This is a genomic window from Pleomorphomonas sp. PLEO (genome assembly GCF_041320595.1).
Lineage (GTDB): Bacteria > Pseudomonadota > Alphaproteobacteria > Rhizobiales > Pleomorphomonadaceae > Pleomorphomonas.
Genome location: NZ_CP166625.1, coordinates 4,940,595 through 4,996,431, shown reverse-complemented (window position 1 = coordinate 4,996,431; position 55,837 = coordinate 4,940,595). Strand labels below are relative to the sequence as shown.

The window sequence follows — 55,837 nt, the reverse complement described above, 5'->3', positions numbered from 1 at the left end:
GCGGATGAGAAAATGGCGACTCCAGCAGGGCTCGAACCTGCGACCTGCCGCTTAGAAGGCGGCTGCTCTATCCAGCTGAGCTATGGAGCCATCGAAATGGCCGGCGGGCGCGTCAATGCGTCCAGGTTTCCGCCTTGGAGAACTTGAAATTGTCCGAATAGGAAAGCTTCTTCGGCGTTCGTTCCTTGGGCTCCATCACCTGATAGGCGAGGCCCTCGCGCACGGCATAAGCGATCGCCTCTTCCCGGGTGTCGAAGGAAAGACGCACCTGCTGGCGCATGTCGCCGGACGAAGTGTAGCCCATCAGAGGCTCGATGCTCTTGGGTCTTTCGGGCTCGAATTCCAGCAGCCAGCATTCCGTGCGGCCGCGTCCCGACTGCATGGCGGTCTTGGCAGGCTTATAGATTCGCGCCGTCATGGTGGCCCTTCTCCTCTGTCGCCGTTCGGCCCGCGCCCGCGGGTCCGCGATCGAGGGCCGCCGTTTGGTCGGGGCAGCAAGATTCGAACTTGCGACCCCCTGCTCCCAAAGCAGGTGCGCTACCAGACTGCGCTATGCCCCGCGACCAAAACGTAGTGGTTTCCTAGCCACTTCCGGCGCGAGAGGCAAGAGCGAACGATTTGTGGATCGGGGACAAACGGTGTTTTCTGGGATGGTTCGGGACAAAAATCCCGGAAAAGTCCCGGAGGATGTTCCTCATCTGTCCGATATTGGGGGCAAGATGTCTTTCTCGAAAACCTCCATGGCATCGTCATTCGCATCTGGAATAAGCGCCGCCGTCAGCTCGTCCTCCAGCTTATGGAAAGCCAACTCACGCAGGAGCGCCGGCGCGCGCGGCCGACCGAAGGGCACCGCTACTGCTTCGGCGATGCGACCGGGCCGCGAACTCATGATCAGGACACGGTCGGCAAGAAACAGCGCCTCATCGACGGCATGCGTGACGAGGAGTGTCGTCGTCTTCGTGGCGCTCCAAATGCGTTGCAGCTCGAGGTTCATTTGCCGTCGCGTCACGGCATCCAGTGCCCCGAACGGCTCGTCGAGAAGCAACACCTCCGGTTTGAGAGCCAAGGCACGGGCGATGGCCACACGCTGACGCATGCCTCCCGACAGTTCATCTGGTCGCGCCTGCTCGAAGCCGGTCAAGCCGACGAGATCGATGAGTTCCGCTACGCGGTCCATGTTTTTCTCGACGCCGGCGAGGCGGAAGGACATGGCGATGTTGTTGCTGACGTCGAGCCATGGCAGCAAGGCCGCGTCTTGGAACGCAAAGCCTAACTTGTGGGCACGGCTGAGGGCCTCCGGATCGCCGCCGTGGACCATCACCGAGCCGTCGCTCGGCTGATCGAGGCCGGCGACGAGCCGCAGGATCGTGCTCTTGCCGCAGCCCGATGGGCCGATCAGCGCGACGAACTCGCCGACCGCCACTTCAAGGTCGACATCGGCGAGCGCCGTTACGGAGCCACCGGATTCGGTGGCGAACGTCTTTCCGATGCCGGCAAGCCGGATCGCGGGGGCAGCGGCCATGGAAACCTCCGATTTCCTAAACTTCGGCGTGCAGCGGTTCGGTGGAAGCCGGGCCGATCGAGAAGTCGGAGAATGTTGCTTGAAGACCGGCCCGCGATGGCGAACACGTCATCGGCCCGACGCGATAGCGCGGCGCTGCCGCGAAGGCGGCAACCCGCAACATTGACCAGATGGCGCCGTCGCGAGAGGCGTGGACCAGCACCGAACCGTCCTTGACGGTCATCCGCAGGCGAAAATCATCGAGTTCGCGGAACGGTTGGCAGACCGACCAGTCGGAGCGGCCGTTGGTCACCACAACGGACAGGAATCGATCGCCGTCCGTCAGCTCGACGCCGCATTTCAGCCAATGCCGGTCGTCGAGATAAAGCATGAGGCCAGCCTGATCGAAATTGGCCGTGTAGTTGGCTCGCACGCGCAGCGTGGCAGTGAAGCCATCGCCTGTCGGCAGCAGATAGGCGTGGCCGTTGTCATGAACGAAACCATAGTAAGTCTCACGCCAGAAATCGGTCTCGTTTTCTGTGATCGCCGTCAGTTGGTCGCCTTCGATGCTCCAGCGTGTTGGCTCGTTCAGCCAGGCGCCGCCGTCAAATCCCGTCTTCAGCATATCTCACCCTAGTCATTCGTCGTTTAACTCCGGCGTCTTGCCGCCATGGTCGACAAGCGGCGCGCCGAGATCCTGCTCGACATCCCTGAGGAGTTGCATCAGCAAATTGAGACGCTCCTGACCAATTCGGTCCGTCATCGCGGCATAGATTGTCTCGGCCTGCAGTCCCGCTACATCGACAGCCTTTTTCCCCTCGGGTGTCAGCGAGATCAACCATGCCCGGAGGTCGGCTGGATCGGGGCGCCTGCGGATCAGCAGCCGCCCTTCGAGGTCGCGCAGAATGCGCGAAAGCGACGGTGGCAGCAGAAACGTCGCCATGGCGAGGCCCGTGGCGTCGATCTCCGGCACCGAGTCGAGTGCCCTCAGTACGCGCCATTGCTGCTCGGTAAGGTCAACCGATCTCAGCGCCGGGCGAAACTGGCGCATCACCGCTTCCCGAGTCCTCAGAAGGGCGATCGGCAGAGAACGGGAAACGTCCCTAAGGCGGCCCCGGGCATGGGCGCCGCCTTGCCGTCCGGCCGAGCCGCCGGACAAGGCATCGTGGTCCCTTTCGGTCATTCGACAAATCCTCGCTGACTCGCGCGACCCTACCCGCTTTTGTGACGACTGGAAACGTCGAGTGTCAGGCGGCGTTTACGCCAAGTCTACAGGCCGGGCATCGCCTTTCTCGCTTTTATCACCCCGCCATTCCAGTTTAACCGAGTTAGGATTGATCTCGCGCAAATCGTTTTTGGCCGAGTTCGGGCAGTGTCGCTCTCGAAAAAGCTCCGGCGGACGGGCCGGTGAAAGGCTGCGACTATGACCAAGACTGAACGGATCACCTGGCTCGACGAGACCCGCATCGAAGCAGAGATCGCCGCGACGGCAGCTGGCGCCGACAAACTGCGTGTGCGCGAGATTTTCGACAAGGCGGCGATGCTGGGCGGTTTGTCGGAAGACGACGTCGCCGTGCTCTGCGCTGTCACCGATCCCGACCTGGTGGACGAGCTGTTTCATGCCGCCGAGAAGGTGAAGACGGAAATTTATGGCCCGCGCATCGTACTGTTCGCGCCGCTCTACTTCTCCAACATCTGTCTCAATGAGTGCGTCTACTGCGCCTTCCGCCGGTCCAACACGGAACTCGATCGCAAGATCCTCACGATGGAGGAAATTGAGGCGGAGACGGCGGCTCTGATCGACCAGGGCCACAAGCGCCTGCTGCTGATCGGCGGCGAGGCCTTCCCGAAGACCGGCTTCCAGTATCTCGTCGATGCCATCGAGCGCATCTACTCGGTGAAGCGCGGTCGTGGCGAGATCCGTCGCGTCAACGTCAACGTCGCTCCGCTCGAGACCGATGAGTTCCGCCGCCTGAAGGAAACCGGTATCGGCACCTATCAGCTGTTCCAGGAGACCTACAACCGCAAGGTCTACGAAGAGATGCATCCCTCGGGCGCCAAGGCCGATTTCGACTGGCGCGTGTCGGTGATGGATCGCGCTATGGCGGCCGGTATCGACGACGTCGGCATTGGGCCGCTGTTCGGCTTGCACGATTGGCGCTTCGAGGTGCTAGCCACCATGCAGCACATCGCCCATCTGGAGGATGCTTTCGGTGTCGGCCCGCACACCATCTCGGTGCCGCGCATGGAGCCGGCGGTCGGCTCCGACGTGTCGATGGCGCCGCCACATATGGTCTCCGACTTCGACTTCAAGAAGATCATCGCCATCCTGCGCCTTGCCGTGCCCTACACCGGCATCATCCTGTCGACACGCGAGAACCCGGAGATGCGCCGTGATGCCTTCCGGCTCGGCGTGTCGCAGATCTCCGGCGGCAGTCGCACCAATCCCGGTGGTTACGCGACGCCGGTCGAAGAGCAGGCCGCCCAGTTCACCCGTGGCGACCACCGTCCGCTCGACGAGGTGGTGCGCGACATCGCGGCGAGCGGCTGCGTGCCGTCTTTCTGCACCGCCTGCTACCGCATGGGACGCACTGGCGCCGACTTCATGGACCTTGCCAAGCCCGGGCTGATCCGCGAAATGTGTGGACCGAACGCCCTGTCGTCCTTCATGGAATACATGCTCGACTACGGCTCCGATGAAACCTGCGCCGCTGGCGAGCAGGCGGTGGCCGCCGAGGTCGCGACCATGGAGCCGAAGATCGCTCGCTATTCCCAGACGATGATGCGCAAGGTGCGCGAGGGCAAGCGCGACGTCTACCGCTGAGGGGGCGTCGCCTGGAGGCAGGCGATGGCGACGCGGCGCGAGGCCGACCTGATCGGCGAACGTGACATCCCCGAGGATGCCCTGTCCGGCATTCATACGGCGCGGGCGCGTGAGAATTTTCCGCTTTCCGGCCGGCCGGCACACCCTGAGTTGGTCAAAGCCTACGCCCTGGTGAAGATCGCCGCGGCCAAGACCAACCACCGGCTTGGTTTTCTCGCCGACGACGTGGCGGAGGCCATCATACGTGCCGCCCGAGAAATCGAGGACGGCACGCTCCTTTCGGAAATTATAGTCGATGCTTTGCAGGGCGGCGCCGGCACCTCGCTGAACATGAACGTCAACGAGGTGATCGCCAATCGGGCCGAGGAACTGCTTGGCGGCCGGCGCGGGCAACACGCGCGCGTCCATCCCAATGACCACGTCAACCTCAACCAGTCGACCAACGATACCTTTCCGACGGCGCTGAAGATCGCCGCCATCCGCCTGTTGCACCGCCTCGAGAAGGCGATTGCCGACTTGCAGGTGGCCTTCCAGGAGAAGGAACGGACGTGGTCGGGCGTCGTCAAGATCGCTCGTACCGAGCTGCAGGATGCCTGCCCAATTGCCTATGGTGCCGTGTTTTCGGCATGGGCCGAGGCGCTGTCGCGCGATCGCTGGCGCGTCTTCAAGTGCGAGGAGCGGCTGCGCGTCGTCAACCTTGGCGGTACCGCCGTCGGCACCGCCATTGCTGCGCCGCGCGACTATGTGTTCATGGTCACTGAAGTGCTGCGTGAAGTGACCGGCCTTGGCCTCGCCCGCGCCGAGAATCTCGTCGATGCGACGCAGAACGCCGACGCGTTTGTCGAAGTGTCCGGAATCCTCAAGGCCAACGCCGTCAATCTGTTCAAGATTTCTTCCGATCTGCGCCTGCTATCGTCGGGTCCGCAGGCCGGCTTTGGCGAAATCCTGTTGCCGGCCGTACAGGCCGGCTCATCGATCATGCCCGGCAAGGTCAACCCGGTCATTCCTGAGGCTGTGGGGCAGGCGGCGATGCGGGTGATGGGCAACGACCAGATGGTGACGCTTGCTGCCCAGAACGGCCAACTCGAACTCAACGCCTTCCTGCCACTTCTCGCCGATGCATTGCTCGATAGCCTAAGCCTGCTGGAAGCTGCCTCGACCATTTTCCGGACGCGCTGCGTCGAAGGCCTTTCCGTCGATGAGGCGGCCTGCCGCCGGCAGGTTGGTGATAGCCGCGCCGTCGTCACCGCGCTGCTGCCGCGCCTCGGCTATGAGACGGCCACCGAAGTGGCGATCGCGGCACGTGACAGTGCCCGCTCGGTGATCGAGATCGTTCTCGAACGCAAACTGATCGAGCCCGCCGACCTTGAACACCTGCTCTCCGCCAACGCCATGACCGCCCTCGGTACGAAATAAACAAGGACCAGATCATGCTCGCCACGCCCAAGGGTCTTCGCTTGCACATCGGCGTCTACGGTCGGCGCAACGTCGGCAAGTCGTCGCTGGTCAACCAGTTGATCGGCCAGAACGTGTCGATCGTCTCCGATGTCGCGGGCACCACCACTGATCCGGTGGAGAAGGCGATGGAGCTGCTGCCGATCGGGCCTGTTCTGTTCGTCGATACTGCCGGTATTGATGATATCGGCGAGCTCGGCGGGATGCGGGTGGAGAAAACCCTCAAGGCGCTCGACCACACGGATCTCGGCATCATCGTCACCGACGGTCCGATCGGCGACGACGAAACCAAGTTGATGGACGCGCTCGCTGAGCGCGAGACGCCTTATTGCGTGGTTTTCACCAAGGCTGACCTTGGCGCTCCGCCTGCCGAGGCGCTGGCGACAGTGAAAGCGCGCGATGTTCCGTTCGTTTCGATCTCGACGGCGGTGAAGGCCGACGCGGCACGTGTGCGTGAGATCATTCTGGACGCGGCGCCGGAGAGCTCCTTCGAGGTGCCGCACCTCCTTGCCGATCTGGTGCCGGCTGGTGGCCACGTGGTGCTCGTGGTGCCGATCGATCTGTCCGCGCCCAAGGGCAGGCTCATTCTGCCGCAGGTCATGGCGATCCGCGATATTCTCGATGCTGACGCGAGCTGTACTGTGGTCAAGGAGCGCGAACTGGCTTCGACGCTGAAATCGCTTGGCAGGAAGCCCGACCTTGTGGTCTGCGACAGCCAGATCGTACTGAAGGCGGCGGCCGACACGCCTGACGATGTGCCGCTCACCACCTTCTCGATCCTGATGGCCCGTTTCAAGGGCGACCTGGTCCGCCTCGCCGAGGGTGCAGCTCGCATCGATCAGCTAAAACCCGGCGACAAGGTGCTGATCGCCGAGGCGTGCACGCATCATTCGATGGCCGACGACATTGGCCGGGTGAAGATTCCCCGCTGGTTCCGACAGTATGCCGGCGGTGACATCGAGTTCGAGACGATGGCCGGCCGCGCTTTCCCAGAAGATCTCAGTCCTTACGCTCTGGTCGTTCAGTGCGGCGCCTGCACCGTCAACCGCAAGCAGGCTTTGCTCAGGATCCGTCAGGCGGAATGCCAGGGCGTGCCGATCACCAACTATGGCGTAGCCATCAGTCGCGTACAGGGCGTTCTACATCGGTCGCTCGGCCCGTTTCCGTCGGCCCGTATCGCTTTCGAGCGAGCTAACGCCGCCCAATGAAAAAGCGGGGCCGAAGCCCCGCTTTTCAAACATCGACGGACTGTCAGTTGACGACCTGCAGGACTGTTCGGCTCTGCGGATCGACAATGACGCGCTCGTTGTTGACGACCGTGTAATAGTAGTTGTCGTAACCCGGGACCGGATAGAGCACCACGGTGGTCGGCAACGGTTGTCCAACGACGACCGGTTGCTGGTAGACGACCGACGGTGTCGTTTGCTGGACGACGACAGTGCGGACTTCCGCCGGTGGCGGATCAAGAATAGTGCCGACCGCAGCGCCGGCAACACCACCAACCACCGCACCCACCGGGCCGCCAACGACCGCGCCGGTCACGGCACCGCCAGCTGCGCCGGAGAGGGTGCCTTCCTGCGCAAAGGCGGCTGGAGCAATGGTGAGACCGCCGATGAGAAGCGAAGCTGCAAGGATCTGGTTCATCTCAGTCTCCTCAGTTGATGCCTCCGACAACGATGTACCAACAGAAAAAGTTCCAAATGCAAATTTTCGGTGATGTCGGTTGGACGTTGGTCCGAGTAGCAGAGTGCCGACTTGCAGCAACGTGCCGCTCTGCGGCCGACGAGGACGGCTCGTTGTCAACGCCGATGTATTAGTCGTTGTTGTAACCGGGCGCCGGGTAGAGCACTACCGCGATGGGCAACGCTTGTCCGACGACGATTGGTTGCCCGGAGGGCATCGATGGTGTCGTTTGCTGGGCGACGCGGACTTCTTGTGGGGCGTTTCGTCGATCATGGTGCCGACGGCGGCACCGGCGACTCCACCCACGACGGCCCCCACCGGGCCACCTACGACAGCACCTGTTACGGCGCCGCCAGCGGCACCGACGGCTGTACCGTTCTGGGCAAAAGCCGCCGAAGTGATGGCAAGGCTGCCGGCGAGCAGCGACGCTGCGAGGATCTTTTTCATCTCGGACTCTCTTTCGGTTGATACCCTGACAACGGGCCACCGCCGGAAAAGTTCCAAATGCTGAATGTTGGCGACGCGCGCCACCGCCTGTCGGGCTGCCTGCAAGCCGAAAGAGTCCGCAGAGTTTGGCCTAAAATCCGACCGGTATAGGCTATTACCTCCGCACCGCTATGCATGCGATAGCAGCAGCATGGGTCCATGCAGCCGTCGTCCGGGGAGGTCACCCGGCCTTGATCGAGTGCCCCGGTCCCTGCCCAATCACTCGGCCGATCGACCAGATACGGGCCGCGGCGCAACCCGAGCACTGATGGTCATCCTCATCGACGCAGGGCTTGTCCGGATAGAGCATATAGTTCTTGCGGAAGCGGCCGGGCGTGGCGTTAGGCATGAACACGTTGGCACCACGCTGCAGGACGAGATCGCGGCCGGCATGCGGGAAGATGGCGTCGAAAGCCGTCGTCGCCGGGATATGCGCCTTCGGGTTGGCGATGCGGAGCGCTGACACGGCGGCAAAGAACATGTCGCTATCGCCGGCGTAGGCGTTTGGCTGACCGGCCAGCGGCGTGTCGGGATGGGCGATGAATGGCCCGATGCCGATCATGTCGAGGTCGAGATCGCGGCAGAGCAGGATATTGTCGGCGAGGATGTCCAGCGTCTCGCCGGGCACGCCGATCATGAAGCCGGACCCCACCTGAACGCCGAGGCTGCGCAGATCTTTGAGGCAGCGGATGCGATCATTGAGGTCGCAGTCCGGATGCAGGAAGGCGAAGAGCTTGGGATTCGACGTCTCGAAGCGCAGGAGATAGCGATCCATGCCGGCCGCCCGCCAGCGGGCATAGGTGTCGCGAGGGCGGTTGCCGGCGCTCATCGTCACCGCGAGCCGCGTCTCCGTCTTGATCCGTCGGATGATGCGCTCGATGCGCTCGTCTTCCTTCTCGGCGGCCACTTCACCCGACTGCAGCACGATGGTGGTCTGCTGCCAGCCTTCCATCCGACGGGCCACCTCGAGGATTTCTTCCTCCTCGATGCGATAGCGACGGACGTCGTGGTTGGACTTGCGGATTCCGCAATAGAGGCAATCGTTGGCGCAGATATTGGAAAACTCAACGATGCCGCGCAGGAACACCTCATCGCCCATGTTGTCCTTGCGCACCGCGTCGGCGCGAGCGAACAGCGTCTCGCGCGGCAGGTCGAACAATGCCTTGACCGTGGCACGGTCAAACACACCCGCGGTGGGGACCTTTTCCTGAAGGGCTGCGATAGGGCTCATGGGCTATCCGAAAACTTACATCTGTTGGGAAAGATATAGCCTGAACAAGCTTCTGGCGACAGGCGGCACCCATCCCTCCGAATACTTAGGCGAAACGTTTGGGATGACTCTTAGCCACATTTGATTCTAATTTTTAGACACGTGGGGTCCGGTGTGGGAGGAACTAGCCGGATCTCATGGCTCATGAGTGACCTGCGAACGCAACAGGGAGGCGGCCGTGATTGTCACCGTGGTCAAGGAAGTGGGGCGGGCGCTTACATGTCCGTCCGCTGGTTTCTGCCTGCGAATAGCTGTTGCCGCGGCATTCCTGACGGTTTTGTTTGGCCTTCAGGCCATCGCCGTCGGCATTTGATACGCACGCAGCTCTTCATGGAAACCGCCGGCCGGGCAGCGATGCCCGGCCGGTTCGTTTTTCCCTCCTCGTGGGAGAATCTCGATCAGGCAGCGTTGGCCATCGCCTGGAGATCGGCGTCTACATCGCCCACCGGCTTGAGGCCGAAGGTATCGACGAGCACCTTGAGGACGGCTGGTGTCAGGAAGGCGGGCAGACGCGGCCCGATGCGGATGTTCTTGACGTTGAGGTGCAGGAGGGCGAGCAGCACGCAGACGGCTTTCTGCTCGAACCAAGACAGCACGATGGACAGCGGCAGGTCGTTGACCGTGCAGCCGAACGCGTCGGCGAGCGCCAGTGCCACCTTGACGGCCGAGAAGCTGTCGTTGCACTGGCCCATGTCGAGAAGGCGCGGCAGGCCGGCAACGGTGCCGTAGTCATGGCCGAGCAGGCGGTACTTACCGCAACCGAGCGTCAGGATCACCCAGTCCTTGGGAATGGTCGTGCCGAGATCGGTATAGTAGGAGCGCTCGCCTTCCGAGCCGTCGCAGCCGCCGATAACGGCGAAATGCTTGATCTCGCCAGCCTTGACGGCGTCGATGATCTTGTCGGCGGCGCCCAGTACGGCGTCATGGCCGAAGCCGACCAGATGCTCGCCGTTCCTAACCGAGTCGGTGAAGCCGGGGGCTGCCAGCGCGGCCTCGATGACCGGCGTGAAGTCGCGGCCGTCGATGTGGGCGATGCCGGGCCAGGCGACGAGGTTGCGGGTGAACAGGCGTCCCTCGTAGTCCTCGAACGGCTGCATCAGGCAGTTGGTGGTCATCAGGATGGCACCCGGGAAATTCGGGAACTCTCGCTGCTGCAGCATCCAGGCACCGCCGAAGTGGCCGGCCAAGTGCTTGAACTTTTTCAGTTCGGGATAGCCGTGGGCCGGCAACATCTCGCCGTGGGTATAGATATTGATGCCTTTGCCCTCGGTCTGCTCGAGCAGCGCCTTGAGGTCGACCATGTCATGGCCGGAAACCAGGATCGCCTTGCCGGGAATGTGGCCCATCAGCACCGGTGTCGGCGTCGGCTTGCCATAGGTATCGCAATGGGCGGCATCGAGCAGCGCCAGCACGTTGACGGTGACTTCGCCGCACTTGAGGTTGAGGGCGAGCAGTTCGTCGACGGTGTCGACGCCGGCATCCAGCTTGGCCAGTGCTTCGACCGTGAAGGCATCGACGACCGGGTCGGTGCGATTCATCTGGCGGGCGTGATGAGCATAGGCGGCCATGCCCTTGAGGCCATAAAGCAGCAGTTCTTGCAGGCCGGTGATGTCGTCACCGAGGCTCGCTTTGCGGGCGTCGATCATCGAGGCGCGCGACCAGGATACCAGGGCTGTTTCCGGAGCTTCTACCGCGACGCCGGCCGTTGCGCCGGCAGTCGCCACCACTTCGCGAATTTTGCCGAGGATCGAGGCGGTGTCGAAGTTGACGTTGGTGACGGTGACGAACAGCGCATCCTCAAGCAATGGCGCAAGGCTGTCCGGCCGCTCGGCGGCGGGGATAGCGGCGTAGCGGGTCGCCAGACGCTTGGCGGCATGGACGAGTACGTCCTGCAGGTCGGAAGCCTCCGGCGACTTGCCGCAGACGCCGCGCGTCACGCAACCGGTGCCGCGGGAGGTCTGTTCACACTGGTAGCAAAACATTTGTCCGTCTCCATCCTCGGGGGCTTGCAGCCCTTCTTGCCGGCCAAGCCAGCGGAATGGAGGGGAACCTAGGCGTGAGCCGCCCCGACGACGTTGCGCGGCAACAAATTTGTCAGCGATTTCACGGCGCCTTGATATATCCGGCTCGCGTCATCTCCCTGAGGGTCAAATCGTTTGCCGAATCGAGCGCCTGCGCCACGCTCATCTGGCCGACGACGGCGGCGGCGAAGATCTGGCCAACGGCGTCACCGATGCGCCGGAACTCCGGGATCGCCACGAACTGACTGCCGGTGTAGGGGGCAGGCTTGACGGTCGGCTGGTCGGGATTGGCGGTGTCGATCGCAGTGAGCGTATAGCCTGAAAACGGCGCCGCGGACCGGTAGGCAGGATTGTTGTAAAGCGATGCGCGCGTGCCCGGCGGCGCGTAGGCCCAGCCTTCGTGGGCGGCGACCAGGTTTGCATATTCCCGGTCGGTGGCCCAGGCGATGAAACGTTGCGCGGGACCTGCCTTGGTCGTGCTGGCGGGAACGGCGAGGTTCCAGGTCCAAAGCCAATTGCCATGGTTGCCAAGGCCACCGTAGCTTGGAAACGGCGCATAACCGACGCGGCCGACCACATCCGAAGTCATGGGATTGCTCAACGTCGAGGCGGCGACAGTGGAATCGACCCACATGGCGCATTTGCCGGCGCGAAATAGGTCGAGGTTCTCCGAGTAGCCATAAAAGGCGGCGCCCGGTGGCCCCGCCGTCTGCAGCAGGTCGACGTAGAAACTGAGTGTTCGTTGCCACTCTGGTGTATCGAATTCCGGATGCCATGCGAAATCGAACCAGCGGGCACCGAAGGAATTGGCGATAGCGGTGAGTAGAGCCATGTTATCAGCCCAGCCAGCTTTGCCGCGCAGGCACATCCCATAGCGTCCGGCAGCCTTGTTGGTAAGTTTTAGTGCTGCGTCGCGCACGAAGGTCCAGTTCGGCGACGGCGGCATTTCAAGCCCTGCCGCCTTGAACAGATCGGTACGATACATCAGCATGGCGCTTTCCCCATAGAAGGGCGAAGCGTAGAGCTTGCCGCTGTAGGAGATGGCCTTTCTGATAGCTGGCAAAAGATCGTTCGCGTCGTATTGGTCGCCAAGCCCGTCGAGCGGTTTGAGCAGGCCCTGCCGCGCCCAGATCGGCACTTCGTAATTGCCGATGGTTATGATGTCGAACTGACCGCCATGTGTCTCGATGTCGGTGGCGATCTTCTGACGCAGAACGCTTTCCTCAAGGATCACCCAGTTGAGATGGATGCCGGGATTGTTCGCTACAAAATCGTCAGTGAGCTCCTGCATTCGCCGCATGTCGGCGTTATCGACGGCAGCTATCGTCAGCACCTCGGCGGACATGGCTACACCAGTCGCGCCGATCAGTGCCGCCGCTGCTAGAAATGCGCTGAAGCGCATCGTCGTCCCCTCCACCAATTCGATTCCGCGCATCCTCCAGGGTGATGTTAGTGCGGCAAAGGATGCGAAGGAATTAGCGAAGGGTCGTGCACGCGACGGATTGTTCAAAAAAGTTCAGGTTAAAGAGGGGCTGGGAGCGCCGTTGCGCCGCTCATGTCTTCCTTGAGGTCGACGCCGGTGAGGCCGAGACGCAGCGCTTCACGGATCAGCCAAGCGATCTTGTCGGCCGCCGTCTCATGCGACAGCCCGTCGGCGTGGATGTTGGAAATACAGTTGCGCTCGCTGTCGCGTCGGCCGACCCTCGGATCGAAGGTCAAATACGCACCGAGGCTGTCGGGAACCGAAAGGCCCGGTCGCTCGCCGATCAGCACCACCACGATACGCGCGCCGAGCGCTTCGCCGGCCTCGTCACCAAAGGCGACGCGCGCCTGTTCGCCCAATACCACCGGGGCGACCTTGAGGTCGCCAAGTCGGCGCACGCAGGCGGAAAGAACGACTTCGCCATGCGCCTCGACGGCGGCGGCCGATAGGCCGTCGGCGATGACGAAGGCAACATCCCAGTCGCCCTTTTCGACGCCGGCGAGCGCTGCCGGATCGACACGGCGACCGAGATCCGGACGAGCAAGGTAGATCGAGCGGTCGGCCGCGCGCGACTTGAGGCGGATGACCGGCATCGTCTTGCCAATTCGGTCCGCCATGGCGGCGAAGTCGACATGCCCGTGCACGGCGTCGCGGGCACGGGCATGGGCCAGCTGAAAATCGAGCACCGCTCGGATCGGCAATGAGTCGCCAGCCCGCCCGAGACCGATGCGGGCACGGGTAACGCTACGAAAGCGGGCGAACGGATCGAGGTCGACGGGAGTGGTCATGCCGAGGCCCGGACGTCAGGATGATAATCGATGAGGCGGCGCGCGACGGAACTGGCCTGTGGCGCCAGACGTCCCTCGCTGTCGAAAAGGCCCATGCGATAGAGCCAGGCTTCGAACTCCGGCGCCGGTGGCCGGCCGAAGGAATGCCGGAGACTGACGATGTCGTGGTAGCTGAGCGATTGGTAGTTCAGCATGACATCGTCGGCGCCGGGTACGGCGATCAGGAAGTTGACGCCGGCCGAGGCGAGCAGGAACATCAGGTTGTCCATGTCGTCCTGATCGGCTTCGGCGTGGTTGGTGTAACAGACGTCGACGCCCATCGGCACGCCGAGCAGCTTGCCGCAGAAGTGGTCCTCAAGACCGGCGCGAATGATCTGCTTGGCGTCGTAGAGGTATTCCGGCCCGATGAAGCCAACGACGGTGTTGACGATCAGCGGCTTAAGGTGACGGGCCACGGCATAGGCGCGCGCCTCGATTGTCTGCTCGTCGACGCCGTGGTGAGCATCGGCGGAAAGCGCCGAGCCCTGGCCTGTTTCGAGATACATGACATTGTCGCCGACCGTGCCGCGCTTCAGGCTGAGCGCCGCTTCGCGGCCTTCCCTCAGGACTTTGAGATCGACGCCGAAGCCGCGGTTGGCAGCCTCTGTGCCAGCGATTGACTGGAAGACCAGATCGAGCGGAGCGCCGGCTTCCACCGCTTTGATCGATGTCGTCACATGCGTCAGCACGCAGGACTGCATGGGGATGTCGAAGCGCTGGCGGAGCCGGTCGAACAGCTCCATCAATCGCACGCAGGCTTCGAGGTTATCGCCGGCTGGGTTGATGCCGATCACCGCGTCGCCAACGCCGTAGGTGAGACCATCAAGCGTCGAACCTGCGACACCCTCTGGGTCGTCCGTCGGGTGGTTGGGTTGCAGGCGGCTGGAAAGCCGGCCCTTGAGGCCGATGGTGGTTCGGAAGCCCGTGACGACGCTCGTCTTGGCCGCGGCGACGATCAGGTCGTGGTTGCGCATAATCTTGGAGACGGCGGCGACCATCTCGGGCGTCAGGCCGGGCGCAAGCGCTGAAAGCCCTGCGGTGGTGCATTCGTAAGAGAGCAGCCAATCGCGCAATTGCCCGACCGTCATGTGGGCGACCGGCGAAAAGGCGGAGGCATCGTGGCTGTCGACGATCAGGCGGGTAACCTCATCGATCTCGTAGGGGATCAATGGTTCTTCGAGAAAGGTCTTGAGCGGGATGTCGGCCAGAAGGTACCGGGCCGCGACGCGGCGCTCGTTGGTATCGGCCGCGATGCCGGCCAGTCGATCGCCGGATTTCTCCGGTGAAGCAGCTGCCATGACGGCCTTGAGGTCGTCGAAAACGTGGCGCTGGCGGCCGAGTAGGATGCTATAGCTGGGCATGACCGATAGTCTACCATCGCCTAGGGATTGGCCAAGGCGTTTTGTTAGGCAGGCCTCGCCCGGCGCGCAGTCATCTCCGGGACTCTACCGATGCGCCGAAGCTCCGTGCATGAACAATCGGTAAGGTCTGTTTTTGAACACGATTTTGCCAAGAATCCGATATCCCTGCTTGCCTGCCCGTGGTAGCTCCGGCCGAACCGGCTCGGCGCTATCAGACGCCCCCGATGGACGATTCCGAATGCTGGAGGAAAAGGCATGCAACTCGTTCAGGCCAGCGGCCTGGTAAAGACGTTTTCGAGACTGCGCGCCGTTGACGGCGTCAGCCTTGAGGTGAGCCGTGGCGAGGTCGTGGGCTTCCTTGGCCCCAACGGCGCCGGCAAGTCGACGACCATGAAGATGCTGACCGGCTTTCTGGAGCCGGACGCCGGCACGGCCTCGATAGCCGGCCACGACGTGTTCGCTGACCCCATCGCCGCCCGCCGCCGCCTTGGTTATCTACCCGAGGGCGCGCCGGCTTATGGCGATATGACGGTGGCCGACTTCCTTACCTTCGTCGGTCGCATGCGCGGTCTGTCGCGCGCTGTGCTCGGCGAGCGGCTGGCGGAGATGGTGGAGCGGGTCAACCTCACCGCGGTCTGGAACCGCCCGATCGATGCGCTTTCCAAGGGCTTCAAACGCCGCGTTGGCATCGCCCAGGCGCTGATCCACGATCCGGAAGTGCTGATCCTCGACGAGCCGACCGATGGCCTCGATCCCAACCAGAAGCACGACATGCGCGAGCTGATCGCCGCCATCGCGCCGGGCAAGGCGATCGTCATCTCCACGCACATTCTCGAGGAAGTCGAGGCGATCTGTAGCCGCGCCGTCATCATCGCCGAGGGCAGGGTGGTCGCCGACGCGACTCCGTCCGCCCTACTCGACGCAGCCATCGTCGATGGCCAGCGACCGACGCTTGAAGCCGTCTTCCGCTCCATTACCGGCAGCAAGGCCGCCTGACGCCGCTTCCCCTCCGGAGACGATCCGAGATGAAAACCTCTTTCCGCACCATCGCATTGGTGTTCGGCCGCGAGTTCCGCGCCTATTTCGCGACCCCGCTCGCCGCCGTGTTTCTTCTGGTGTTCCTGGCCCTTTCGGCCGGCCTCGCCTTTTTCGCTGGTGGTTTTTTCGAGCGCGGGCAGGCCGACCTCGGCCCATTCTTCGCATGGCATCCCTGGCTGTTTCTCATCCTGATGCCAGCCATCGGCATGCGGCTTTGGGCCGATGAACGTCGCTCCGGCGTCATCGAACTTCTGATGACGCTGCCGGTACGCGCTCATGAAGTGGTGATCGGAAAGTTCCTGGCTGGCTGGGCCTTCACGGCGGTGGCTTTGGTACTCACCATGAGCTTCTGGCTGGTGACGCTCTACCTCGGTTCTCCCGACAACGGCATCGTCATCGCGAGCTACATCGGCTCCTTCCTGATGGCCGGCGCCTTCCTGGCGATTTCCGCCTGCATCTCGGCCATGACCAAGAACCAGGTGATCGCCTTCATCCTCGCGGCCATCGTGTCCTTCCTGTTGGTGATGTCCGGGACCAATCTGGTGCTGGCGGCTTTGCGCGGCTGGGCGCCGGCCTTTTTGGTCGACCTGGTGCAGTCGCTCTCTTTCATCACCAACTTCGACCGACTGACGCGCGGTGTCCTTGAGGCGCCGGCCGTCATCCTGTTCCTGTCGACCATCGTGCTCGCGCTCTGGATCAACGTCCAGGTCGTCGACGCCAAGAAAGCCGCCTGAGGTTCCGATGTCAAAGCTCAACCGGATCCCAAAATCCCGTCTTGTCGCCGTTGGCGCTGTTTTGGCGGTCATCCTCTACCTCGCCGTCAATTCGTTGTCGGCGACGCTATTCCGCTCGACCCGCGTCGATCTGACCGACGGCGGCCTCTATTCGCTCTCCCACGGCACGGTGGCGATGCTCGACAAGCTCGACGAGCCGATCCACATGCGCCTGTTCATGTCGGCGAGCTTGCACGAAGCCGCGCCGGCGCTTTCCGCCTATGCGTCGCGCGTTCGCGCCATGCTCGACACCTACGAGAGTCTGTCGCACGGCAGGATCACCCTCGAGGTGATCGATCCTCAGCCCTATTCGGAAGAAGAGGATCGCGCCGTCGGCCTTGGCATCAACCGGATCAGCCTCGATGGCACGTCCGATCCGATCTACTTCGGTCTTGCCGCCACCAACTCGACCAATGGTTCGGCCAACATTCCGGTGTTCACGCCCGACCGCGAGGCTTTTCTTGAATATGATCTGACGCGCCTCGTTGCCGAGCTCGGTCAGCCGAAGAAGCCAGTGGTGGCACTGCTCGACGGCCTCGGCATAGCCGGCAACCCAATGGCCGGGCAGGAACCGGCCCAGATCCTCTCGATGCTGAAAGAGACCTATAGCGTCGAGACGGTGGGGGGCGACATCGACAAGCTGCCCGATAACACCCGCGTCGTGTTGGTGGTGCAGCCCCAGAACCTTTCCGACCGCACCCTTTACACACTTGACCAGTGGGTGCTTTCGGGCGGTGCCACGCTGGTGTTTGCAGATCCTTTCGCGGAGACGCAGCCGGGACCGCAACCCGGCGTGCCGGCCGAGAACAACGCCACCGAGTTCCAGAAAATGTTCACTGCCTGGGGCGTCGGCTTCGACGTCAAGAAGGCGGTTGGTGACCCCGACTGGGCAATTCGCACCGTTCGCAACATCGACGGCCGTCAGGCAGAGGTCGCCAACTATCCTTGGTTCGCCATCCATGACGATGGCTTCGACCGGGGCGACGCGGTGACCTCCAAGCTGAACGCAGTCGTCATGACCACCGCCGGCGCATTCACCGCCACCGGCAAGGACGCGACGCTGAAGCCGTTGATGTATGCCTCCGCCGATGCCGGCCTTCTTTCCGCTGGCGAGGCAGCCGATCCCTATGGCGATCCGCGAACTCTGCTCGGCAAGATCGAGAAGACAGGCGGTCGTCCGGTGGTTGCTGCGCGTCTCGAGGGCAAGCTTCACACCGCCTTCCCTGACGGCAAGCCGAAGGACTCGGCGGCTGGCGGCGCACCGATCAAGGAAAGTGCTTCGGCGCCCAACGTCATTCTGGTCGGTGATGCCGACATACTGTCCGATCGCAACTGGCTGCAGAAGCAGACCGTGCTTGGGCGGCAAGTGGCGCAGGCCTTTGCCAACAACGGAGACTTCCTGCTCAACGCCGTCGAGCAGATGGCCGGTGGTGTGGCGCTGGCCGATCTTCGGAGCCGCACCGTTTCCTGGCGACCGTTCACCCGCATCGATGCCTTGGAGCGGGCGGCCGAGGAGCGCTTCCTCGCCAAACAGCAGGAGCTGACGCAGCGCATCGCCGACACCGAGAAGAAGCTGAAGGACGCTTCCTCTACCGGCGAGGCGAAGGACGGTGAACTCGTGTCCAGCGAGCAGGCCAAGGCGACCGAGAACTTCAAGTCCGATCTCCTGGCGGCCCGTGCCGAACTGCGAGAGGTTCAGTACAACCTCCGCGCCGACGTCGCGAGCCTCAAGAGCTGGATCATGATCCTGATCATCGGCGTCGTTCCGGCGGCGGTGGCGCTTATCGCTCTTGTCTTCGCCCTGCGTCGTCCCCGGCGGCCGGTGCCGGTCCGCAAAGCCTGATCACAGCGAGGAGTTACATCATATGACGCCGAAATCGCTCATCGGCCTTGCCGCCATCACAGCCGTCGCTGTTGCTGCTGCCGTAGTCGTCGCTGGAGGAAACTCCGCTGGCAGCGCGGTGGCCGACCGTGGTCGGGTACTGCTGCCGGATCTCGTCAAGACGTCTGCTTCGGTTGAACGCCTCGCAGTTACGGTTGGCAAGGATACCACCACGCTGACGCGCAATGGCGATCGCTTCGTTGATGCCTCCGGCTACCCGGCACGTATCGATGAAGTTCGCAAGCTGGTGTCGTCGCTGGCAATTTTGACTATCGACGAGGACAAGACCGACAAGCCTGATCGGTATTTGGATCTGGGGCTCGCCGACCCCGCGGCGGACAAGGGCGCGGCCACCAAAGTGGCTCTTCTCGACAAGGAGGGTAAGCCACTCGCCGCCGTCTACGCCGGCACGAAGGATTATACGGTAGGCGGCAGTCGTGGTGGGCAGTATGTGCGTCTCGACGGCAACCCGCAGGCCTACCTGGTGCGCGGCTCGCTCGACATGCCCGCTGCCCGTGCCGACTGGTTCGACGCTCGCCTCACCGACATCAAGCCGGCGGCCTTGTCGAAAGTGACGCTGACCGACGCCTCTGGTGCCACTGTCGATTTTACGCGAACCGGCGACAAGCTACTGCCGGCCGCGTTACCAGACGGCAAGACGCCCGACGAAGGCAAGGCCAACCGCGTCACCGCCTTCCTGCAAGCTTTCGACTTCAGCGACGTTCGCAAGGAAACGCCGGCCTCCATCGGGAACACGACGCGTCTGCGTTATGAGACCGCCGATGGTCTCGCGGTGACGGCTACGGCGGTGCCGGCAGCCGACGAGGCCGGGAAAGGCTGGATCCGCATCACCGCTGAGGCGATCGATTCCAAGGCAGCCGACGCCGCCAAGGCGATCAACGACAAGGCGGCGGGCTACGAGTTCAAGGTCAACACCATCCACACCGAGATGTTTGGCTGGACCGTGGCGAGCCTTGCCAAGGAAGGCTGACGAAAGGCCGGCTTGTATAGACGAATGAACGCGGCCGGCGAGGAAACTTGCCGGCCGTCCTTATTGGGGGAATTTGTCAGCTCTCAATTTCCAGCGTGGCCAGGAGACCGCGAGGCGGATTATCGGAGAGCACGATGCCACCGCCATGCGCCTCGGCGACGTCACGAGCAATGGTGAGACCGAGCCCAAAACCGGAATTCGGCAGCGAACTGCGAGCGCTGTCGCCGCGCACGAAAGGCTCGATCAGGTGCTCGCGTTCGGCGGCCGGTATGCCAGGGCCGTTGTCGGCGACGGCGATGGCGAGCCGACGTCCGGGCAGCTTCTTTAGCGACACAACGACCTTGTCACCATAACGCACGGCATTCTCGACGAGATTGGTCACAGCCCTCAAGATGTCACGGTGACGGACGCGGGCGGCGAGCCGGTTCGGGCCCTCGTAGGAAACTGTATAGCCCAGATCTGCGAACTGGTCGGCAATGGTCTGCAGCAGGCTCGGTAGATCCGTTTGGTCGAATGGTTCGGTGCTGTCGGTGCCCGAGAGATGAACCAGGGCCACTTGAGCCAGGGCCGCCATGTGGTCGAGATCGGCCAGCATTGGCTCGCGGATCGTCTCGTCTTCAATGAACTCCGCGCGCAACCGCAGGCGGGTGATCGGCGTCCGGAGGTCATGGCTGACAGCGGCCAGCATGGCGGTCTTCTCGGCCATCAGTTTGCCGATACGGGCGCGCATTCGGTTGAAGGCGGAGATTGCCGATCGCAGCTCGCGCGGCCCGATTTCGGGAACAGAGACCTCTGAGCGCATGTCACGCAGGCGTTCGACGGCGACCTCGAAACGTCGGAGGGGCTTGATGATCAACACCATGGACCAGCTCACCAGCACCACCGTGGTAACCAGCAAGAAGCCAAGCACAATAGTCCCCGGTCCGAAGAAACGTGGCGCCTCACCATCCGATAGGTCGAGCTGATAACAAGCCCCATCGGCTAGCATCAGGAACAGTGGCCCAATAAATTCGTCCCCCGGCGCCGGCCGTCCGTCGAACACCTTGCGAGCGGTGGCGGCGTTGCCAAGGCGGGAAGCAAGTGGCCCGAACCGGATCTCGTCGGCGTTTTCCGGCACAGGGGCGGCACAAGCTGTGATCGACGGCAGCGTCTCTTTCAGGAGTTCTAAGAGCCTTGGCCGCTCGGCCGGGGTAGCAGCCGCCAGCATATGAGCAGCGGCGCCGATCTCGCCGGTTATCTCGCCCGGCGAAGCTGCGAAGGTAGACCGCGGGTTGGACAGGAAGAAATAGGCCGTCAGCACCCCATGCATGGCGGCGATCGACAGCACCAAAAGCACGATGACCTGGCCGGCAACAGAATCGAAGACCAGGCGCAGGACTCTACCGATCATGAGGCCGCCACTTCCGGGGTGAAGAGGTAGCCCTCCGAACGGATGGTCCGGATAAACTCCGATTTCTCGTCGTCAGGAGAGAGTTTGCGTCTCAGGCGGCTTACCAGGATATCGATCGATCGTTCAAACGGCGCGGCGAGCCGACCCTGTGTCAGCTCCAAGAGCTGATCGCGGCTGAGCGTAATGCCCGCACGCTCGGCAAAGGCAACCAGCAGATCGAACTCCGCGCCCGTCAGCGTCGCTTTGGCGCCGGACGGTGTCGTCAGACTGCGTTCGCGAGTGTCGATCACCCAGCCGGCAAAGCTGAGGCGGCGCGATTCCGATCGGGTTGCCTTGGCAGCGGGCAGGCTGCTGCGGCGCAGGATGGCCCGGATACGCGCCAGAAGTTCGCGGGCGCTGAACGGTTTGGCGATATAGTCGTCGGCACCGATTTCGAGGCCGACAACTCGGTCGATCTCCTCGCCGCGAGCTGAGAGCATAATGATTGGTATAGTCGACGTGTTGCGTAAGCGCCGACAAATACTGAGCCCATCTTCGCCGGGCAGCATGATGTCGAGCAGCACAATGTCGACGCGCGATGTCGTCAATAACCGATCCATCTCGCGACCGTCACGAGCTACAGACACACGGCAGTCGTTAGCTTTCAGGTAGCGCGAGACCAACGTATTAATGTCGTTATCATCTTCGACCAGCAGGATATGGTTCTGCATGAAGAAAGGCCATCCCCATTCAACGGCTGAGCTTTAACATTCGGTCGGCCAGTGCTGGTAGTTATTTTGTATCTAAATGTTTCTTTTTGTGACTAGCGAAACGTCTGGTTACCGTGCCTGCCCCTCAGTTACCAATCGTTAACAAACGGAGCGCTCCGCTACTCGAAGGTAATGCGTAAGACTCTAGCCCGAGGGTAAAAATGACCTCGATTTCATCAACCACTGCCTACCAGTCGCCGCTCGCACGGCTGCAGTCGACGCTCCAGTCAGATGTCAGCGCCGGCAGCGTCAAGTCGAGCGACCAGTCCGCGCTCGCCACCGCACTCGAAAGTATCGACGGGACTTTGTCGAGCAACCGCTCGAGTGGGGCATCCAGCAGCAAGCCACCGTCACCCGACGAGATGAAGGGAAAGATCGCTGATCTTATCCAGCAACAGGTCTCTTCCGGTACGTTGACCTCCGATCAGGCCACCGAACTCGCCTCCGTCTTCGATGACACCTTCTCTAAGGACAAGGGTGCCAAGGGAGCCGGTGGACCGCAGGGCGCTGGCGGACCACCTCCCGGCCCGCCTCCCGAGGACGGTCAGTCGACCGATGCTGCCGACGACAGCTCGTCGTCCAGCACCTCGATTACCGACATCCTGAAGGAACTCCAGGATGCGCTCACCGAAAGCAGCAAGACGTCCTATAGCGCCAGCGGCTCTTCGACCTCGTCAAACAGCAACAGCTATCTATTCGACATGGTTGCCTGAAAGAAACTGCGGATCGCAGGTGAGGCGGCGGGGGCAAACCCCGCCGCTTTGCGTTATAGGAAGGGGAGCCATGCCGTTGCAGGGCGATCGCACGAAAAAAGGACCCTTCACTACGAAAGCACTAGTGCTATCCAAGTACTTGTGCGCAATCTTGAACATGGCTTGCTAGCGGGCCGGCGAGGGCCGTCGGCACGCCAAGTGCCATGAATTTTGACCCTCGGAGAATCGCCTGATGAACCGCCCCGCCGCCGGATGGATCGACCGCCTCCCGACCGACCACCTGATCACCGAATTCTCGATGTGGTCCTCAGATCTGCTGCGCATCGCCGACGAATTGGCTCGCATTGATCCCTATGCCAGCGTCATCCATATCGATGCGTCGGATGGCGTATTCGCTGACACGTTGCTGATGTTCCCGGAAATCGTTGCCCGCATCCGCTCGATCACCGATAAGCCAATCCACGTTCACCTGATGGTGGGCGAGCCGGCGTTGATCAATCAGATCAACCAGTTCGCTGCCGCGGGCGCCGACGCGATCTCCATCCACGCCGAGAACACTTTGCTCGCCGACAATGGTATTGCCCGCATCAACGAGCTCGGCCTCGTTGCCGGCATCGTGCTGAAGGTCGACACGCCGGTCGCCAAACTGATCCGTCATCTACCGCGCGTTGGTCTGGTCACCCTGTTCGGGGCCGGGATCGGCGAGCGCGAAGGCATCAATCAGGCTGCAACCCGCCGCCTGGACGAGGCGCAGAAGTACATTGCTGGCGTTCCCGCCGGCCATCGGATCATTTTGGTGGCCGACGGTGCCATTCGAGAGGATACCGTGCCGGTGCTGCGCAAGGCCGGCGCCCAGGCGATCGTCGCCGGTAAGCTGGTGTTCGACGCGCCCGATCTCGGCAAGCGCATGGAGTGGCTGAACAGCCTTTGAGGCAGAAACAAAGGCAATGGCCTTAGGATTTCAGAAACGCTTTTTGATGGTCTGGAAACAAGAAATGGCGCCGGGAGTTTTGCTCCCAGCGCCATTTTGTTGTCCGCTCGATGGCCAGTTAGCGTTTCGCCACAAGCCATTCCGGTTTGAACCAGCGGTCGGCCGGCCCGTCGTAGGATAGGCGGTTGATGTCCCAGTGGCGGATGAAGCTGGCGTAGGCCTCCCATACCGCTGGCCCACCGGCGACATAGACGACGCGGTCGGGAAATCGAGCGAGTACCTCTTCCGGGCGGTCGCTGGAGCGAACCGGGCAGAGCGTACGGTCGAACTGCATGAAGCCGGGCAGGGTGGAAGTGGTGTGCGGCCCGGCCAGCATGACGTGGCCGCGTGTCACTTCATAAAAGCGCTCGACGTCGGCGACGAATTCGCGTCCGGGATTGCCCTCCCAGGGCAGCTGGCCATTGAGTCCGATCTGGCCATGCTGACCGATCGCGCAGATAGCCCTCACATCCGCCATGATACCATCCGTTTGCCGTTGCGATGGACCGGAGCATAGCAGCCCCTACGCAGAATGCCCAAGTGGGTTGTGAGGTGGCGTCATAATTCTCAGGCGAGGCCCACGCCGGTAAACGACCAGTGCGTCTGGATGATCCGCCAGCCCTCGGGATCGCGCCGATAGACTTCGGTGCAATTCCAAGCGACACGGTCGCCTTCGCTGCCGTTCCACGACACGAAGCGGAAAGTGAGCACGGCAGCATCGCCAGCCGCCTGCACCTTGGGCTCGATCATTTCGTGACGCGGCGCGAAAATCTTGCCCCGCAATTCATCATAGAGCGCGCTCAGCGCCGCCTTGCCGTCGAGGCGCGTCTCGCGGAAGGGGTCGAAATAGGTGACATCTTCTGCTGACAGGTCGATGAAAGCATCGGGATCGCCGGCGCACCAGCGGTCAAGGGCTCCCTTTTCGAGCGCGATAATGTCGTCGGCGATGGTCACGGCAATCTCCTCCAAGCTTTTGCTGGAGATTAGGCCGATGGTGCGTCGGCGATTGTCAGCATCGACTGGCTGGCAATCCCATCAGCGCCTCCGCGGTTTCGACGTCGGTTGCCACCGCGTTGACAAGGCCGCCGGCGACGGCGGCGCGGATCGCCTCGGCTTTCTGAGGGGATAGCGCTGCGGCGATGGAAAGTGGTACGCGGGTAAGGCGCTCAAGCGAGATCGAAAGGGTTCTGTCGTCGAATTCGGTGCCTACCGGCCGGCCATCTTGACCGAAAAAGCGTCCGCAGATAGTGCCGACGGCGCCATGAGCACGGATTTCCTCGAGTTTGCCGGGAGCGATGAATCCTTCTCGGAACACCATCGCGGTGGCCGAAATGGCACCGACGCCGACCACGGCGATCGCAAGGTGATCCATCATAGAAAAGACGCCGCGCACCGTGCCGGTGTCGCGCAAGAGGAGCGCGGCGCCCGCATCGTCGACGATGGCCGGGACCGGCAGTTGCCAGGCTTGGGCTCCGAGCCCGGCCGCAAGGCGGCGGCACACTTCTGAAGAGTGAGTGTAATGCTCAGGCGCGCCGACCCCGCCGACCAGCGCCACCACGTTAAGGTCGCGCGCCGGTGACCGGCGGGCGGCGGCAGCGATGGCCGCCGCTGTGGCGCCATCGGAAACGCCGAGCACGTCGCCGCTCTTCAGCGTATCCTCGATGACACGGGCGACCGCCTTGCCCAGCGTGTCGGCCGGGGCGTGAGCGCCAGTCCGGTTCTCGACGATGACGGCGAGGCGAAGGCCGAGATGCGCCTTCAAGCGCTGCTCAGCGGCGCTGTCGCGGAACGCTTTGGGGGTGACCTGAAATTCGATGTAGCCGAGATCAAGCGCTGACTTGAGCGCCCGGCTGACGGTCGCTTCGGAGATCTCCAGCAGACGGGCAATTTCGTTTTGCGGCAGGCGCTGTTCGTAGCGGAGGCGGGCGATCTCTACGATCATGTCTTCGCTGCGGCGGGGCCGGGGCATATGCGCGCCTTGGATGGGGAAGAGGAGGGGCATGTCGTCTATCGTCGACATGCCGTTCCGGGGGAAAAGCCGATGGGGCGCCGGATTGAAAGGCGCCCCGCCGACGGTCTGGGCGTCAGGCGACGAAGCGCTTGGCGACGATCTTGCGCAGTTCGCCAAGGTCCTTGGCGAACAGGCGAATGCCCTCGGCGAGTTTCTCGGTGGCCATCGGGTTCTGGTTCATGGCCCAGCGGAAGGCTTTTTCGTCGAGGTTGACCACTTCCGGCTTCGGGCCGGGCTTGTGCGGCGACAAAGCGCGCTGCAGCGTGCCGTTGTCGGCGGCAAGGGCATCGAGCAGCGCCGGCGAGATCGTCAGGCGATCGCAGCCGGCCAGGGCCTCGACTTCGCCCTGCGAGCGGAACGAGGCGCCCATCACCACGGTCGGAATGCCATGGGCTTTATAATAGTCGTAAATGCCATGCACCGAGACGACGCCCGGATCCTCAGCCGGCGTGAAGGTGCGACCCTCGGCCTTGACGTACCAGTCGAGAATGCGGCCGACGAACGGCGAGATCAGGAAAGCCTTCGCATCAGCGCAGGCGATGGCCTGAGCGATGTCGAAGATCAGCGTCATATTGGTCTCGACGCCTTCCTTCTGCAGGATTTCCGAGGCTCGAATGCCTTCCCAGGTGCCGGCAACCTTGATCAGGATCCGCTCGCGTTCGACGCCGTTGGCCTTGTAGGCGGCGATGATGGCGCGCGCCTTTTCGACGGTGGCGGCGGTGTCGAAGGACAGGTCGGCGTCGACCTCGGTGGAAACGCGGCCTTCTACCAGCTTGGTGAGTTCAGTGCCGACGGCAACAGCAAGGCGGTCGCCAATGGCCTTGATCGCGGCTTCCTGAGAGCCTGCCTGCTTCTTGCCCCAGGCGACGGCGTCGGCAAGAATTGGCTCGTAAGCGGGAAGGCCGATGGCCTTCAGTACCAGCGTCGGGTTGGTCGTGCAGTCGACCGGCTTGAACTTCTTGATTGCGTCAATGTCGCCGGTGTCGGCGACCACAACGGTCATTTCGCGCAATTGGTCCAGCTTGGAAGCCATGTTCTCAACTCCATATCCGGCCGACGCCTCTTCAGTCTGCGGCCGCTCTCCATCCCCTAAAACTATGGTCCCGCGCCCATCAAAATGCAAGAAAGCTATAAAAAGAAATTAATTGCAGTTTGATGGGTAAATAAAACGGGCAGACCCTTTCGGAACCTGCCCGTTTTCTCCCCCGAAAAACTGTCAGGCAGCCATCACCCGGTTGATAAAGCGCTCGACGACCTCGCGCAGGCGCGTGGCCTGATCGTTCATATCGTTGGAGACGGCAAGCACCTGACTTGCCGACTGCGACGTTTCGCCAACGACGCGCGTCAGTGCCTGTGTCTCGTCGGCGACCGACTTAGTGCCGCCGGCCGCCTTCTGGGCATTGAGCGAAATCTCGGCCGTGGCGTGGCCCTGCTCGCCGACGGCGGTCGCGATGACGTTCGTCGTGCGGTCGACCTCGCCCATGATGTCGGAAATGGCGCGAATGGCGGCGACCGCCTCGCCTGTCGACGACTGGATCTGGGAAATCTGCGAGGCGATCTCTTCGGTCGCTTTGGCAGTCTGGCCGGCGAGGTTTTTCACCTCGGAGGCGACGACGGCAAATCCCTTGCCGGCCTCCCCCGCGCGCGCTGCCTCGATTGTGGCGTTGAGCGCGAGGAGGTTGGTTTGTTCGGCAATCGCCTTGATGAGGGTGATGACATTGCCAATACGCGTCGCCGCTTCGGCAAGGCCCGAAATCGTGGCGTCGGTCTTTTTCGCTTCGCCAGTGGCGCGCTGAGCAACCGCGGTCGCCGTGCCGGTCTGGCGGGAAATCTCGCCGATCGACGCCGACAGCTCCTCGGCGGCGGCGGCGACCGTCTGAACGCCGTCGGACGCAAGTTCGGAGGCTGAGGCAGCGGTGCCGGCGCGGTCCCGCGCTTCCTCGGCAATGGCAGCCAATGCCCGCGCGGTCGCCTCCATCTGGTCGGCGTTACCGGCGACGATACTGACGAGTTGCTCGATCTCAAGGCGAAAATCGTTGATGACGCCTTCGATGGTTTCCTGGCGATGCGCCCGCGATTGCTGTTCGGCCTCTGTCTGCTCGGCAAGCCGGCGACGCTCGATGGCGTTGTCTCGGAAGACGCGAACCGCGCCGAACATGCCGCCGATCTCGTCCTTGCGACCGGCTAGATCCAACGCCATGTCGGTATCGCCGGTGGCCAGCCGCCGCATGGCAGCGGTGAGGGTCGTGATCGGTCGGGTAATCAGGCGCGACAGCGCGATGCCGACGATGAGTGCGAACAGCAGCGCCGCGCCCAGCGTGCTGGACATGGTGAATGTGCTCGAGGCACGATTGCGGCTCGCAGCCGCGGCGCGATCGTCCACCACCGCCTTGACAGCGGAAATGGCGGCCACCGACTGGCTGCGCGAATCTTCACGCGCGCCCGCGAAAGCTTTCGAGGCGTCGATCAGTTTGGTGAAGGCGTCCTTGAAGCGGTCGATATCCTTGGACGGGTCGGCGCCGCCGGCAGTCACGATTTTCTGCCCGGTCTCCTTGGCCGCATCGGCGGCCTTCAGAAGCGCCTTGGTACTGACGGCCTCCTGATCGTAGCGATAGGTCGTCGTTTGCAGCGCCAATCCGTCGATCTCGCCACCGAACAGCGTTGCAAGGTCGGAAAGTTCACGTGACTTGGCAGCATTCTCCAGCAGCGACTGCATGTTGTAGCTGGCAAGGTCCCGTTGCTGGCCGGCAAGGCGAATGATTTCGTCGGTGCCCTTGCTGAGCTTGCCAAGACCCTCGAGCGCGAAGAGCCGCTTCTGCTCGGCTGCGAAGGGGTTGGAGCCATTGCGCATTTCATCGAGTAGCGGCACCAGTCCTTTGGCGGCCTCTTCGATGGCACTCGCCTGGGTCTTGATTTCGTCGTCGGCGCCAAGAGCCTTGATCTGATTGACGATCACCCGTACCGACATCACCGCCTTCAGCGCGGCGTCGACATTAGTGGTGTCGTTGCTCGCCGCGAACTTCGCCAGGGACTCGTTGGCCTGTAGCGTTGAAATTTCGATCTTGTAGGCGGTCAACGCGAGATCGGCGGCGGAGTTGGTGGCTAGGGCAGCTTCACCGGCTTTGGTCTGAAACTCCTTTGCCTTGGCCGCCGCGTCGGACTCGATCTGGGTGGCCCGGCTCTGCATGTTGGAAAGCAGTTCCATTGTCGCCGCGGCGCTCGCGGCAACGGCATCCGAGGAAGAGGATAGAACGCCAATCGACGTCCGAAATTGATCAACGGCCGCGTAGGCTGGGGCAAGGCCGGGATCGGACTTGCCACCGAGTTCGTCGAGGCTGGCATTGACTTGATCAAGCAGACGGTTCGCCTCGGAAGCAGCGCCGTTATCGCGAGTTTGGATGAAGGTCGTGACGGCGTTGCCGGCATCGTTGACCGTCGCCAGCACCGAAGCCGACTTCGACGTCATGTCAATGGCAAGACCCAGACGGCTGAGACCGAGAAATCCGGCTCCTCCGACAATGGCGGCCAGTACCGCGAGGGAAATGAGGCCGCCGCCGATTTTTACGGAAATCGATCGGTTCGACAGGAAGGCCGTGAGCGACATCTTCTCCCCCCGGATTGGCGCCCGCCATCAGACGGCGCGCAAGCTCTACGTGCATATCCGGAAACTCTGCTGCGGGTCCGGTAAAGGAAAAGTGGACGAAATGCGCAAAAAAATACGAAAATGCGCTGATGTTGCAACTGCTTGCGAAAGTTAAATTTCTCGGGCGTTCACGAAGTGGGGTCTGACTTCTCTCGACGACTGGAAATGGTGTGCAAACCAAATGCCTTACAGTTCGCAGTTTGGTTGCGATGGCGCACGCGCATGCAAAGCACATGACGAATAGACTTTAGGTCAATCAGTAATTGACCGGAGATCAAGATCCACCTTGATGATCTCCGGGCTTTCGGGGTCCGGCGTCAACACAAAGCCAAGCCGTTCGCACATCCGGAGCATTTGCCGATTTTCCGTGAGGACTTCGCCATGGATATGCGCATAGTGTTCGCGACGGGCGTAGCGGATGATCTGGATCATCAACGCTCGGCCAAGGCCCAGCCCCTTGAGGTCGGAACGCACCGACACGGCGTACTCCCCGTCGTCGCCGCCGGGATCGCCGTGCAATCGGACGCCTCCGAGCATATCGCCATTGTCCGGATCGAGAGCGACGAAGGCCATAGCGCGCGCATAGTCGATCTGGGTCAGGCGGGCGACAAAGGCATGGCCGAGGTCATGGACGCGTTGGAAGAAACGCAGCCGCATGTCCTCGGCCGTCATTTTTGAGAAGAAGGCGAGGTAACGTCCTTCATCCTCCGGTCTTGCCGGTCGCACGAACACCGATCGGCCACCGGACAGCGTGATGTATTCCTCCCACTCGGTCGGATAAGGGCGGATGGAGAGGCGTGGATGATGCACAGCACCGCCCGATGCCGGCGAGTCGGAGACAAGCGTCACCCGGGCGTCGACCACCGTCAAACGATCCGCCTCGGCGATCAGTGGATTGAGATCGATGTCGCCGATCACAGGATGTTCTGCGACCAACTGGGCGAGTCGCTGTAGAATTCCGGCCAGACGGTCGACATCGACGGGCCGCCGATCGCGATAGCCTTGGAGCTGGCGAGCGACGCGCGTCCGGGCGATAAGGTCGCGCGCAAGGTTGGCGTCGAGCGGCGGCAGAGCCAGTGCCCGGTCGTTGATCACTTCCACGGCGGTCCCGCCACGCCCGAACACCATCACCGGTCCGAATACCGGGTCGTCGGTGACGCCGGCGATCAGCTCCACCGCCTTGGGCGCCACGATCATCGGATGCAACGTGACGCCATCAATGCGGGCACCGGGGCGGGCAGCCCTGGCTCGGGCGATCACGGCCTCGGTCGCCGCGGCGACCGCTTCGGGGCTGGACAGTTCCAGTTCCACCCCCCGACGTCGGACTTGTGAACGATATCCGGCGAGGCGATCTTCACCACCAGCGAGCGGTGCTCGACGAGAAGGCGAGCTGCGAGACGCTGCGCCTCGGCGGCGTCGGCGGCGGCGAGGGCCGGCACGATGGGAATGTCGTAGGCGGCCAGAAGATCCACCACCTCGCTCGCCTTGAGCCACAGGCGGCCGTCGGCCAACGCCGCGGCGATCACCCTTGCCGCGCGGGCTCGGTCGGGTGAGAAGCCGGCGAGAACGTCGGCTGGCGTTGCCGTCAGCGCCGCTTGCGCCTCGGCGTGGCGGACGAGTTGCATCAACCCTTCGACGGCGCCGTGCGGTGTTTCGAGAGCTGGAATGCGCGCCCGCGCGAACGTGGCGTTCCAGCCGTCATCCTCGCCGAGCCAGGCAGCAATCAGCGGCTTGCCGTCGTACCGCCCTCGGCGGTAATCGGCGACGGCTTCCACCACCGCTTCGGCGGCCAGCCTGGAAGGGGCAAGCGGTGTCGGGCAGTTGATGACCACTACCGCATCGACGCCACTGTCGGCGAGGACCGCCCGCGTTGCCGCGCCGTAGCGGTCGGCGGCGGCGTTGCCGATAAGGTCCACCGGGTTGCCACGCGACCAGCCCGGCGGCAGCACTAGGTCGAGCGCGGCGATGGTATCCTCGCCAAGCGTCGCAAGCTCGCCGTCGAGATCGACGACGCGGTCGGCGGCGAGCACGCCGGCGCCGCCACCGTTGGTGACCACGGCAATGCGTTTGCCGTGAATGCGCGGCACCAGGCTGAGCGTTTCGGCGGCGGCGAACATCTCGTCGAGGTCGGCCACCCTGAGCAGGCCGGCTCGGCGGAAGGCGCAGTCGTAGACGGCATCGATACCAGCCAGCGCGCCCGTGTGAGAGCGGGCAGCGCGAGCGCCCGCGGCGTGGCGCCCGGCCTTGATCACCACCACCGGTTTCGATCGGGCAGCGGCGCGTGCCGCCGAGAGGAAGGCGCGGGCGTCGCGGATGCTCTCAAGATAAAGGAGGATCGCCCGCGTGCGGTGGTCGAGGGCGAAATGATCGAGCATCTCGTCGAAATGAACATCGACGGCATCTCCGAGCACGGCAATACCGGAAAAGCCGATGCCATGCCGGGCCGCCCAATCAAGCGCGGCGTGGGTGAGCGTGCCGGACTGCGAGATGAAGGCGAGGTCGCCGGGCACTGCGGCCCTTTGCGCAAAACTGGCGTTGAGGCCGATCGACGGGATCTGAAGGCCGGCGCTATTGGGGCCCAGCACGCGGATGCCGTGTCGCCGTGCGACGGTTTTCATCGCTTCGAGAAGACTGTCCGGCCCGTGGCCGAGGCCTGTGGTGATCACCACCGCGTGGCGGATGCCGACCGCGCCGATTTCCTCCATCACCTCGACGATCACCTCTGGTGGCACGGCGACCACGGCAAGATCGGCGGGAGCCGCGAGACTTGAAAGCGAGGGATGAACGGCGACGCCGTCGATTTCGGTGAAGAACGGATTGACGAAAGCCACCCGGTCGCGGCCAAAGGCTACCAGATTGCGGGCAAGCACAGAGCCGACCGAATTCGGCCGAGGCGTCGCGCCGATCAGCACGACGCGCTTCGGCCGGAAAAATGGGTCGAGGCTTTGAAGGCTCATGTCGGGCGAGGGCTCGGCGATGCGGGGACGGAGCGCGGCCGGGTGGCCGCGCTCTGATATGGGAGATCAGTGAGTCATCAACGTCGGGATGGTCATCTTTTCAAGCATGTCGCGCGTGACGCCGCCAAGCACGAACTGGCGGAAACGGTTGTGGCCGTAACCGCCCATGACCAGCAGGGTCGCACCACTTTCGGCTGCGTGATTATTAATCACGGCCGATACCTCGGATGCCGAGCGCGGCAGCGTCGTGACCGTGACTTTATGGTCGTGGCGGGCAAGATAGGCGGCAACGTCGGCGCCGGGCTCGCCGGACCATTTCTTGGAGCCGGCGACCATCACCACTTCGATCGAGGTGGCGACCCGCAATGCCGGCAGGGCAGCGTGCACCGCACGCGCCGCCGTCGACGAGCCGTCCCAGGCGATCATCACTTTCTCCGAGGTGATCGGCTTGTTCCATCCTGAAGGAATGATCATCACCGGCACGCCGGATTCAAACAGCAGCGTTTCGATGATGGCTGCGCGCATCGGCTCGCCATGCTCGGGATCGTCCTGGCCGACAATGATCAGGTCGGACAGTTGCGCCTGCCGCACGATGGCCGGCGTCCCACCGGAATAAACGGTGGCGGTGCGTGCCTCGGCGTCGACCCCAAGTTTCTTCGCTTCGGCGGCGAAGGCGGCGGCGGCTTCCTTGGCAGAGTTCTCTGCGTTGGTGATCGCTTCGACGAGATATTCCGCTGGTACCGGCGAGGCAAGGAAGCCGGGTGCGATCGGTTCGAGCGCCAGTGCGAGACCCGTAACGTGGGCTTTTCGTCGCGATGCGAATTCCAGCGCCGCCGCGGAGGCGTTCATCTTGTCGTTGTAGATGTCGATAATTGTGAAGATGTCCCTGACGGTCATGGCAGCGCCTCCTCAGCGACTTCAAATTGGCCTGGCGACCCGGTGTCGGCGGCAAGGTCTTGTAGGAGACCAGAAAACCACCGACGCCTTATCCATAGATAGGTCTTGGCGCCGATCAATTCATCTCATGGCGATCTCGACCTTTCGCCTACGTCGGAATGCGGTGAGCACCGGTTCCGTGTAGCCATTCGGCTGGCGTTCGCCGGTCAGGATCAGCTCGACGGCCGCCTGAAAGGCCAGCGATCCTGCAAAGTCATTACCGATCGGCCGGTAGGCCGGGTCGCCCTCGTTCTGCCTGTCGACGAAGGCTGCCATTCGCTCAAGCGTTTCCATCACTTGTTCGCGACTGACCACGCCGTGCTTCAGCCAGTTGGCAATGTGCTGGCTGGAGATTCGAAGTGTCGCGCGGTCCTCCATCAGGCCAACGTCATGGATGTCGGGTACCTTGGAGCAGCCAACACCCTGATCGATCCAGCGGACCACATAACCGAGAAGTCCCTGCGCGTTGTTGTCGAGTTCCTCGGTGATTTCGGCGGCGTTCCAGGGGCGGTCCGGGGCGATCGGCAGCGTCAGCAGCGCATCGAGGGAAGCACGCTCGCGACTTGCAAGCTCTGCCTGCCTGGCAGCGACATCGACCTCGAGATAGTGGAGAGCATGCAGTGTCGCCGCGGTTGGCGATGGTACCCAAGCTGTTGAGGCGCCGGCGCGCGGATGGCCGATTTTCTCCGCGAGCATCGCGGCCATGCGGTCGGGAGCCGCCCACATGCCTTTGCCGATCTGGGCATGGCCGGAAAAGCCCAGGGCGAGGCCGGCGTCGACATTGCCCGCCTCGTAGGCCCCGATCCAGGCGGACGACTTCATGTCGCCCTTTCTCACCATGGGACCAGCCAGCATCGAGGTATGGATTTCGTCGCCGGTACGATCGAGAAAGCCGGTATTGATGAAAAACACGCGCGATTTCGCCGCGGCGATCGCCGCGCGAAGATTGACCGAGGTGCGCCGCTCCTCGTCCATGATCCCCATCTTGAGTGTGAGCGGCTCGAGGCCAAGGGCCGCCTCGACCGCGACGAACAGCCGATCGGCGAAGGCGACCTCCTCCGGGCCGTGCATCTTCGGCTTGACGATGTAGACGGCACCGGTGCGGCTATTGGCGTGGCGGCCGTTCGGGCCGACGTCGTGAAGGGCGATCGCGGAAGTGACCAGCGCATCGAGAAGGCATTCGGCCGTCTCGTTGCCATCGGCGTCGAGCACCGCGTCGGTCAACAGGAGCGAGCCGACGTTGCGCACCAGCATCAGGCTGAGGCCCTTGAGCGAGCCATCCGAGCCGTCGAGCCGGATGAAGTTACGGTCGGCCGCGAGATGTCGCGTCGTTGCAATGCCGCCCTTGTCGAAGCTGGCCGCTAGATCGCCACGCATCAGGCCGAGCCAGTTGCGATAGACGGCCACCTTGTCTTCGGCATCGACCGCCGCGACCGAATCCTCGCAGTCCATGATGGTGGTCAGCGCGCTTTCGACCAAGATGTCGGCGATGCCTGCGGGATCGCTCGCTCCGATAGGAAGTCCCCGGTCGACTTGGATGTCGATATGCAGGCCATTGCGCTTCAGGAGAAAGCCGGCTGGTTCTTCCAGATCGCCTCGATAGCCGACGAAAACCTCGGGATTGGCGAGTTCTTCCTCGTTGCCGTCGGCAAAGCGTACCTTGAGCTGGCGCGCGTCGATGAAATAGCCGACGACATCGGCATGACCACGCGAGGCAAGCGGAGCAACCCCGTCGAGTATCGTCTTGGCACGCGCCACCACCGTTTTCGCCCGTTCGGCATCGAATCCTCCCTTGGGCGGTGGTGTGCCAAGGGCATCGGTTCCATAGAAGGCATCATACAGACTGCCCCAGCGGGCATTGGCCGCGTTGAGGGCGTAACGGGCGTTCATCACCGGCACCACGAGCTGCGGTCCGGCGACCTCGGCGATCTCCGGGTCGACACCGGCCGTGTCGATGGCAAAGGAGGGCGGTTCGGCAACGATGTAGCCGATCTCGGTCAGGAAGGCCCGATAGGCGGCAGAGTCCACAGCGCCGGGGTTGGCGGTGTGCCAAGCATCGATTTGCCGCTGCAACGCGTCGCGTCGGTCGAGAAGGCGCTTATTCTCGGGGCCAAAGCGGCCGATGATGCCGGCAAGCGCGGCCCAGAAACGCTCCGGTTCCAGCCCGCTGCCGGGCAGCGCTTCCCGCTCGACGAAGTCCGCGAGTTCTGTGGCGACCTTGAGGCCATTCATCGTACGATAGGCGGTCATTTCAGCATCCTGGTTTCGTCGAATTTCGGGAAAAACCCGTACGGAGCAGCCTCAGAAAAGCTTTTGTGCCCGGCGCTGTCCAGTCCCGACGGCGCGCGGAGGTTCGTATTTTTTCGATAAGGCATGCATAAAGTCGAAACGAAATTGAAAGATCCCGCAGAATAACATCCGTAAATCGCCCTAACCGAACGATTTCCCCCGGAGCTCGACCCCTCGTGCAGCCAGCCGCCGCCATTCTGGCTTTTGTCGTGGTCGGGACGGTCTTGACCACTTGGCATACGCTGCGAGTCGGTAGCTTTCCCGGGCGCACTGACTATCTGATGCTGATGGCGTCGGGATGCTGGTGGGCGGTCAGTGCGTTTTTCGATGTCAGTGCCAGCGATCCAGCGGCGAAGATATTTTACTCTGAACTGGCTTGGTACGGCATCATTACGACACCGATCTCGTGGATGTTGTTCATGACCGCCTACATCCGCGGGTCCGACCTCCCCAACGCTTCGCTGCATACAGGCTTCGCCATTGCCGCTGGGTTGCTGGTGCTGGCGATCGCCATGACCAACGACCTGCATCACCTCATCTATGTCGCCGTCACGCCCGATCCGACGCCCGCCTATCCCCACCAATTGCTCTATCAGCACGGTCCGGTCTTCTTCGCGGCGATGATCGCCATCTACTTTTTCATGTCGCTGACGGCCATCCGCACGATCTGGGCGGCAATTCATGCCCCGCAAGTGCACCGCGCTCAATTCATCGGTCTTCTCGTATCCGCAATGGTGCCATGGGTGGCCAATGCCGCCTACAATCTTGCAGGAATTCGCATTCTCGGATTTGATCCGACGCCGCTCGCCTATGTTGTGGTGCCGATGATCTACGGCATTCTGGTCAGCCGGAACCAATTCTTGTCGCTTGCGCCGGTAGCTATCAGCGCGGTGGTCTCCGCTCATCCCGATGGTATTCTCGTCGTATCCGCGAATGGCCTGATCGCCGAGGCCAATGCTGCCATGCGGACGATTTTCGACGGGAAACAACTGGTCGGCAAGGCCTTTGCCGAGCTGGGCACCACGTTCGGACCCATTGATCGCTCAAGTCTGTTCGGTGGCGGCGAATTTGTGCGCCGCTGGCAACGGGGCGAGCGGACCTACGAGGTGCGAACCGTGGTCGTCGACGCGGTCCGTCATTCCCAAAGCGTCGCTTACGTGCTGCGCGATATCACCGATTATCTGCGGGCTCAGGAGAGCCTGCATGTGTCGACTCGGCTGATGGAGGAGCGTCTCGAAGCCAACCTGCGTCTGCAGGAGCAACTTCACGAAATGGCGCACCGCGACAGTCTGACCGGCCTCAACAACCGGCGCATCCTCGAGAACATTTCTGACCGGCTGATCGATACCGCCGACGCTGTCGGACGGTCTCTGGTGGCTGTTTCCCTCGACCTTGATCACTTTAAACGGCTCAACGACACCTATGGTCATAAGGCCGGCGATGACGCCCTGGTGGCGATCGCGGGTGTCCTCAGCCGTTCGCTTCGTCCCGGCGAAGTGGCCGTGCGCATGGGTGGCGAGGAGTTTCTGGTGTTGATGCCTCACGCCGATATCGAAGAGGCTCGCGCCCGTGCCGAGGCTTGGCGGGCGGTTATCCGTGCCCAACCGGTGGTGACCAGCCAGGGGCCGGCCGAAATCACCTTTTCGGCGGGCATCTCGGCCTATCCGGATACCGCTGCGTCCTTTGAGCAGATGTTGCAACAGGCCGATAAGGCCGTCTATGCCGCCAAGCGCGCAGGACGCAACCGAGTTGTCGTCGCCCGCCCGCCGGGCGAATTGACTGATGGGCGGATACGCTCAGTCTTGTCTTGATCGGTCAGAAGAGATTGCCCTGATCGGCTGGGCCGGATTTCGTTTTCGGGCGGCGCGGCGTCGGCTTTGCGTCAGATGCGAGATGTGGTTCCTCGCCGACCCGGCCGTGGACCCGACCGTCGGAGAATTCAATCTCGATCGCCGCGCCTGCTGCGAGTCCGCCAGCGCGGAACACCGGCTTTCCCTCTTCGTCGCGTACCAGCGCATAGCCACGCCTCAGCGTCGCCATGTGGTTGACCGCGTCGAACACCGAATTCACCTGGTCGAGGCGTGCCCGCCGTCGAGCGATCAGTTCGGAGACCGCGCGGCCGCTACGCGCCGACAGTCCCGACAACCGCTCGGCCAGTTGTGCCTGGGTCCGGAGAAGGCTCGCCGGCGTGAGGCGGGCGGTGACACGCTCGAATTGCCGGGCGTGCAGCGTTGTGTTGGCAAGCAACGCCTTTGGCAGGGCATTGGCTACGGCGTCGAAGCGTTGGCGCGGCAGCGCCAGGATGTCGGAAGCGCGCGGCAGAGCACGCGCGGCCGACACAAGCCGCGTTCGCCGAAGATCGATCGCCCGAAGGCTGGCGCCGGTAAGCCGACGGCCGAGATCGTCGACGCGATCCATCAGCTCACGCCGTACCGGCACCACCATTTCGGCGGCCCCGGTCGGCGTCGGCGCGCGAACGTCGGCTGCGAGGTCGATCAGCGTCCAGTCGGTTTCATGGCCGACGGCGGAGACCAGCGGGATGTCGCTCGCCGCGGCGGCGCGTACCACAACCTCGTCATTGAAGCCCCACAGGTCTTCGAGACTGCCACCGCCGCGCGCCACGATGATGACATCCGGCCGCGGAATGGCGCCGCCCTCTGGCAATGCATTGAAGCCGGCAATACCGGCCGCCACCTCGGGGCCGCAGTTATCACCTTGCACCTTCACTGGCCAGATCAACACGTGCACCGGGAAGCGATCGGCAAGGCGATGCAGAATGTCTCGGATGACGGCACCGGTCGGCGAGGTAACGACGCCGACCACGCGCGGCAAATAGGGAAGAAGCTGCTTGCGCCCGGCATCGAACAGCCCCTCGGCGCCCAGCTTGCGTTTGCGCTCCTCAAGCAGCGCCATCAGCGCACCGGCACCGGCCGGTTCCAGCGCGTCGATGACGATCTGATATTTGGAGGAGTTTGGATAGGTGGTGAGCCGGCCAGTAGCAATCACCTCCATGCCTTCCTCAGGCTTGAAGCGCAATTTGCCCATCACGCCGCGCCAGACCACGGCCTCGATGCGAGCACCCTCGTCCTTCAAGGCAAAATAGGCATGTCCCGAGGAGTGTGGCCCCCGATAGCCGGAAATTTCACCGCGCACACGCACGAAGCCGAACTGATCCTCGACGCTGCGCTTGAGAGCGAAGGAAATCTCGGAAACCGTAAATTCGGCAGCGTTGGTAGGGGTCTCGGTCACCGATCATCGTCCGGCAAAATTGAGGCGAGCCGCGCGGCGACTCGGAAAACGTCGAGCGATCATGGCGACCGGAGGCGGGGGCGTCAAACGCCGGCCGCCGCCGGACATTGCTCAGAGGCAGCCGAGGTCGCCCATCGGCTGCATGTCGAGCGCGCAGAAGATGCCATCGAGGTTATTGCCGAATTTCTCCAGCAGCACCTCGGCCTCAGTCTTGCCTCGGTCGAGAATGATGTCGAGCGGCCGGAGATATTGTGTCTCGTCCTGACCGCAGCGGTTGATCTGGGCACGCCGCGTAAGACCCGCCCGCGATAGCGCCACCACCTCGCGACCGATATCGCGCACCGTCCGCCCGCCGATCTTCGCATTGAGCGCCAGCGTGGGTACGTCGTCACGCAAGCGCTGCCGCTCCTCGGTACTCCAGCCCTTGATGAGGTCCCAGGCAGCGTTGAGCGCGGCCTGGTCATAAAGCAGACCGACCCAGAAGGCCGGCAGCGCCAGGATGTGATCGGTAGAGCCGGAGTCGGCACCGCGCATTTCGAGATAGCGCTTGAGTCGCACCTCGGGGAACAAGGTGCCGAGGTGATTGTCCCAGTCGCCAATGGTTGGCTCGACACCGGGTAACCGGTTGCGGAAGGCGCCGGCCATGAACTGTCGGAAGGTGACCTCGGTGGCGCGATGATAGGTGTCGCCGCGCTTGACGAAATACATGGGTACATCAAGTGCCCACTCGACATAGCTCTCGAAGCCGAAGTTCTCCTCGAACACGAAGGGAACCATGCCCGCCCGTGCGTTGTCAGTGTCGCGCCAGATCTCGGAGCGTTCCGACAGGCGGCCGGTGGCCTTGCCGTCGAGATAGGGCGAGTTGGCAAACAGAGCCGTGGCGATCGGCTGCAGCGCAATCGACACCTGCATCTTGCGGCGCATGTCGGCTTCGGAGGAAAAGTCGAGGTTCACCTGCACGGTGGCGGTGCGGAACATCATGTCGAGGCCGCGCGTGCCGACGGTTGGCATGTAGTCGGCCATGATGGCGTAGCGCGATTTCGGCATCACCGGCGTTTCGGGCAGCGTCCACACCGGGCTGGCGCCCAGGGCAAGGAAGCCGATCCTGAGTGGCGTCGCGATCTCCAGCACCTGCATCATGTGCGCCTGCAATTCGGTTGCCGTCTGATGCAGGTTGACGAGAGGCGCGCCGCTCAGCTCGAACTGGCCACCCGGCTCGAGACTGATCGCTCCGCCGTGAGTCGGGTCAAGCAGGCCGATCGGCCGTCCCTGATCGGCGATTGGCTCCCAGCCGAGCAGCCCTTCCATGCCCTCAAGCAGCTGGCGGATGCCGCCGGGACCCTCGTAAGGCACAGGGGTATGGTTGAATTTGCGGAAGCCGACCTTCTCGTGCTCGGTACCGATCCGCCACCGCTCCCTGGGCTTGCAGCCTCCCGCTATCCGCTCGACGAGGTCGGCCACGGAAGTGATAGGGGTGGTATCGGACGTGTCGCGCGCCATGAAAAGGCTCCCTCGAATTGGGCCGCAACCTAGCTGCCCGGCAGGGTTTGTTCAATTGTCACCAGAGCGGTCGGAGAGAAACGTTTTGCTCCTTGCACCGGTCTGATGATGTCAGGAGACGGACCTACCAGTCGCCGAGTGTCGCCTGGATGACGGCAAGCGCGGCCACCGCCGCCGTATCGGCCCGGAGAATGCGGGGGCCGAGAGGAATTGCCGTGACGAAGGGCAGGGCTCGCAGGCTACGCCGCTCGTCTTCCGAAAAGCCACCCTCCGGGCCAATCAGCACGGCGATCGGGCCTCCGGGAAGTGCGGATAGGGTCGCAAGTGGGTTGGTTGTTTCCTCGCCCTCATCGCAGAAGATCAGGTGGCGAAGGGGCTCGTCGCGCCCGAAGCGCTCCAGCGTCCGGTCGAGCTTCTCTTCGTCCTCGACGGCGGGCACGTGAAGCACGCCACACTGTTCGGCGGCTTCGACCACATTGGCTCGCATCCGCTCGATGTTCACCCGGCTCGCCTGGGTGTGCTGCGTGAGCACCGGGCGCATTCGGCCGACACCCATCTCCACCGCCTTTTGGACCATGTAATCGAGCCGTGCGTGCTTCAGTGGCGCGAACAGATACAGAAGATCGGGTGCGGGCGGCTGTGGGCGGCTCAGTTTGAGATCGAAGAGCCCGGCCGATTTCCGGCCGGCAAGTCCAAGCTGACCCCGCCATTCGCCATTTTGGCCGTCGAACACCAATACGTCGTCGCCTTCTCTGAGGCGCAGCACGTTGAGAAGGTAATTGCTTTGATCGCGATCGAACGATACCGGGGCGCCGTCGAGCGGCGTCGCGACGAAGACGCGCGGCGTGCGAAAATCGGAATGGGCCATGGACACGCCAATAGCACGCCCCAACGGGCCAAAAAAGAGGCGGCGCCTTGCGACGCCGCCAGGTGTTCCGGCAGGGGGCCGGGATGGTATGGGTCCGGAAGGGAGGCGGGTCCGGACCCTGCAACGGACGCGTCGGGGTGGCGGTGCGTCCTTGCGAAGTGAAGATCAGGCCGCTTCGAATTCCTTCTGCCGCTTGTTGAGAGGCATGGAATAACGCACCACCGGTGGCGGCTGAATGGCCGTCTCGAAGGTCAGCATCGCCGCGAGGAAGGTGTCACGCGCCTGCCGGTCAGCAAAGCCGACCACCTTGCCCTTGTAATAGGTGAGGGCGTCGGGGCTGACGGGGCGGCGTGTCAGGGGGCAAAGATCGTTGACGCAGTCTTCCAGTCTGGGTGCGATCATTCTTCCCTCCCCCTGACCAAGGGCGTGAAATCCACGCTCTCCGCGCGACGCACGACAACTCTGTTCATCGTCACCGAATTGCCGTGAGCTACGGCGGCGAGCCTGAGCGACGGGTCGGCATAGAGCGGGCCATCGAGAGCCTCGCGTACGTCGAATCGGCTGAGGCCAATGTCGGCCAGCTCATGATCGGTGAAATCGCAGAGTTGTTTGGCCATCCAGCGATTGACCATAATCTTCGCGACGAACCCCGTGCGCTCGATAGCGGCGCGCACCAGCGAGGTGAACGTCGAAACGAAAGCGACGGCGTAGGTGGTGGACGCGAGGGTCGTGGTCATGATCGGCTCCATCAAGGGGCGTGGATGGTTTGGCGCATTGCGCGTTGGGTCAGGGGTTGAGGTTTAGGGTGAGGCGGCAACGGGGCTTCACCTGGAAGCCCCGTTGAGGTTTCGTTTACTATTTCATAAGCCCGGAGAATGTTTCCGGATCGACCTATGTGGGTCTCTTATGAAACACGTAGGTGTTAGTCACGAAGCGCAGCGGCGACTTCAATAGCCTGCTGACGCTCGGCACGGCGGGCCTCGGCACGACGGGCAGCCAGTGTGTAGCTCGGCTTGCGATCGATCGCCACGAGCAGCGCGCCTTCCACATCGGCGTGAGAAATGCCCATGTCCTTCAGCGCGCGCGCATCGAACTCAAGCAGCTGCATGGTTTGCCGGCGGTCAATTTCCGCGGCAATCAGCGCGCCGAGACGATTGAACAGGGCACCTACAAGGCGCTTCGCCTCGTGAACGGGGCGAAGGGAGGAGACGCGGCGCGAGGACGCATGATCAAGGATCAGGGTCATTCTCTTAGCTCCTGCGAACTTGAACCACCCAGTGGGCAGAACATGGCAGCATTGCGTACCTGAGGTGGGGATTCTGCTGCGGTGTTTCGATAGTGGATTTATCTCATGGGCCCATCAATCAGTCCAACGCATGTTTTTGATGCTTTCCATGACGGAACTTGATATCAACATCATGACCTCATGAGATCACGCAGTGCGATGGGACACCACCCGAAAACCGGCGAGGATCCATAAAAGTCCTACCGACGGACCATTCATCAGGATTGTTGAAGATGAACGTTCTCGACCTTGATCAACTCCGCACTTTCGTCGCCATTGCCGAGGTGGGCTCGTTCACCGCCGCCGCCGATGTCGTTCACAAGACGCAGTCGGCCGTCTCTATGCAGATGCGTCGGCTTGAGGACCGAGTCGGCAAGCCGATCTTTGCGCGCGATGGCCGCCAGAGCCGGCTCACCGAGGATGGTCGGCGTCTTCTTGAATATGCGCGCCGTCTCATCCGTCTCAATGACGAGACGCTGGCCGCTTTCGAGGATCCTGGCCTGACGGGCTCGGTTCGTCTCGGTATTCCCGACGATTACGCCGATCGGTTGTTGCCGCCGGTGCTGGCCGGCTTCTCACGCATCAATCCGCTGATCGAGATCACTGTCGAATGCCAGCGCTCGGTCACGGTGTCCGACATGATCCGTGATGGCCGGCTCGACCTTGGCATCATCAACCACGGCTATCATGGCTCGCTGCGCGGCGATGTGATCCGGCGCGAACCGCTCTTCTGGGTCGGTTCGCGCGACCACAGCGTCCATGAACTCGATCCTGTGCCGCTGGCTCTTGGTCCGGACGATTGCTGCTGGCGTGCCAATGTCGTGCGCGCACTCGATCGCGAGGGGCGCCGCTTCCGCGTCGCTTACATTTCCAGCGCGGCTCTGGCGCTATCGGGCGCTGTGCTGGCCGGCCTTGCGGTGTCGGTCCTGCCGGAAAGCGCGCTCAAGGCCAATATGCGCATTCTCGGCCTGCGCGAGGGCTTCCCGGAGCTTGAGCCGGCCGAGATCGGTCTGCTGCGCGCCGATCATGCCAAAAGCCCGATCCACGACGCGCTGGCCAAGCATATCGTTACTTCGCTCGGCAATCTCGGCGCCGGCGAGCAGGCGATGAGTCTCGCGGCGGAGTGATTGAGAAAGGTGGGGCGTTACCGCGCGACCACCGCCGCCGCTGCGCCGGCCATCATGGCGCTGGCGGTGCGGTTGAGGCGCTGCATGGCCTTGGGGCTGCGAAAGAATTCGCGGGCCCCGGCCGCCGCCGCTGCGTAGACCACGCCGACAGCGCTGAGCGTGACTATCGAGACGCAGATCAGCTCGAAATAGCCGGTCAGCGTAATTGTCTCGATGGGCATCAGCGATGGCAGCAGCGCCATGTAGAAGACGATGGTCTTCGGATTTCCAAGCGTCAGCGTGAAGCCACCCAGCACCGTCCGCCAAGGGCTCTCTGAGCGCACCCTGGCTGCCACTTCGGCCGGGTCGGGGTGTGACGTCCAGAGCTTATAGGCCAGATAGAGAAGGTATGCCGCGCCGACGTAGTGGATCAGCAGGAAAGCGAGGTGGAATTCCTGCGCCAGCGAGGCGAGGCCGAAGATGGCCAGTGTCAGGTAGAACAGATCGCCGAAGACGATGCCGGCGATGAAGATCATGCCGGCTCGGAACCCGCCGCCGAGCGCACGCGCCACGACGGCTGTCATGCCCGGGCCGGGGGAGGCCGCGGCGACGGCGAGGGCGCAGGTGTAGAAGACGAGCGTCAGGACCGGCATTGGGATGGCTCCACCATCAGGATGTGTAGGCTGCGCGGACCGTGGGCGCCCAGCAGCAGCGTTTCTTCGATATCGGCCGATCGCGAAGGGCCGGTGATGAGGTTGACCGTGCGGGGCATTACCCCAGCGCCGAAGCGTCGACGGAGATCGGCTAACACCGTCTCATAGTCGCCGGCCACCGTCGAGGCGTCGACCACCACGATGTGGTGGTCGGGCAGGAAATTGAGTGTCGTCGGGTTGTCGGCGCCGGAGGTCAACACCACCGTGCCAGTTTCGGCAACGCCAGCGTCGGCGTGGCTGAGGCCGACGAGATCCTGCCCGGCGCTCGGACCGGTCGTCACCGAGAGTTGCGCTTCACGCCCCCATGGCACGTTGGCAAGACGCGGGTCGTCGCCATGCCGGATCGCCTGCGGCAGGTTACGGGCCCGCAGATAGTCGGCGACAGCGCTGGGAATATCGTCGCGACTGTCGAGGCGAACGACGGTCGCGAACACTTCGCCAGCCTTGCGGACGAACAACGCAAGCCTTTCGGCATCCGGCAACTGCCCACGCGCCGGTATGACATTCACGGGCGTTTCGGCCAGGCGGTGGCGCACGGTGGCCAGGCGTGTGGCGTCGGTACCTGACGCGCCGAGCGATCGGCGGATGCGTCCGAGGATGGCGTCGCGGCTCGACATTATTTCCTCCCTCGTTTGGCCCACTCGGTGCGGAACGTGCCGCCTTCCGGTGCCGGCAGATCGCGCCAGCGCGTCCAGCCGCCGGCCAGCGGCACCTGGCTGAGCGCCCCCTTCTTGCCGGCAAAACGTGCAAAGCCCCAGGCGGCAAACCGCGTTACCATGCCATAGAGGCGCGGCCGCGTGGCGAGGAAGCGCCAGGCGGCAAGGCCGTAACGCGCCTTTTTCGGTGTCAGGTGCCGTTCGAATTCCTTCTCTCGCCAGTGTCGCAGCATTTTGGGCAGGGGAATGCGCATAGGGCAGACGCTTTCGCAACGGCCACATAGCGTCGAGGCATTGGCGAGGTGAGCCGACTTTTCAAGCCCGTGAAGCGACGGCGTCAGCACCGAACCCATCGGCCCGGGATAAACCGAACCGTAGGCATGACCGCCGATCGAGCGATAGACCGGACAGTGGTTGATGCAGGCGCCGCAGCGGATACAGCGCAGCATGTCCTCGAACTCAGTGCCAAGCATGGCCGAACGACCATTGTCGAGCAGCACCACATGGAAGGCCTCGGGACCATCGGGATCGCCGGCCCGGCGGGGACCGGTGGAGAACGTTGTGTAGACGCTCATCTCCTGCCCGGTGGCCGAGCGAGCCAACAAGCGCATGATGGTGGCGACGTCTTCGAGCGTCGGCACCACCTTCTCGATGGACGCGAGCACGATGTGCGTCTTGGGCAGGATCTGGGTGAGGTCGCCATTGCCTTCATTGGTGACGATCACCGTCGACCCTGTTTCGGCGATCAGGAAGTTGGCACCGGTGATGCCGACGTCCGCCGCCAGGAAGCGCTCGCGCAGCACGCCACGCGCCTCGGAGAGCAGCGAGGTTGGCTCGTCGAGGTTGCGCCTGGGGTCGAGGTTGGTGTGCACGCGCCTGAAGTCGGCTGCCACCTGCTCCTTGTTGACGTGCACGGCCGGGGCAATGATGTGGCTCGGCGTCTCGGCCCGAAGCTGGATGATGTATTCGCCGAGATCGGTCTCCACCGGCGTAATGCCGTTGGCTTCGAGGAAGGCATTGAGGCCGACCTCTTCGGTGATCATCGATTTGCCCTTGGTCACCTGACGGGCGCCCGCCGCCTGGCAGATGTCGAGGACGATGCGACTGGCCTCGGCGGCGTCGGCCGCCCAGTGAACGAAGCCTCCTGCCTCCAACACCTTCTTTTCGAAGGCCTCGAGGTAAAGGTCGAGATGCTTCAGTGTGTGGGCCTTGATGTCGCGCCCAGCGTCACGCAGCGCTTCGAATTCCGGCAGCGCGTCGATGGCCCGGCGTCGGCCACTAACCAGCGTCTCCTCGATATGGGCAATGGCCTTGAGGAGCGGCGGATTTGCGAGCGCCGCATGGGCGTTCTTCGGAAAAGACACCGAGGAGAGGCCACCGCTCATTTTCTCGTCTCTCCTATGGCCGGCCCGGAAGCCATGCCGGCGAGTACTTCGGCGATATGACGAACTTCAACCCGCGAGCCCTCGCGTTTCAGCTTGCCTGCGATATTGAGCAGGCAGCCGAGATCACCCGATAGCAGCACGTCGGCGCCGGTCGCTCGGATGTCGGCGGCCTTGCGATCGACAATAGCATTGGAAATCTCGTCGTACTTGACGCAGAAGGTGCCGCCGAAGCCGCAACAGGCCTCCGGATCGCGCATCTCCCTGACGGCCAGGCCCTCGACGGCTGACAGCAGCTGACGCGGCTGCGCCTTGATGCCGAGTTCCCGGAGACCGGAACACGAGTCATGGTAAGTCGCTGTCCCTTCCCAGTTGATCGGCAGAGGCGCAACGCCGAGCACATCGACCAGGAAGGACGTGAGTTCGTGGGTTTTGGCGGCAAGCCTCTCGGCGCGGAGCCGCCAGTCTGGCTCCCCGGAGAAAAGGTCCGGATAGTGCATTTTGATCATGCCGGTGCAGGAACCCGAGGGGACCACCACATGGTCGAAGGTCTCGAAGAGGGCGATCACCTGCTCGGCCAGTGCTCGCGCGCCGGCGCGGTCGCCGGAATTATAGGCGGGCTGACCGCAACAGGTCTGTGCTGCCGGCACGGACACCTCGCAGCCGGCATCTTCGAGGAGTTTGACGGCCGAAAAGCCGACCGTCGGGCGGAAGAAGTCGACGAGGCAGGTCACGAAGAGTCCGATCCGCGGTTTCGGCGTCGTCATGATGTTCCCGTTCCATTTATTTCGCGGCAAAGGTGATACGCGCAACGATCGATCTTCGCAATTGGCGAACAGCCATGGCGTCCTGTCTTCCCATGGCTCGGCGGAGAAATCTCCACCGACTTTCAAAAGTCCGCTTTCGCCCGTAAAAACGTCGCCTTTCCAGTGTTCTTTAATGTCAATGAAGGCTCGATCCATGTAAGGCGACCATGGACGGACAGCAGGATCATGCGCTAGTCTTGTAAAACGCTGGCGCGTTGGTGCCGGGCCGTCAGGCCGGCTCTCCGACCAGAGGCAGTCGCCCAACGAGAGGGAACGAGTATGAGCGGGTTGGCAGCAGGTTCGGGCATCGTTGCCATCGTCCTTCTGGCGATGTTGGCGCTGCCGGCCACGGCGGCCCAACCCAGTTTCGATTGCGATGGCGCCAAGGCGGAAGTCGAGAAGATGATTTGCGGCGATGATGCGCTCGCCGATCTCGATCTGCGTCTTGCTCGAGATTTCGCGCGGGCGCTCGCCCGGGCCAGCGCCGATCAGGTCCCCGAGCTTCGGGCCTCGCAACGCACTTGGCGGGGGCAAATGCTAAAATGTGCCCAGACGGGCGACCCGCGTGGCTGCGTGCTGGACGCCTACACCAAGCGGATCGACCAATTTTAGAAGCCTGCCTTCAGCGCACCACGACGCGCGTGCCGACCTTGACGCGCTCGTAAAGGTCCATCACGTCGTTATTGGCCATGCGGATGCAGCCTGAGGACGCGTTGGTGCCGATGCTCTTGGGCTCGAAGGTACCATGGATACGGAACAACGTGTCTTTGGTGCCATCGTAGAGATAGAGGGCGCGGGCGCCGAGCGGATTACCGATCTGCCCTTCCATCATGTCGGGGATGTTGTGGCCACGCGCAGCCTCGCGGGCGATCATTTCCTTCGGCGGGAACCAACGCGGCCACTTCTGCCGGCTGCCGATCTCCACGGCGCCCTTCCAGGCAAACCCCTCGCGGCCGACACCGACGCCATAGCGGAGCGCCTTGCCGCCCTCTTCGACGAGGTAAAGATGCTTTTCGCCGGTGTCGACAATCACCGTACCCGGCGGTTCGTCGGTTGGAAAGTCGATCTCTGCCCGGCGAAACGGCTCCGGTGGCAACTGGTCGCCGGTCAGATTGAGATCGCGCGCATCATCGGCGGTGTCGTCAGGCAGGTAGGATAGCGGCTTGACGGGTGTCTCGACGACGGGGGGCTTGGGCGGTTCCACCGGTGCCGACGAGACACAGGCGGAAAGGGCAAGACCGGCAGCGAGCGCCAGCATCAGCGGACGCGCCGGAACAACGGATAATTTCACCATGGATGGACCTGAAGGGTGGGGGAGGGGGGCGCCGCGAGCCGGCGCAGTAAGGCGAATCACGAGAATTGCGTGAACCTAGAAGGCAGCGGTCTCTGATGTCGAGACCGCTGTCGCCAAAAAGGGTACGCGTCCCGCGGTCTCGAGCAAAAAAGACCGAGATGAGGCAGTTACAACACGATGACGCGGGTGCCGACCTTTACCCGCTCGTAGAGATCGGTCACGTCTTCATTGCGCATCCGGATGCAGCCGGAGGAAACCGCGTGGCCAATGGTCCACGGCTCAGCGGTGCCGTGGATGCGATAAAGGGTTGAACCGAGATACATGGCGCGGGCGCCAAGAGGATTTTTCGGACCACCCGGCATCATCACCGGCAGGCCGGGCTGTCGCTGGCGCATCTCTACCGGCGGATGCCAGTCCGGCCACTCGGCCTTGCGCGTGATGCGATGCTCGCCCGCCCACGTAAATCCGGGCCGCCCGACGCCGACGCCATAGCGGCGCGCTAAGCCGCCGTCTTCGACGAGATAGAGATAGCGGTTGACTGTGTCGATGATGATGGAGCCGGGCGTAGCGGGACCATCATAGGCAACCTCCTGTGGCAAGAACTCCGGCGCCAGCGGCAGTGTGCGTGGATCGACCTTGCGCGCCGCTTTCACCTCGGCTTCCGGCGGCGCCGACCAAGCGCGCGGGGTTCGAGCTTGTGGCGCCGCGTAGATCGGCACATTGCCGGGCTGAAGCTGCGTCACCCAGGGATCGGTGAGATTGGGCGACAGCACGATTGGCGGCGGCGCAATATAGCGGCCCGCCTGGGCGGTGGCCGATCCCGTCGAAACGACGACGGCGGCAATTCCGGCGAAGAACAAGGCAGCAGCTCTCATCGGGGAGAACCTCAGTTGATGGGTGTTCGGCGCGGTCGGCGGCTTTCCTCCTCCCGCGCACCGAAAACGAGGCTAGGGAAAGGCGCTCTAGGAATGGTGAATGAGATGCGACCTATTTCCCTCCAAATCGACGGATTTGTCGTCATGGTTAAGGAACTGTATCGAAAATTTCCCCAACCATATGAAACAGCGGGAGAAATTTTGCCCGGCGTGTTTCGGACATACGCGTTGTTAACCGCCGAGTCCTACAGTTAAGGCTCTCGGCGGCGTCGTCCGATCTTGGCGACAGGTTCCGGCCGCGGATACGAGGAGTGAAATATGGCGTTGGCTCGCAAGGCTTATCGTATCGAAGCTATGCTTGGCGTCGGCGCGGTGTCCGAGCCGGCGAACGGCTTTCGTGCCGACGCGATCCTTCATGAACTGAACGAGATAAAGAAGCTGGTCAAACCGCAACAGGAGATCAGCAAGGATATTATCACGGACTACCAGAGGCAGTTCACCGAGGCCTACAAGCTCAAAAACGAGATGGAGACCATCCAGGAGGCAATTTCCCGCACCAAGCAGGAAATCGCCAGTCTTCACGTTTCCGGCTTCAAGGGCGAGGACATGAGCCGCGTCACCGACGAGCTCGACGCCGTGGTGGAAGGTACCGAGCGTGCGACCGAGAGCATCTTGTCGGCGGTAGAGACGATCGACGAGGATGCCACCAATCTCGTTGCCCATCTCAAGGGCGATCAGCAGGCGATGGCGGCCGATATCCAGGAGCGTGTGCTGGCCATCTATGAGGCCTGCAATTTCCAGGACCTCACCGGACAGCGCATTACCAAAGTGGTCAATGTCCTTCGCTTCATCGAGGATCGCGTCAACCGTATGATGGAGATCTGGGGCGGCATGGAGGCTTTCAACTCGATCGAAGCCGACGACTCGCTGCGCCGCGTCGGTGATGCCGCACTGCTCAACGGACCCGCGCTGCCGACTGCCGATTGCGCATCTCAAGACGATATCGACGCGCTGTTCGCCTGAACACAATCCCAGTCGACAATGCAAGGCGGCCGGATCCCGGCCGCTTTTTTGTTGCTGCCAATTCATGGCGGCTGGCGTCGCTAAGATGGCTTCTGTGACACTTCAACTGGGGACGTTGGCATGGACGGCATCATCACGGGCGACGACGGCGTAACGCGCTGTTTTTGGGCGGGCAGTGATCCGCTCTACCGGCGCTACCACGATGAGGAGTGGGGCCGGCCGGTGGCCGATGATACGCGCCTGTTCGAAAAGCTCTGCCTTGAGGGCTTCCAGTCGGGGCTTGCCTGGATCACCATCTTGAGGAAGCGGGAGAATTTCAGAACTGCCTTCGCCGGCTTCGATATTCCGACTGTTGCCGCATTCACCGATGTGGACGTCGACCGTTTGGTGAGCGATGTCGGCATTGTCCGCCATCGCGGCAAGATTGTCTCGACGATCAACAATGCCCGTAGGGCACTGGACCTTCAGGCTGAAGCCGGGTCGCTTGCAGCCTTCATCTGGCGTTTCGAGCCTGCTCCGGAAAGCCGGCCGGCCGGTTTCACAATGAAAGATATCCAGCCGAAGACGGCGGAATCGACTGCGCTTTCCAAGGAGCTCAAGAAGCGTGGCTGGAGTTTCGTCGGCCCCACCACCGTCTATGCCTTCATGCAGTCCATGGGGCTCGTCAACGACCACCTTGACGGCTGCGACGTCCGCGACGCGGTCGAGAAGGAACGGGCTGCCTTCGTTCGGCCCGGAGCAATTCCAGCAAAAGTGAAAACCGGTTTGGCGTAAAACAAAGAGATAGAGCTTCTCCGGTGAACCTAATTTCACCCGGGAAGCTCTAGGTGATGTCGAAGACGCGCAAGACTTTGCCCGTCAGCCTATCTTCGCCTCAAGCTTCTCATAAAGCGCGTTCTTTGCCTCGAACACATATTCCACCGACGAGACGACGGCTGTTGTCGCACCCCGGGCGATCAGCGCCTCGGCTTCGGTTTGGGCGTGGGCCTTCGGCACCAGGAGACTGAGCCCCTCGTCGTGCAGCGACAGGAGCGTCAGATCGGCGCGCGTCCTGAGCTCATCGGGAAGCATCGACGACGGTCGGATGACGGCGTCGATGCGCCGCACCGACCGTGCTCGATCGTCGGCGGCGATGCGGGTGAGCATTCGCCGGCAGGCCGTGCGGGCGGCTTCCGTCCAGGAAGCGGCAAGCGATGCGGCAAGCGCCGCTTCCGAGCGCATGATGACACCGTCGTCGACGATCTTGAGACCATTTTCGACCAGTGTCTGGCCGGTCGAGGTAATGTCGACGATCAGTTCCGCGGTGCCGGCGGCTGGTGCACCCTCCGTGGCGCCTGGGCTCTCGACGATCAGATAGTCGTGCACGCCATGGGCCGTCAGGAAGCGTCGTGTCAGGGCGACGTATTTCGTGGCGACGCGCATCGGCCGATAATGCTTCAGACGGAAGCGCGCGGCGACGTCGGCAAGGTCAGCCATGGTTTGCACGTCGAGCCAGGCCTGCGGCACAGCCACCACCACGTCGGCACGGCCGAACCCAAGGCGGGTGACGATATGGGCCGGGTGGGGCGCCTCCTCTGCTACAACGCGGGCGCTGTCGTCGCCGCCCAGCGTCTCGTGCAAAAGGTCGATGCCGGTGACGGCGAGATGCACATTGCCAGCACCGACCTCGCGAGCGATCTCGGAGGCAGAGCGAAACTGGACCTCGACGCCTTGGAGGCCATCAATGGTGCCGAAATAGTCGCGCGCGCCGCGCGCCTGCCGGATTTGCAGGCCGGATCGCTCGAAGAAAGCCAGAGTCTGCTCTTGCAGCCGTCCTTTGGAGGGCACGGCGACAATCAACGGTTCGGTCATGACGCCCTCCGGAAGCGCTCGGGCCATACGGCGAATCCAACAGCCTTGACGGCGTCGGCGGCCTTGAAATTCCGGACGAGGCCGTCGTAACGGCCCCCTCCGCTCACCTGTCCCACCTCGATGCGGCTTGCGTCGTGGATGTCGAACACGAAGCCGTCGTAGTAGCCGAGACGACGGCCGAAGCCGGCGGCGTAATGCAGCGTCGACAGGTCGACGCCGAGAGCGGCGATTGCCCCGACGCGCGCTTTGAAGCGGTCGACGGCGGCTCGGAACGGTGCGCGATCGCCGATGCGGCCCGAAAGCGCATCAAGGCGAAGAATGCCCTCCGAGATGGAGAGGTCGCCGCCGTTCTCATCCTGCATCGACATGAAATCGGCAATCGCCGTAATCGTTTCGGCCGGCACGCCGTCGGAGGCGGCGAGCATCGCCTGCTCAAGCACCCGTTCGGCAATCTCGCCGGTGGTGCGACCGCCGACCGTCTTCACGCCGGCAATGGACAGAATGTCGGCGAAAAGCTGCCCAACCTTCTCGGCCGGGAAGGCGGAGAGCGCTTCGATGATTTCGGCGTGGGCGGCGAAGCTTGGGAAGCCGAAGCGGCGCTGTTCGAGACGCGCCAGCGTATCGGCGATCTTTTCCGGCTCGCCGAACAGCGCGGTGAGGCGCGCGCGCCAGGCCGGCGGGATGTCCAGCGCGGCAAGCAGCGCCGAGAACAGGGCGACGTCGCCGACGATGATGCGCTGGAGGGGCGCTCCGCAAGCCGCGGTAATCGCCACCGCGTGGGCGAGAGCGGCGGCGTCGGTTGCCACCGGATCGTGGTCCCCCAGGATCTCGCCGCCCACCTGCCACACTTCGTCGGCCTCTCCGGGCCGGCCGTTCCGGAAGACGCGGCCGGAATAACAGAAGCGCCCACCGGCCGGCTCGGCGGCCAACATGGTGCGCACCACGGGAATAGTGAACTCGGGGCGCAGGCACCAGTCGTGGCCGTTGTTCGACGAAGTCACGAAGATGCGGCGCCGGAATTCCTCGCCGGAGATGCGAACGAAGTCCTCCATCGGCAGGAGAACCGGCACATCGACAGCAGCAAAGCCTGCGGCCTTGAAGCTGTCGAGGGCGATCTGGATGGCGTCGGTCATGCCACGCCCCCGGCCGCTTCGACGATCACCCTCACTTCCGCGACGAGGTCGGCGCGAGCGACTTCCTTCTGAGCGGGGCGTGCCGCGCGCCATTCGGCATTGTCGGTGATCCCCGCCGACAGTTCTTTGCCGAGCGCCAGGTCCTTGATCTGAACAAGGCCGGCGTCGCGCTCGTTGGAGCCTTCGATGATGACGCAAGGCGCATTGCGGCGGTCGGCGTATTTCATCTGCGCTTTCATGCCGGAAGCGCCGAGATACATCTCGGCGGCGATGCCGGCGGCGCGCAGCTCGGCGACCATCTTCTGATAGCCGGCGAGTGCCTCAGGTCCCTTGTCCATGACGAGAACACACACCGGACCGTTCACCTTGTCTACGCCCATCTTGCCGAGCGTCCGCAGCGCCGCCATCAGGCGGGAGACGCCGATCGAGAAGCCGGTGGCCGGCACAGGCTCCTTCAGGAAGCGACCGACCAACCCATCATAGCGTCCGCCGCCGCCGACCGAGCCGAAACGCACTGGCCGGCCGTCATCGCCGGTCACCTCAAAGGTCAACTCCGCCTCGAACACCGGGCCGGTGTAATATTCAAGACCGCGCACCACCGACGGGTCGATCTTCACCCGATCGGCATAGCCGGCGGCATCGACGAGGGTGGCAATCAGCTTCAATTCCTCGACACCCTCGCTGCCGCGTACGCTGTCGGTAACCAGCTTGCCGAGGTTGGTGACGGTGTCCGCCGCGCTATCGGCGCCGCTCGCCACGAAGGCGAGTACGACATCGGCTGCCTCGGGCGGCAGGCCGGCGCCCTTGGTGAAGTCGCCGGATTTCTCCTCTGGGTTCTCCCAGCGGCCGGCACCCAACAGGTCGCGCACGCCGGAGAGGCCGATCTTGTCGAGCTTGTCGATGGCGCGCAGCACGGTGAGGCGCGTTCCCGCCTTCTCGTCGCCGGCAAGGCCGATGACTTCCATCACCCCGTCCAGCACCTTGCGATTGTTGACGCGAACGACGAACTGGCCCTTGCTGAGACCAAGCGCCTCCATGGTATCGGCCATCATCATGCAGATCTCGGCATCGGCGGCCACCGATGGCGCGCCAACCGTGTCGGCGTCGAACTGCATGAACTGGCGGAAGCGGCCGGGGCCCGGCTTTTCGTTGCGGAACACCCAGCCGTTGCGATAGCTGCGATAGGGTTTCGGCAGCTTTTCATGGTTCTCGGCGTAGAAGCGGGCAAGCGGCGCCGTCAGGTCATAACGCAGGGACAGCCACTGCTCGTCATCGTCCTGGAAGGAGAACACGCCCTCGTTCGGGCGGTCCTGATCGGGCAGGAACTTGCCGAGTGCATCCGTGTATTCGATCAGCGGTGTTTCCACTGGCTCGAAGCCGTAGATTTCATAGGTATGTCGGATGGTCTCGATCATGGCCTCAGTCGCCTTGAGTTCGGCGGGGGTACGATCGACGAGACCGCGCGGCAGGCGCGCCTTGAGATAATCCGACATCGGTTTTGTGCCCTGGAATAGCGGCCGGCAGTGGCCAAAACGCGCGAAAACCCGCGAGCGGGGCGCGCGGGTTTTCAAGTAATCGATAAGCACCGAAAGGGCAAGGCGAAGCGGCTGTTTCCGCCTGTCGTCCGCCCTCCCGGTTGTGTTGTCCGATCAGGCCTTGCCGAGCTTGGCGTCGGCCGACAGCGCACCGGCACCCGCGCCCACCAGCGCGAGGAAACCGCCGGCGATGGTGATGTTCTTCATGAAGGCAAGCCAGTTCATCATGTCCATCATTTCCTGACCGGCGGTGCCGCTGATCGCCTTGTAATGGAACAGATAGCCGGCAACGACGCAGAAGCCGGCCAGCAGGACGGAGACGATGCGCGTCTGGAAGCCGACCAGAATGGCGAGGCCGCCACCGAACTCAGTCAGGATGACGAGCGGCAGAAGGATTGTCGGCACGCCCATGGCCTGCATGTAGCCCGCGGTACCGGCGTAGCCGACGATCTTGCCCCAGCCGGAGGTGATGAAGAGGATAGAGAGAAGAATGCGTCCGGCGAGCAGCGCCGGGGCCTTGATGCTGTCCATGTCGGTGACTCCAAAATCGAGAGATTCTGCGGCATCGACTGACGCCGTTGCTGTCCGTATAGCTACGCATGGGACGCTGGCATAGACATGAAAAAAGCGACGCATTGTTCCCGTCAAGGAAACAATGCGTCGTGAGATGCGCTCGAAGGGTTTACAACGCTTGCCGACGCTCGTCAGGTAGCGGCAATGGCTGTGGCAGTTCCAAGCACGAAGGGGCCGCCGTCCTGCTTATGAAGCTCGACCAGTTCATCGTGAAGATGTCGCAGTGAAGAGCGGTGACCGATCGAGACGATCGCTGCTTTCGGCAGCCGCTCCTTGAGAAGTTTGTACAGTGCCTCCTCAGACGTTTCGTCGAGCGAGGCGGTGGCCTCGTCGAGAAGCAGGAAGTCGGGTTCGGCCAGAATGGCGCGCGCGATGGCGACGCGCTGTTGCTCGCCGCCGGAGAGGCGGGAAGCGAGATTGGGACCTTCGGAGAGGTCGTCGAGCCGATCGGCGAAGGCGCCGAGGCCGACGGCCGAGAGCACGTCGCGCACCTTGGCGTCGTCATGGGTTTCAGCGGCATTGGGATAGGCCAGCGCCTGCCTGAGCGTGCCGAGCGGCAGATAGGCAGTCTGCGGCAGGACCATCACGCGCGCACCGTCGGGAATGCAAAGTTCGCCGCTGCCGAACGGCCAGATCCCGGCCAACGCCCGGAAGACGGATGTCTTTCCGGCGCCGGAGGGGCCCGAGATCAGCACTGATTTGCCCTTTTCGAAGGCTACCCCGTCGAGGCGAATA

The 55,837-nt window shown here is 63.0% G+C and carries 52 protein-coding genes, 2 tRNA genes and 1 pseudogene (1 of these 55 running past the window's edge); 15 read left to right on the top strand and 40 right to left on the bottom strand.

Annotated elements, in window-relative coordinates; translation table 11 throughout:
* Window positions 1-13 precede the first annotated feature (13 nt).
* The 6 genes from AB6N07_RS23110 to hpaR form a co-directional block, all read right to left on the bottom strand.
* A tRNA-Arg gene (locus AB6N07_RS23110) sits at window positions 14-90 on the bottom strand.
* Window positions 91-112: 22 nt separating this feature from the next.
* The gene (locus AB6N07_RS23105) at window positions 113-418 is read right to left on the bottom strand and encodes an ETC complex I subunit (protein WP_370675387.1); all 306 of its coding nucleotides are present in this window, start codon (window positions 416-418) and stop codon (window positions 113-115) included.
* Window positions 419-483: 65 nt separating this feature from the next.
* Window positions 484-560 (bottom strand) — tRNA-Pro (locus AB6N07_RS23100).
* A 134-nt stretch (window positions 561-694) separates the two neighbouring features.
* Window positions 695-1,522 carry an ABC transporter ATP-binding protein gene (locus AB6N07_RS23095; protein WP_370675386.1) on the bottom strand — a complete coding sequence of 276 codons (828 nt, stop codon included), beginning with the start codon at window positions 1,520-1,522 and terminating at the stop codon, window positions 695-697.
* A 16-nt stretch (window positions 1,523-1,538) separates the two neighbouring features.
* Window positions 1,539-2,123, bottom strand: a complete 585-nt coding sequence (locus AB6N07_RS23090) for a DUF1349 domain-containing protein (protein WP_370678305.1) — start codon at window positions 2,121-2,123, stop codon at window positions 1,539-1,541.
* A gap of 15 nt (window positions 2,124-2,138) precedes the next feature.
* Window positions 2,139-2,684, bottom strand: coding sequence for a homoprotocatechuate degradation operon regulator HpaR (gene hpaR / locus AB6N07_RS23085; RefSeq protein WP_370675385.1), 546 nt, complete (start codon window positions 2,682-2,684; stop codon window positions 2,139-2,141).
* A gap of 240 nt (window positions 2,685-2,924) precedes the next feature.
* On the opposite strand from hpaR, the gene hydG reads away from it, so the two are divergent.
* From hydG to hydF, 3 genes are read left to right on the top strand one after another with little or no spacing between them, the layout of a single operon-like run.
* Window positions 2,925-4,325 (top strand): [FeFe] hydrogenase H-cluster radical SAM maturase HydG, encoded by a 1,401-nt coding sequence (gene hydG, locus AB6N07_RS23080; RefSeq protein ID WP_370675384.1) that lies wholly within the window; start codon window positions 2,925-2,927, stop codon window positions 4,323-4,325.
* A gap of 24 nt (window positions 4,326-4,349) precedes the next feature.
* Complete coding sequence (locus AB6N07_RS23075) at window positions 4,350-5,741, top strand: aspartate ammonia-lyase (protein WP_370675383.1); 1,392 nt, start codon at window positions 4,350-4,352, stop codon at window positions 5,739-5,741.
* Window positions 5,742-5,755: 14 nt separating this feature from the next.
* Window positions 5,756-6,988, top strand: a complete 1,233-nt coding sequence (hydF, locus tag AB6N07_RS23070; protein ID WP_370675382.1) for a [FeFe] hydrogenase H-cluster maturation GTPase HydF — start codon at window positions 5,756-5,758, stop codon at window positions 6,986-6,988.
* A gap of 43 nt (window positions 6,989-7,031) precedes the next feature.
* Here the strand turns inward: hydF and AB6N07_RS23065 are convergent, their stop codons facing one another.
* The 3 genes from AB6N07_RS23065 to hydE all read right to left on the bottom strand — a co-directional run bounded on the left by AB6N07_RS23065 (window position 7,032) and on the right by hydE (window position 9,180).
* A complete protein-coding gene (locus AB6N07_RS23065) occupies window positions 7,032-7,424 on the bottom strand; it encodes a DUF1236 domain-containing protein (protein WP_370675381.1) in 393 nt (130 codons plus the stop codon).
* Window positions 7,425-7,628: 204 nt separating this feature from the next.
* On the bottom strand, window positions 7,629-7,910 hold the full coding sequence (locus AB6N07_RS23060; RefSeq protein WP_370675380.1) for a YMGG-like glycine zipper-containing protein: 282 nt from the start codon (window positions 7,908-7,910) through the stop codon (window positions 7,629-7,631).
* 220 nt (window positions 7,911-8,130) lie between these two features.
* Window positions 8,131-9,180, bottom strand: coding sequence for a [FeFe] hydrogenase H-cluster radical SAM maturase HydE (gene hydE / locus AB6N07_RS23055; protein ID WP_370675379.1), 1,050 nt, complete (start codon window positions 9,178-9,180; stop codon window positions 8,131-8,133).
* Between the two features lie 217 nt (window positions 9,181-9,397).
* On the opposite strand from hydE, the gene AB6N07_RS23050 reads away from it, so the two are divergent.
* Window positions 9,398-9,532 carry a hypothetical protein gene (locus AB6N07_RS23050; protein ID WP_370675378.1) on the top strand — a complete coding sequence of 45 codons (135 nt, stop codon included), beginning with the start codon at window positions 9,398-9,400 and terminating at the stop codon, window positions 9,530-9,532.
* Window positions 9,533-9,617: 85 nt separating this feature from the next.
* On the opposite strand, the gene hcp is transcribed toward AB6N07_RS23050, so the two are convergent.
* From hcp to AB6N07_RS23030, 4 genes are all read right to left on the bottom strand, one after another.
* Window positions 9,618-11,201: a hydroxylamine reductase gene (hcp, locus tag AB6N07_RS23045; RefSeq protein ID WP_370675377.1), complete on the bottom strand. Its 1,584-nt coding sequence runs from the start codon at window positions 11,199-11,201 to the stop codon at window positions 9,618-9,620.
* A gap of 121 nt (window positions 11,202-11,322) precedes the next feature.
* Complete coding sequence (locus AB6N07_RS23040) at window positions 11,323-12,642, bottom strand: sugar ABC transporter substrate-binding protein (protein WP_370675376.1); 1,320 nt, start codon at window positions 12,640-12,642, stop codon at window positions 11,323-11,325.
* A 119-nt stretch (window positions 12,643-12,761) separates the two neighbouring features.
* Window positions 12,762-13,511, bottom strand: a complete 750-nt coding sequence (eutC, locus tag AB6N07_RS23035) for an ethanolamine ammonia-lyase subunit EutC (protein WP_370675375.1) — start codon at window positions 13,509-13,511, stop codon at window positions 12,762-12,764.
* Window positions 13,508-14,911, bottom strand: a complete 1,404-nt coding sequence (locus tag AB6N07_RS23030; RefSeq protein ID WP_370675374.1) for an ethanolamine ammonia-lyase subunit EutB — start codon at window positions 14,909-14,911, stop codon at window positions 13,508-13,510. Before AB6N07_RS23030 ends, eutC begins: the two co-directional genes overlap by 4 nt.
* Before the next feature lie 255 nt (window positions 14,912-15,166).
* On the opposite strand from AB6N07_RS23030, the gene AB6N07_RS23025 reads away from it, so the two are divergent.
* The 4 genes from AB6N07_RS23025 to AB6N07_RS23010 are packed head-to-tail and all read left to right on the top strand — an operon-like array spanning window position 15,167 to window position 19,595.
* The gene (locus AB6N07_RS23025; RefSeq protein ID WP_370675373.1) at window positions 15,167-15,907 is read left to right on the top strand and encodes an ABC transporter ATP-binding protein; all 741 of its coding nucleotides are present in this window, start codon (window positions 15,167-15,169) and stop codon (window positions 15,905-15,907) included.
* 29 nt (window positions 15,908-15,936) lie between these two features.
* Window positions 15,937-16,683 carry an ABC transporter permease subunit gene (locus tag AB6N07_RS23020; RefSeq protein WP_370675372.1) on the top strand — a complete coding sequence of 249 codons (747 nt, stop codon included), beginning with the start codon at window positions 15,937-15,939 and terminating at the stop codon, window positions 16,681-16,683.
* A 7-nt stretch (window positions 16,684-16,690) separates the two neighbouring features.
* Window positions 16,691-18,565, top strand: a complete 1,875-nt coding sequence (locus AB6N07_RS23015; RefSeq protein ID WP_370675371.1) for a Gldg family protein — start codon at window positions 16,691-16,693, stop codon at window positions 18,563-18,565.
* 22 nt (window positions 18,566-18,587) lie between these two features.
* Window positions 18,588-19,595 carry a DUF4340 domain-containing protein gene (locus AB6N07_RS23010; RefSeq protein WP_370675370.1) on the top strand — a complete coding sequence of 336 codons (1,008 nt, stop codon included), beginning with the start codon at window positions 18,588-18,590 and terminating at the stop codon, window positions 19,593-19,595.
* A gap of 76 nt (window positions 19,596-19,671) precedes the next feature.
* Here AB6N07_RS23010 and AB6N07_RS23005 read toward each other — a convergent pair whose 3' ends face one another.
* A complete protein-coding gene (locus AB6N07_RS23005; RefSeq protein ID WP_370675369.1) occupies window positions 19,672-20,985 on the bottom strand; it encodes an ATP-binding protein in 1,314 nt (437 codons plus the stop codon).
* Window positions 20,982-21,695 carry a response regulator gene (locus AB6N07_RS23000; protein ID WP_370675368.1) on the bottom strand — a complete coding sequence of 238 codons (714 nt, stop codon included), beginning with the start codon at window positions 21,693-21,695 and terminating at the stop codon, window positions 20,982-20,984. Before AB6N07_RS23000 ends, AB6N07_RS23005 begins: the two co-directional genes overlap by 4 nt.
* 200 nt (window positions 21,696-21,895) lie before the next feature.
* On the opposite strand from AB6N07_RS23000, the gene AB6N07_RS22995 reads away from it, so the two are divergent.
* The gene (locus AB6N07_RS22995) at window positions 21,896-22,447 is read left to right on the top strand and encodes a hypothetical protein (protein ID WP_370675367.1); all 552 of its coding nucleotides are present in this window, start codon (window positions 21,896-21,898) and stop codon (window positions 22,445-22,447) included.
* 232 nt (window positions 22,448-22,679) lie between these two features.
* Entirely contained in the window at window positions 22,680-23,378 is a 699-nt protein-coding gene (locus tag AB6N07_RS22990; RefSeq protein ID WP_370675366.1) for a D-allulose-6-phosphate 3-epimerase, read from the top strand.
* A gap of 118 nt (window positions 23,379-23,496) precedes the next feature.
* Here AB6N07_RS22990 and AB6N07_RS22985 read toward each other — a convergent pair whose 3' ends face one another.
* From AB6N07_RS22985 to AB6N07_RS22950, 8 genes and pseudogenes are all read right to left on the bottom strand, one after another.
* On the bottom strand, window positions 23,497-23,895 hold the full coding sequence (locus AB6N07_RS22985; protein WP_370675365.1) for a diacylglycerol kinase: 399 nt from the start codon (window positions 23,893-23,895) through the stop codon (window positions 23,497-23,499).
* Window positions 23,896-23,984: 89 nt separating this feature from the next.
* Window positions 23,985-24,371, bottom strand: a complete 387-nt coding sequence (locus tag AB6N07_RS22980; RefSeq protein WP_370675364.1) for a DUF4440 domain-containing protein — start codon at window positions 24,369-24,371, stop codon at window positions 23,985-23,987.
* A gap of 55 nt (window positions 24,372-24,426) precedes the next feature.
* Window positions 24,427-25,419 (bottom strand): sugar-binding transcriptional regulator, encoded by a 993-nt coding sequence (locus tag AB6N07_RS22975; RefSeq protein ID WP_370675363.1) that lies wholly within the window; start codon window positions 25,417-25,419, stop codon window positions 24,427-24,429.
* An 82-nt stretch (window positions 25,420-25,501) separates the two neighbouring features.
* Window positions 25,502-26,461 (bottom strand): transaldolase, encoded by a 960-nt coding sequence (tal, locus tag AB6N07_RS22970; RefSeq protein WP_370675362.1) that lies wholly within the window; start codon window positions 26,459-26,461, stop codon window positions 25,502-25,504.
* 183 nt (window positions 26,462-26,644) lie between these two features.
* Complete coding sequence (locus AB6N07_RS22965; RefSeq protein ID WP_370675361.1) at window positions 26,645-29,032, bottom strand: methyl-accepting chemotaxis protein; 2,388 nt, start codon at window positions 29,030-29,032, stop codon at window positions 26,645-26,647.
* A gap of 294 nt (window positions 29,033-29,326) precedes the next feature.
* Window positions 29,327-31,941, bottom strand: a pseudogene (locus AB6N07_RS22960) (acetate--CoA ligase family protein); the annotation flags it as partial.
* Between the two features lie 153 nt (window positions 31,942-32,094).
* Window positions 32,095-32,925 (bottom strand): universal stress protein, encoded by an 831-nt coding sequence (locus AB6N07_RS22955; RefSeq protein WP_370675360.1) that lies wholly within the window; start codon window positions 32,923-32,925, stop codon window positions 32,095-32,097.
* 120 nt (window positions 32,926-33,045) lie between these two features.
* Window positions 33,046-35,214, bottom strand: coding sequence for a malate synthase G (locus AB6N07_RS22950; RefSeq protein WP_370675359.1), 2,169 nt, complete (start codon window positions 35,212-35,214; stop codon window positions 33,046-33,048).
* A gap of 215 nt (window positions 35,215-35,429) precedes the next feature.
* Here AB6N07_RS22950 and AB6N07_RS22945 point away from each other — a divergent pair, with 215 nt between their 5' ends.
* Window positions 35,430-37,064: a diguanylate cyclase gene (locus AB6N07_RS22945; protein ID WP_370675358.1), complete on the top strand. Its 1,635-nt coding sequence runs from the start codon at window positions 35,430-35,432 to the stop codon at window positions 37,062-37,064.
* Window positions 37,065-37,068: 4 nt separating this feature from the next.
* Here the strand turns inward: AB6N07_RS22945 and xseA are convergent, their stop codons facing one another.
* From xseA to AB6N07_RS22915, 6 genes are all read right to left on the bottom strand, one after another.
* Window positions 37,069-38,502 (bottom strand): exodeoxyribonuclease VII large subunit, encoded by a 1,434-nt coding sequence (gene xseA / locus AB6N07_RS22940; RefSeq protein WP_370675357.1) that lies wholly within the window; start codon window positions 38,500-38,502, stop codon window positions 37,069-37,071.
* 111 nt (window positions 38,503-38,613) lie between these two features.
* Window positions 38,614-40,002, bottom strand: coding sequence for a glutamate--cysteine ligase (locus AB6N07_RS22935; protein WP_370675356.1), 1,389 nt, complete (start codon window positions 40,000-40,002; stop codon window positions 38,614-38,616).
* Between the two features lie 124 nt (window positions 40,003-40,126).
* Complete coding sequence (locus tag AB6N07_RS22930) at window positions 40,127-40,870, bottom strand: 16S rRNA (uracil(1498)-N(3))-methyltransferase (RefSeq protein ID WP_370675355.1); 744 nt, start codon at window positions 40,868-40,870, stop codon at window positions 40,127-40,129.
* Window positions 40,871-41,035: 165 nt separating this feature from the next.
* Complete coding sequence (locus AB6N07_RS22925; protein WP_370675354.1) at window positions 41,036-41,272, bottom strand: glutathione S-transferase; 237 nt, start codon at window positions 41,270-41,272, stop codon at window positions 41,036-41,038.
* A complete protein-coding gene (locus AB6N07_RS22920; RefSeq protein WP_370675353.1) occupies window positions 41,269-41,607 on the bottom strand; it encodes a DUF1127 domain-containing protein in 339 nt (112 codons plus the stop codon). Before AB6N07_RS22920 ends, AB6N07_RS22925 begins: the two co-directional genes overlap by 4 nt.
* A 185-nt stretch (window positions 41,608-41,792) precedes the next feature.
* Entirely contained in the window at window positions 41,793-42,116 is a 324-nt protein-coding gene (locus AB6N07_RS22915; RefSeq protein WP_370675352.1) for a DUF1127 domain-containing protein, read from the bottom strand.
* 272 nt (window positions 42,117-42,388) lie between these two features.
* Here AB6N07_RS22915 and AB6N07_RS22910 point away from each other — a divergent pair, with 272 nt between their 5' ends.
* Entirely contained in the window at window positions 42,389-43,282 is an 894-nt protein-coding gene (locus AB6N07_RS22910; RefSeq protein ID WP_370675351.1) for a LysR substrate-binding domain-containing protein, read from the top strand.
* Between the two features lie 17 nt (window positions 43,283-43,299).
* Here the strand turns inward: AB6N07_RS22910 and AB6N07_RS22905 are convergent, their stop codons facing one another.
* The 4 genes from AB6N07_RS22905 to AB6N07_RS22890 are packed head-to-tail and all read right to left on the bottom strand — an operon-like array spanning window position 43,300 to window position 46,779.
* On the bottom strand, window positions 43,300-43,914 hold the full coding sequence (locus AB6N07_RS22905; protein ID WP_370675350.1) for a LysE family translocator: 615 nt from the start codon (window positions 43,912-43,914) through the stop codon (window positions 43,300-43,302).
* Entirely contained in the window at window positions 43,902-44,591 is a 690-nt protein-coding gene (locus AB6N07_RS22900) for a lactate utilization protein C (protein ID WP_370675349.1), read from the bottom strand. Before AB6N07_RS22900 ends, AB6N07_RS22905 begins: the two co-directional genes overlap by 13 nt.
* A complete protein-coding gene (locus AB6N07_RS22895; protein ID WP_370675348.1) occupies window positions 44,591-46,015 on the bottom strand; it encodes a LutB/LldF family L-lactate oxidation iron-sulfur protein in 1,425 nt (474 codons plus the stop codon). The genes AB6N07_RS22900 and AB6N07_RS22895 overlap by 1 nt, the downstream gene beginning before the upstream one ends.
* Window positions 46,012-46,779, bottom strand: a complete 768-nt coding sequence (locus tag AB6N07_RS22890; RefSeq protein WP_370675347.1) for a (Fe-S)-binding protein — start codon at window positions 46,777-46,779, stop codon at window positions 46,012-46,014. The genes AB6N07_RS22895 and AB6N07_RS22890 overlap by 4 nt, the downstream gene beginning before the upstream one ends.
* 318 nt (window positions 46,780-47,097) lie before the next feature.
* Between AB6N07_RS22890 and AB6N07_RS22885 the strand changes: the two genes are divergently transcribed.
* A complete protein-coding gene (locus AB6N07_RS22885; RefSeq protein WP_370675346.1) occupies window positions 47,098-47,430 on the top strand; it encodes a lysozyme inhibitor LprI family protein in 333 nt (110 codons plus the stop codon).
* A gap of 10 nt (window positions 47,431-47,440) precedes the next feature.
* Here the strand turns inward: AB6N07_RS22885 and AB6N07_RS22880 are convergent, their stop codons facing one another.
* Window positions 47,441-48,112 (bottom strand): L,D-transpeptidase, encoded by a 672-nt coding sequence (locus tag AB6N07_RS22880; protein ID WP_370675345.1) that lies wholly within the window; start codon window positions 48,110-48,112, stop codon window positions 47,441-47,443.
* Window positions 48,113-48,279: 167 nt separating this feature from the next.
* Window positions 48,280-48,987 carry a L,D-transpeptidase gene (locus tag AB6N07_RS22875; protein WP_370675344.1) on the bottom strand — a complete coding sequence of 236 codons (708 nt, stop codon included), beginning with the start codon at window positions 48,985-48,987 and terminating at the stop codon, window positions 48,280-48,282.
* Between the two features lie 318 nt (window positions 48,988-49,305).
* Here AB6N07_RS22875 and AB6N07_RS22870 point away from each other — a divergent pair, with 318 nt between their 5' ends.
* Both AB6N07_RS22870 and AB6N07_RS22865 read left to right on the top strand, forming a co-directional pair.
* Entirely contained in the window at window positions 49,306-50,010 is a 705-nt protein-coding gene (locus AB6N07_RS22870; protein WP_370675343.1) for a protein phosphatase CheZ, read from the top strand.
* 120 nt (window positions 50,011-50,130) lie between these two features.
* Window positions 50,131-50,784: a DNA-3-methyladenine glycosylase I gene (locus tag AB6N07_RS22865; RefSeq protein ID WP_370675342.1), complete on the top strand. Its 654-nt coding sequence runs from the start codon at window positions 50,131-50,133 to the stop codon at window positions 50,782-50,784.
* Window positions 50,785-50,868: 84 nt separating this feature from the next.
* Here the strand turns inward: AB6N07_RS22865 and hisG are convergent, their stop codons facing one another.
* The 5 genes from hisG to AB6N07_RS22840 form a co-directional block, all read right to left on the bottom strand.
* A complete protein-coding gene (hisG, locus tag AB6N07_RS22860; RefSeq protein WP_370675341.1) occupies window positions 50,869-51,861 on the bottom strand; it encodes an ATP phosphoribosyltransferase in 993 nt (330 codons plus the stop codon).
* Window positions 51,858-52,994, bottom strand: coding sequence for an ATP phosphoribosyltransferase regulatory subunit (locus AB6N07_RS22855; protein ID WP_370675340.1), 1,137 nt, complete (start codon window positions 52,992-52,994; stop codon window positions 51,858-51,860). Before AB6N07_RS22855 ends, hisG begins: the two co-directional genes overlap by 4 nt.
* Window positions 52,991-54,487 carry a histidine--tRNA ligase gene (gene hisS, locus AB6N07_RS22850; protein WP_370675339.1) on the bottom strand — a complete coding sequence of 499 codons (1,497 nt, stop codon included), beginning with the start codon at window positions 54,485-54,487 and terminating at the stop codon, window positions 52,991-52,993. Before hisS ends, AB6N07_RS22855 begins: the two co-directional genes overlap by 4 nt.
* A gap of 156 nt (window positions 54,488-54,643) precedes the next feature.
* The gene (locus AB6N07_RS22845) at window positions 54,644-55,060 is read right to left on the bottom strand and encodes a DoxX family protein (protein WP_370675338.1); all 417 of its coding nucleotides are present in this window, start codon (window positions 55,058-55,060) and stop codon (window positions 54,644-54,646) included.
* 173 nt (window positions 55,061-55,233) lie between these two features.
* A protein-coding gene (locus AB6N07_RS22840) for an ABC transporter ATP-binding protein/permease (protein WP_370675337.1) crosses the window boundary here: on the bottom strand, window positions 55,234-55,837 show its final stretch. It continues 1,202 nt past the right edge of the window; only the last 604 of its 1,806 coding nucleotides appear in the window; the start codon falls outside the window, past its right edge; it ends in the stop codon at window positions 55,234-55,236.

What these genes read in the sequence shown, in the direction of transcription:
- AB6N07_RS22965 (WP_370675361.1), bottom strand. Translation starts at nt 29,032, where the DNA reads ATGTCGCTCACGGCCTTCCTGTCGAACCGATCGATTTCCGTAAAAATC.
- AB6N07_RS22900 (WP_370675349.1), bottom strand. Translation starts at nt 44,591, where the DNA reads ATGTCGAGCCGCGACGCCATCCTCGGACGCATCCGCCGATCGCTCGGC.
- AB6N07_RS22910 (WP_370675351.1), top strand. Translation starts at nt 42,389, where the DNA reads ATGAACGTTCTCGACCTTGATCAACTCCGCACTTTCGTCGCCATTGCC.
- AB6N07_RS22905 (WP_370675350.1), bottom strand. Translation starts at nt 43,914, where the DNA reads ATGCCGGTCCTGACGCTCGTCTTCTACACCTGCGCCCTCGCCGTCGCC.
- AB6N07_RS22920 (WP_370675353.1), bottom strand. Translation starts at nt 41,607, where the DNA reads ATGACCACGACCCTCGCGTCCACCACCTACGCCGTCGCTTTCGTTTCG.
- AB6N07_RS23060 (WP_370675380.1), bottom strand. Translation starts at nt 7,910, where the DNA reads ATGAAAAAGATCCTCGCAGCGTCGCTGCTCGCCGGCAGCCTTGCCATC.
- hydG (WP_370675384.1), top strand. Translation starts at nt 2,925, where the DNA reads ATGACCAAGACTGAACGGATCACCTGGCTCGACGAGACCCGCATCGAA.
- AB6N07_RS23005 (WP_370675369.1), bottom strand. Translation starts at nt 20,985, where the DNA reads ATGATCGGTAGAGTCCTGCGCCTGGTCTTCGATTCTGTTGCCGGCCAG.
- AB6N07_RS23040 (WP_370675376.1), bottom strand. Translation starts at nt 12,642, where the DNA reads ATGCGCTTCAGCGCATTTCTAGCAGCGGCGGCACTGATCGGCGCGACT.
- AB6N07_RS23015 (WP_370675371.1), top strand. Translation starts at nt 16,691, where the DNA reads ATGTCAAAGCTCAACCGGATCCCAAAATCCCGTCTTGTCGCCGTTGGC.
- AB6N07_RS22885 (WP_370675346.1), top strand. Translation starts at nt 47,098, where the DNA reads ATGAGCGGGTTGGCAGCAGGTTCGGGCATCGTTGCCATCGTCCTTCTG.
- hisG (WP_370675341.1), bottom strand. Translation starts at nt 51,861, where the DNA reads ATGACCGAACCGTTGATTGTCGCCGTGCCCTCCAAAGGACGGCTGCAA.
- AB6N07_RS22985 (WP_370675365.1), bottom strand. Translation starts at nt 23,895, where the DNA reads ATGGCGGATGTGAGGGCTATCTGCGCGATCGGTCAGCATGGCCAGATC.
- AB6N07_RS22995 (WP_370675367.1), top strand. Translation starts at nt 21,896, where the DNA reads ATGACCTCGATTTCATCAACCACTGCCTACCAGTCGCCGCTCGCACGG.
- AB6N07_RS22845 (WP_370675338.1), bottom strand. Translation starts at nt 55,060, where the DNA reads ATGGACAGCATCAAGGCCCCGGCGCTGCTCGCCGGACGCATTCTTCTC.
- AB6N07_RS22890 (WP_370675347.1), bottom strand. Translation starts at nt 46,779, where the DNA reads ATGACGACGCCGAAACCGCGGATCGGACTCTTCGTGACCTGCCTCGTC.
- AB6N07_RS23030 (WP_370675374.1), bottom strand. Translation starts at nt 14,911, where the DNA reads ATGCCCAGCTATAGCATCCTACTCGGCCGCCAGCGCCACGTTTTCGAC.
- AB6N07_RS23000 (WP_370675368.1), bottom strand. Translation starts at nt 21,695, where the DNA reads ATGCAGAACCATATCCTGCTGGTCGAAGATGATAACGACATTAATACG.
- AB6N07_RS23105 (WP_370675387.1), bottom strand. Translation starts at nt 418, where the DNA reads ATGACGGCGCGAATCTATAAGCCTGCCAAGACCGCCATGCAGTCGGGA.
- AB6N07_RS22865 (WP_370675342.1), top strand. Translation starts at nt 50,131, where the DNA reads ATGGACGGCATCATCACGGGCGACGACGGCGTAACGCGCTGTTTTTGG.
- tal (WP_370675362.1), bottom strand. Translation starts at nt 26,461, where the DNA reads ATGGCTTCCAAGCTGGACCAATTGCGCGAAATGACCGTTGTGGTCGCC.
- AB6N07_RS22875 (WP_370675344.1), bottom strand. Translation starts at nt 48,987, where the DNA reads ATGAGAGCTGCTGCCTTGTTCTTCGCCGGAATTGCCGCCGTCGTCGTT.
- hydF (WP_370675382.1), top strand. Translation starts at nt 5,756, where the DNA reads ATGCTCGCCACGCCCAAGGGTCTTCGCTTGCACATCGGCGTCTACGGT.
- hpaR (WP_370675385.1), bottom strand. Translation starts at nt 2,684, where the DNA reads ATGACCGAAAGGGACCACGATGCCTTGTCCGGCGGCTCGGCCGGACGG.
- AB6N07_RS22935 (WP_370675356.1), bottom strand. Translation starts at nt 40,002, where the DNA reads ATGGCGCGCGACACGTCCGATACCACCCCTATCACTTCCGTGGCCGAC.
- AB6N07_RS22950 (WP_370675359.1), bottom strand. Translation starts at nt 35,214, where the DNA reads ATGACCGCCTATCGTACGATGAATGGCCTCAAGGTCGCCACAGAACTC.
- AB6N07_RS22955 (WP_370675360.1), bottom strand. Translation starts at nt 32,925, where the DNA reads ATGACCGTCAGGGACATCTTCACAATTATCGACATCTACAACGACAAG.
- AB6N07_RS23010 (WP_370675370.1), top strand. Translation starts at nt 18,588, where the DNA reads ATGACGCCGAAATCGCTCATCGGCCTTGCCGCCATCACAGCCGTCGCT.
- AB6N07_RS22925 (WP_370675354.1), bottom strand. Translation starts at nt 41,272, where the DNA reads ATGATCGCACCCAGACTGGAAGACTGCGTCAACGATCTTTGCCCCCTG.
- AB6N07_RS23095 (WP_370675386.1), bottom strand. Translation starts at nt 1,522, where the DNA reads ATGGCCGCTGCCCCCGCGATCCGGCTTGCCGGCATCGGAAAGACGTTC.
- hcp (WP_370675377.1), bottom strand. Translation starts at nt 11,201, where the DNA reads ATGTTTTGCTACCAGTGTGAACAGACCTCCCGCGGCACCGGTTGCGTG.
- AB6N07_RS22880 (WP_370675345.1), bottom strand. Translation starts at nt 48,112, where the DNA reads ATGGTGAAATTATCCGTTGTTCCGGCGCGTCCGCTGATGCTGGCGCTC.
- AB6N07_RS23065 (WP_370675381.1), bottom strand. Translation starts at nt 7,424, where the DNA reads ATGAACCAGATCCTTGCAGCTTCGCTTCTCATCGGCGGTCTCACCATT.
- AB6N07_RS22855 (WP_370675340.1), bottom strand. Translation starts at nt 52,994, where the DNA reads ATGACCGACGCCATCCAGATCGCCCTCGACAGCTTCAAGGCCGCAGGC.
- AB6N07_RS23025 (WP_370675373.1), top strand. Translation starts at nt 15,167, where the DNA reads ATGCAACTCGTTCAGGCCAGCGGCCTGGTAAAGACGTTTTCGAGACTG.
- AB6N07_RS22930 (WP_370675355.1), bottom strand. Translation starts at nt 40,870, where the DNA reads ATGGCCCATTCCGATTTTCGCACGCCGCGCGTCTTCGTCGCGACGCCG.
- AB6N07_RS22870 (WP_370675343.1), top strand. Translation starts at nt 49,306, where the DNA reads ATGGCGTTGGCTCGCAAGGCTTATCGTATCGAAGCTATGCTTGGCGTC.
- eutC (WP_370675375.1), bottom strand. Translation starts at nt 13,511, where the DNA reads ATGACCACTCCCGTCGACCTCGATCCGTTCGCCCGCTTTCGTAGCGTT.
- AB6N07_RS22975 (WP_370675363.1), bottom strand. Translation starts at nt 25,419, where the DNA reads ATGCCCCTCCTCTTCCCCATCCAAGGCGCGCATATGCCCCGGCCCCGC.
- AB6N07_RS23020 (WP_370675372.1), top strand. Translation starts at nt 15,937, where the DNA reads ATGAAAACCTCTTTCCGCACCATCGCATTGGTGTTCGGCCGCGAGTTC.
- hydE (WP_370675379.1), bottom strand. Translation starts at nt 9,180, where the DNA reads ATGAGCCCTATCGCAGCCCTTCAGGAAAAGGTCCCCACCGCGGGTGTG.
- AB6N07_RS22915 (WP_370675352.1), bottom strand. Translation starts at nt 42,116, where the DNA reads ATGACCCTGATCCTTGATCATGCGTCCTCGCGCCGCGTCTCCTCCCTT.
- AB6N07_RS23075 (WP_370675383.1), top strand. Translation starts at nt 4,350, where the DNA reads ATGGCGACGCGGCGCGAGGCCGACCTGATCGGCGAACGTGACATCCCC.
- AB6N07_RS22990 (WP_370675366.1), top strand. Translation starts at nt 22,680, where the DNA reads ATGAACCGCCCCGCCGCCGGATGGATCGACCGCCTCCCGACCGACCAC.
- hisS (WP_370675339.1), bottom strand. Translation starts at nt 54,487, where the DNA reads ATGTCGGATTATCTCAAGGCGCGCCTGCCGCGCGGTCTCGTCGATCGT.
- AB6N07_RS22895 (WP_370675348.1), bottom strand. Translation starts at nt 46,015, where the DNA reads ATGAGCGGTGGCCTCTCCTCGGTGTCTTTTCCGAAGAACGCCCATGCG.